Raw genomic sequence first — 57458 nt, 5'->3', positions numbered from 1 at the left:
GTGCGCGGCGTCGACCTGCGCGGGGGTGAGCACCTCGGGCCGGGTCTGGAGCATCAGCGCGACGTTCTGCGTGGAGCACACCATCACGTCGCGGACCCAGCCGCTGACGGCGTCCTCGCGACTGAAGCAGAGCACCGGGCTCACCGCGCCGGCGTACGGCCACGGGAGCAGCTGCGCGACCGCGATGCCCGCGTCGGCGGCGGACGCCACGGCGGTCTCCCGGGCACGCCCGTCCTGACGCAGCACGCTCCGCTCCACCGCGATCCGCCCGGACCAGTTCTTCGAGTCCACGACGAAGATCCCACCCGGCCCGACCACGACGTGGTCGAGGTTGGCGAACGGCCGCCCCGGCCAGCGCACGTCGTGGAGGTGCCGCCACGTCGCCGGCAGCCGCTCCAGCGCCCGCGCCGTACGACGCTCCCCCTCGGCGCCCCGGTCGAACAGCTCCGCCTGCTGGGCCAGCCGCTCAGCCTTCGCGCGCCGCTGACGTGCGACCTCGGTCGCCGATTCCCCCGCCATCTCCGCCTACCCCCCAGTAGTTCGTGACAGCAGCGTAGGACCTGCACAACTTGTCCGGTTGCACATTCATGCAAATTCTTCTCATGTCGGACATCCCGGGTCGCCCGGTTCCGCGGACGGGGCGCGGCGGTGGCTGGCAGGATCCCCGTTGTGATGCGGGGGCAGCTCTGGGACAGGATGACGTTCGGACCGTGGCGCCGGCGACGGTGGATGCTCCGGCAGCTCCGCCGTCTCGACGAGCTCGACGCCCGTGAGGCACGCGCCGCGGCAGATCGCCGTCGTCCGCGCCGGTCTGTCGCGCAGCCCTTCCGCACGGCGGTCGTCGTGTGCGCCACCACCGCGATCGTCGTGGTCGGCCTGGGCGTGCTCCTGCACCGGGAGTACGGCCTCACCCTGACCGCCGACGGCCTGCGCGGCCCCACCCCGCTGAGCCGGCCGCCGGAGGTGACGCCGGGAGTCGGCAGCCACGCGTTCGCGATGACCCAGCCCGGCGACGAGTCGCGTCCGGTGACGTACAGCCCCTGCCGCGAGGTGGCCGTCGTGGTCAACGACGCGCTCGCCCCGCCCGGTTCCGCGGGTCTGGTCGAGGAGGCGCTCGCGGAGGTCTCGGCGGCGACCGGCCTGCGCCTGGTCCTCGAGGGCACCACCGACGAGCCGGCCGCTGAGCGCAGGGAGCTGCGCATCCCCGAGCGGTACGGCGACCGGTGGGCGCCCGCCCTGGTCGCCTGGACCACGCCCGAGCAGGTCCCGGGCCTGCGTGGTGACGTGGCGGGCCTCGGCGGCAGCTCGGCGTTCGAGCTCGGCGTGCTCGGCCGGCTGCGGTACGTCTCGGGCACGGTGCACCTGGACGCTCCCGCGATGGCCACCATCCTCGCGCGGCCGGACGGCCGGGACCTCGCCCGCGCGGTGGTGATGCACGAGCTCGGACACCTGGTCGGTCTCGACCACGTCGACGACCCGCGCGAGCTGATGTACGCCGACAACGTCGGGGTCACCGGCTTCGGGCCCGGTGACCGTGAGGGGCTCGCCGCGCTCGGCTCGGGCGACTGCCTCTAGCCTTCGGCTCCCGCCGACCGGAGCCTCCACGTCGCTCCGGGACGCACGACCACCTCAGTCGAGGGCCGCACGGCGGTACTGGTCGGGCCAGTGCACGCCGGCTCCGATCTCGACGCCGAGCTCGTGCGCGGCCTGCAGCGCCCAGTGCGGGTCGCGGAGCAGGGCGCGCGCGAGGAAGACCACGTCGGCGGAGCCCTCGGCGACGACCTCCTCGGCCTGCTTGGCCTCGGTGATCAGACCGACCGCGCCGGTGGCGATCCCGGCCTCCTGCCGGATCCGCCGCGCGAACCCCACCTGGTAGCCGGGCTCGACCGGGATGTCGGCTGGCACATTCCCGCCCGAGGACACGTCGACCAGGTCGACGTCCGCCTCCCGCAGCCGCCGGGCGAGCTCGACGGCGTCGTCCGCCGTCCAGCCGCCCTCGGCCCAGTCGGTGGCCGAGATCCGCACGACGAGCGGCGTCTCCTCCGGTACGGCGGCGCGCACCGCGCGGACCACGTCGAGCAGGAGCCGGACCCGGTTGTCGAAGGAGCCGCCGTACTCGTCGCTGCGCCGGTTCGACAGCGGCGAGAGGAACTCGTGCAGCAGGTAGCCGTGCGCGGCGTGCACCTCGATCACGTCGAAGCCAGCCTCGAGCGAGCGCCTCGCCGCCGCGGCGAAGTCGTCCACGACGCCCGCGATGCCCTCGGCGGTCAGCTCGCGCGGCTCACGCAGGCCGGGGAACGCGACCGCGGACGGCCCGACCGTCTCCCAGCCGCCGTCCTCCTCGGCGACCGAGCCGCGACCGTCCCAGGGGCGCCTGGTGGAGGCCTTGCGACCGGCGTGGGCGAGCTGCACGGCGGCGACGGCGCCCTGGCCGTGCACGAAGTCGACGATCCGGGCCCAGGCGTCGCGCTGCTCGTCGTTCCAGATCCCGGTGTCCTGGGGGCTGATCCGCCCCTCAGGCGACACGGCGCTCGCCTCGGTCATCACCAGGCCGACGCCGCCGCGGGCGAAGGAGCCCAGATGCACCAGGTGCCAGTCCCCGGGCAGGCCGTCGACCGCGGAGTACTGGCACATCGGGGACACCCAGACCCGGTTGCGGACGGAGGTGCCTCGGAGGTCGTACGGGGTGAACAGCTGGCTCATGGGGTGGTGCGCTCCCGTCGTCGCGTGCGTCGGTGGACACCTTCGCAACGCGGGCGGAGCCGGGATCATTCCGACCCCCGCCGACCGCACCTAGTCGGCGCGGACCAGTCCGTCGAGCTCGCGGCGGACCACCTGCCAGGCGTCACCGCCTCGTGCTGTCAGCGCCGCCTCGTGCGCCTGCACCAGCGCGTCGAGCCGGACCAGCCGCGCCTGCCCCTTGCGGGACAGGTGCACCGCGACCTTGCGGCGGTCGCCGCCGGCCTGGCGCCGGTACACCTGGCTGGAGTCGACCAGCCCGTCCATCAGCCGGGTCAGGGTCGGCTGCGGGATCTGCAGCGCCTCGGCGAGCTCGCCCATCAGGTGCCCCTGCCCGTCGGCGAGGGCCCGCATCACCCGCCACTGGTCGAGGGTGCAGCCCTCCTCGGCCAGCGCCTGCGCGAGGCCGCGCGCGACCCGGCGCTGCGCCACGGTCAGCAGCTCGACGAGGGACACGGCACTCGCGGTGCTCGTCGGCGCGCCCTCGCCCACGGTTCCGGCCAATGGTCCTCCCTCGTCGGTCTGGGGAGCATACTCGTGTCGGTGAACATCGAGGCTCGTCTTGTCGACGCACTCGAGGCGCGGATCGTTCCCCGGCGGTCCGACGTCCTGCGGGTGTGCCTGGTCGTGCCCCAGTCCGGCGCGCTCGGCATGGTCGGCCCCTCCGCGCTCGACGCGGCCCTGCTCGCCACCCACGAGATCAACGTCGCGGACGGTGTCGGCGGGCGGTACGTCGACCTGGTGCTCGTCGACGGCGGCCGCGCCCCGGTGGACGTGGCCGCCGAGGTGCGCGCGCTGTGCGACGCGGGCGCGGTCGACGTGGTCACCGGGATCCACACCAGCGACGTGCACCGGGCGGTCGAGTCGGTGGTGGCCGGCCGGTCGCCGTACGTGTTCACGCCTCCGCACGAGGGCGGCCCGCGGCGCACCGGCGTGGTCTGCACGGGCGCCCACCCGGCCTCGCAGCTGAGCGGGCCGCTGGCGTGGCTGACGGCGACGTACTCGCTGCGCCGCTGGGCGCTGGTCGGCAACGACTACATCTGGCCGCAGGCGGTGCACCGGGTCGCGCACCGGCTGGTCCGCCGCGGCGGCGCCGAGGTCGTGATGGACGAGCGCATCCCGCTCGGCCGGGTCACCCCCGCGCACGCGGGCCGGATCGTCGAGGGTCTGCGCCGCTCGCGCGCCGACGCGGTGCTGCTCAGCCTGGTCGGCCGGGACCTCGCCGACTTCACCGCGGTCCTGCGGCACAGCGGCCTGGACCGGACACTGGTCCGGCTCTCGGGCTCGCTGGAGGAGAACGGGCTCTACGCCGTCGGTGGCGACGAGTCCGGCACGATGTTCGCCGCGATGCAGTCCTTCGCCTCGCTCGGCGACGAGAACCGCCTCGGGCTCGACGAGCGGCACCGGGCGCTGTTCGGGGAGACCGCGCCGGTCCTCGACGCCTACGCCGAGGGCGTGTACGACGGGGTGCACCTGGTCGCCTCGCTGGCGGCCGAGGGCCTGCTGCGGCCCGACCTGGCCCCCTCTGACGTGCTGCGGCTCACGCGGGGCGCCGGCCGGGGACGCACCACCCACCTGGCGCGCGCGGACGGCACGGACTTCACCGTCGTGTCCACGGCGTGATTTCCTTCCATTCGGAAATATTCCGTTCTAGTCTCTCTCCGGGCCGACCCCGGTCCCTGAAGGAGAGGCAGCGCGCATGGCCGAGACCACGGCGTCCGAGAAGATCGAGAACTACGGCTACAAACAAGAGCTCCACCGCTCCCTGAGCTTCGGGGACCTGCTGGTCTACGGACTGGTGTTCATGGTGCCGATCGCCCCGTTCGGCATCTTCGGCGGCGTGTTCCAGGGCTCGGGCGGGATGGTCGCCCTCGCCTACGCCGTCGGCATGGTCGCGATGATGTTCACCGCCCTGTCGTACTCGCAGATGTCGCGGGCGTTCCCGATGGCGGGCTCGGTGTACTCCTACGCCGGCCGCGGCATCGCCGCCCCGGTGGGCTTCCTGTCCGGCTGGATGATCCTGCTGGACTACGTGCTCATCCCGGGTCTGCTCTACCTGATCGCGAGCATCGCGATGAACTCCCTGGTCCCCGCGATCCCGGTGTGGCTGTGGCTCGTCGGCTTCGTCGTGCTCAACACGGTCGTGAACTACGCCGGCATCGAGATGACCGCCAAGGTCAACAAGGTGATGCTGATCGGCGAGCTCATCGTGCTCGGGATCTTCCTGGTGATCGGCATCGTCGCGCTGGCCCAGGGCAAGGGCCGCGGCTTCGACCTCACCCCGCTCTACAACGCCGACACGTTCTCGTGGTCGCTGATCTTCGGCGCGGTCTCCATCGCCGTGCTCAGCTTCCTCGGCTTCGACGGCATCTCGATGCTCGCGGAGGAGAACAAGGAGTCCGCCCGCGCGATCGGCCGCTCCATGGTCGCCGCGCTGCTGCTGGCCGGTGCCCTGTTCATCGCACAGACCTGGATCGCCTCGCTGCTCGTGCCCGACCCGGACGAGCTGATCGCCAACGGCGACCCGGGCGGTACCGCCTTCTACGACGCCGCCCGCGTCGCCGCCGGCGGCTGGCTGGCCAGCCTCACCGCGCTCGCGACCGCGATCGCCTGGGGCTTCGCGAACTCGCTCGTCGCCCAGGCCGCCACGTCGCGGCTGCTGTACGCGATGGCCCGCGACCGGCAGCTGCCGTCGTTCCTGGCCAAGGTGCACGCCAAGCACGGCGTCCCGGTCAACGCCACGCTGCTGGTGGCCGCGGTGTCCCTCGGGCTCGGCCTCTACATGGCCTCCCGCGAGGACGGCATCACCCTGCTCAGCACGCTGGTGAACTTCGGCGCGATGACGACCTTCCTGGTCCTGCACGTGTCCGTGGTGGTGCACTACCTGGTCCGCAACAAGAGCCGCGACTACTGGCGCCACCTGGTCGCCCCCGCCATCGGGTTCGTGATCCTGGCCTACGTCGTGGTCAACGCCCAGGTCGCCGCCCAGACCCTCGGCTTCGTCTGGCTCGGCATCGGCGCCGTGATCCTGGCCGGGCTGATCGCCACCGGCCGCCGTCCGCAGCTCGCCGCGATCAGCGAGGTGGAGCACTCATGAGCCCCGAGGTCTACTCGCTCAAGCCGACCCCCGACCAGTACGCCTACGCCTTCGGGGGCCGGGAGCCGCTGCTGACCGTCGAGCCCGGCTCGATCATCGACCTGGCCACCGAGGACTGCTTCGCGGGCAACGTGCGGAGCGTCGACGACCTGCCCAGCCAGGTGTGCACGTTCCCGTTCCTGAACCCGGTGACCGGCCCGATCGCGGTCCGCGGGGCGGAGCCCGGCGACACCATCGCGGTGCACTTCGTGGAGATCGTGCCCGCCCGCGACTGGGCGGTCTCCACGACGTTCCCGCACTTCGGCGCGCTGACCACGACGCACGCGACCGCGATGCTCCACCCCGCGCTCGAGGAGCGGGTGTGGCTCTACGAGCTCGACGTGGCCGCCGGCACCTGCCGGTTCCAGGCCCGGAAGAGCGACTTCTCCGTGGAGCTGCCGCTGGACCCGATGCACGGCACGGTCGGGGTCGCGCCGGCCGCGAACGAGGTGATCATGAGCATCACCCCGGCCGCGCACGGCGGGAACATGGACACCCCCGAGATGCGGGCCGGCAGCACGGCGTACTTCGGGGTCAACGTCGAGGGCGGCATGCTCTCCATCGGCGACGGCCACGTCCGGCAGGGTGAGGGCGAGGTGTGCGGGACCGCCGTCGAGGCGGCGATGCGCACCACCGTCGTGATCGACCTCGTCAAGGGGCAGGCGCCGCCGTCCCCGCGGTTGGAGAACGACGAGTTCGTGATGACCACCGGCTCCGCGCGCCCCCTCGAGGACGCGTTCCGGATGAGCCAGCACGACCTGGTCGGGTGGACCGCGCAGCTGCTCGGTCTCGAGGAGCTCGACGCCTACCAGCTGGTCAGCCAGACCGGGCTGGCGCCCGCCGGCAACGTCGTGGACACGAACTACACGATGGTCGGCAAGCTGCCCAAGAGCGTGCTCGGCGCGAGCCAGGCGTACGACGGGCTGCACGCCCGGCTGCGCGACCTCGGCGCGGAGTACCTGACCCGCCGCTGAGCCCGGGCGCCGGTCCCCCGGCGTCCACCCCGCGGCCGGGCCACGCCCTGCTACCGGCGACGTCGCCGGGGCAGCTGCGTGGCCCGGCCGTGCAGCACCGTGATCAGCGTGGCGAACGCCGTGTCCGCCTTCGCGTCGCGGGAGAACGTGGTCAGCGCCAGCAGCGGCCTCATCCGCTGCCGGGCGACCGCCTTCGCGTAGGTGAACTCCTTGAGCCCGTCGGGTCCGTGGATCCGGCCGAACCCGGAGTCGCCGACCCCGCCGAACGGCAGCGCCGGGATCGCCGCGAACGCGATCACCGAGTTGACCGCGGTCATCCCCGACCGCAACCTGCGGGCCAGCTCGGCGCCGCGGGCCCGCGAGAACACCGTCGACCCGAGCCCGTAGCGGGTGGCGTTGGCCAGGGTCACCGCCTCGTCCATGCTGCGGACCTTGTTCACCGTCACGGTCGGTCCGAACGTCTCCTCGGTGATCGCCACCGAGTCCTGCGGCACGTCGGTGAGCACGGTCGGCTGCACGAACCGGTCGCCCGCCGCACCAGGCCCGCCGACCACCGCACGTCCGCCGCGGGACACGGCGTCCTCGACGTGCCGGCGGACGACGTCGACCTGGGACGCCATCGTCATCGGCCCGATCCGGGCGTTCGTGTCGACCCCGGCGTGCACCTCGCGGGCGCGGCGGGTCAGCTGATCGAGGAACTCGTCGTACACCCGCTCGTGCACGTAGACCCGCTCCACCCCGATGCAGGTCTGCCCGGCGTTGGAGAGGGCGCCCCACGCGGCGGCGTCGGCGGCGGCCTCGACGTCGGCGTCCTCGTCGACCAGGAGCGCGTCCTTGCCGCCGGCCTCGATGATCACCGGGGTCAGGGTCTCGGCGCAGGCGGCCATCACCTTCTTGCCGGTCTCGGTGGACCCGGTGAACGCGAGCTTGTCGACGCCCGCGCGGCACAGGGCGGCCCCGGTCTCCCCGAAGCCGACCACCACCTGGAGCAGCGGGTGGTCGGGAACCACCTCGGCCAGGCTGTCGGCGAGCCAGACCCCGACACCCGGGGTGAGCTCGCTGGGCTTGAACACCACGGTGTTGCCCGCGGCGAGCGCGTAGCCGATCGACCCCATCGGCGTGAACACCGGGTAGTTCCACGGGCCGATCACCCCGACCACGCCGAGCGGGAGGTACTCCACCGACGCCGCCTGGTTGGCCATCAGCAGGCCCGAGGAGACCCTCCGCTCGCCGAGCACCTTCTCGGCGTGGGCCGCGGCCCAGGCCAGGTGGTCCACGGCCATCCCGATCTCGAGCAGCGCGTCCGCGTGCGGCTTGCCGGTCTCCTGGTGCACGACGTCGGCGAGCTGGCCCATCCGCCGGGTGAGCACGCCGCGCCACTGGTCGAGGACCCGCCTCCGGCCGGCGAAGCCCTGCTCGGCCCACCAGCCCGCGGCCTCCCTGGCCCGGGCCACCGCGGCGTCGACGTCGGGCCTCTCGTCGACGACGTGGACGCCGACCAGGTCACCGGTCGCGGGGTTGGTCGACTCCAGCTTCTGGCTCATCGGGTCTCTCCTCCGTGCGCGCGGCCGCGGACCAGGTCCGCCGCCTTCTCGCCGATCATGACCGTCGGGGCGTTGGTGTTCCCGCGGGGTACGACGGGCATCACGGAGGCGTCCGCGACCCGGAGGCCCCCCACGCCGCGCACCCGCAGCTCGGGGTCGACCACGGCCTGCTCCCCCTGGCCCATCGCGCAGGTGCCGACCGGGTGGTAGAGCGTCTGGGTGTTCTGCCGCAGGTGCTCGACGATCTCGGTCTCCGACGGGGCGCGGCCCGTGGGCAGGAAGGGCCGGTCGACGTACCGCGCCACGGCGCCGGACGCGACGGTCTCCACCACCCGCTGCACGCCGGCGACCATCGCGTCGAGGTCGGCCTGGTCGTCGTAGTACGCGGGGTCGATGTCGGGGTGCCAGCGCGGGTCGGTCGACCGCAGCCGCAGCTGTCCGCGGCTGGCCACGCTCACCAGGGTCGGGGCGACGGTGACCTTGCGCGTGGTGGGCTCGTGCAGCCCGTTGTCCCAGAACCCGGTGGGCGCCATGTGCACCTGCAGGTCGGGAGCCGGCAGCCCGCCCCGGCTGTGGAAGAAGGCGCCGGCCTCGCCGACGTTCGACACCAGGGGTCCGCGCCCGGTCGCCTTGGCGCGGCCGAAGTTGACCAGGTTGTTGAACTCGGCGAGGTCGCTGGTGCCCGTGGTGTGCCACACCAGCGGCGCGGCCGGGTGGTCGTGCAGGTTCTGGCCGACCCCGGGCAGGTCCACCGCGACCTCCACCCCGACCTCGCGCAGGTGCGCGGCCGGCCCGATGCCCGAGAGCATCAGCAGCTGCGGGGAGTTGACCGCGCCGCCGGAGAGGATCACCTCGGAGCCGGCGTACGCCACCCGCTCCTCGCGGCCGTGCAGGTAGGCCACCCCGACCGCGCGGCCACCCTCGAGCACGACCCGGCCGGCCAGGGCACCGGTGCGCACGGTGAGGTTCGGCCGTCCCAGCGCGGGCGTGAGGTAGGCGTCGGCGACCGACCAGCGGCGCCCCTTGCGGCAGGTCACCTGGTAGAGCCCGGCACCCTCCTGCTCGGCGCCGTTGAAGTCGTCGTTGGGCTTGAAGCCGTTGGCCGCGGCCGACGCCAGCCAGGCGTAGGTGAGCGGGTGGGTGTAGCGGCGGTCCTCGACGTGCAGCGGGCCGTCCTGGCCGTGGAAGGGCGCGCCGTGCGTGGTGTTCCCCTCGGACCGGACGAAGTACGGCAGCACGTCGTCATACCCCCACCCGGTGGCGCCGTGCTCGTCGCGCCAGGTGTCGTAGTCGAGCCGGTTCCCGCGGATGTAGATCATCGCGTTCATCGACGAGCAGCCGCCGAGCGCCTTCATCCGTGGCCAGAACGCGCGGCGGCCGTTGAGCTGCTTCTGCTCGGTGGTGTTGTAGTGCCAGTCCCACCGGGTCTTGAACAGTGACGAGAACGCCGCGGGGATCGTGATCTCGTCGGCGGTGGCCTCGCCGCCCGCCTCGAGCAGCAGCACCGAGGTGCCGGGGTCCTCGGTCAGCCGCGAGGCGAGCACGGCGCCGGCACTGCCCGCGCCGACGATGACGTAGTCATGGGTCTCGTGCTCGGACACATCTCCCCCTCGAGAGGTACGGCGGTGGCGCGGGTGTGACCGAACTTACACGGCGTCCCGAGCGCCGGGCCGGACCCGTCCGGGCGCGGGCCGGACCGCCCGGCAGACTGTCCCGCATGGCGCACTTCCCCGCACCCGCCCCGGCAGCCCGCCCATGAGAGCGGTCGTCTACTCCGCCTACCAGGCGGTCCCGGAGCTCGCCGAGGTCGCCGCGCCGCCCTGCCCCGCGGACGGCGTGCTGGTCGCCGTCCGGGCCACCGGGGTCTGCCGCTCGGACTGGCACGCGTGGAGGGGGCACGACCCCGTCGCGCTGCCGCACGTGCCCGGCCACGAGCTCGCCGGCGTGGTGGCCGAGGTCGGCCCCGGCGTGACCGGGTGGCGGGTCGGTGACCGGGTCACGGTGCCGTTCGTGTGCGGCTGCGGGACCTGCGCGTACTGCCGTGCCGGCGAGGCCCAGGTGTGCCCGGACCAGACCCAGCCCGGCTTCACCGGCCCGGGCTCGTTCGCCGACCTCGTCGCGATCCACGCCGCCGACACCAACCTGGTCGCGCTGCCGCCGGGGGTGGACTTCGTGACCGCGGCCTCGCTCGGCTGCCGGTTCGCGACCGCCTTCCGCGCAATCACCGCGCACGGCCGGGTGGGCCGCGGCGACTGGCTCGCCGTGCACGGGTGCGGCGGGGTCGGCCTGTCCGCGGTGATGATCGGTGCCGCGCTCGGCGCCCGGGTGGTCGCCGTGGACCTCTCCACCGCCGCCCTCGACCATGCGCTCCGGGTCGGCGCGGAGGACGTGGTGGACGCGCGCGAGGTCGCCGACGCCGCGGAGGCCGTGCGCGAGGTCACCGGTGGCGGCGCCCGGGTGTCGCTCGACGCGCTCGGCTCGCCCGGCACCGCCACCGCCTCGGTGCGCTGCCTCGCGCCGCGGGGGCGGCACGTCCAGGTAGGTCTGCTGCTCGGCGAGAGCTCCACGCCCCCGCTGCCGATGGACCAGGTGGTGGCGAAGGAGCTGGAGATCTACGGGTCGCACGGGATGCCCGCGCGCGACTACCCGGCGATGCTCGCGCTGGTCGCCGACGGCACCCTGCGTCCGGACCTGCTCGTGGGACGCGTGATCGGGCTCGACCAGGCCGGTGCCGCGCTGGCCGCCATGGGCCGGGCCGGGAGCGCCGCGGGCATGACCGTGGTCGACCTGGAGCGCTGACGGCGGACCGCCTGCCGGCTCAGTGCTGCTCGAGCCAGACGCCGTAGGGCACCGGCGGCTGCCCACGCTCCACCTGGTTGAGGAACTCCGCCTCCAGCCAGTCACGCAGCTGCTGGATCTCCGCGCGTGCGGGCATGGTCATCAGCTTGCCCGCCTCGGCGAGCGCCTCGGCCTCCCCCACCAGGCTGCGCAGGAAGGCGATCTCCTCCGTGACGTGGCGGGGCGAGAGGACGTGGATGTCGGCGCGCTCGTGGCCGTCGCGGATGGCGTCCATCGCCATGATCCGCGCAGGGTCCCAGTTCACCGCGTGCCGCTGGACGTGGCCCGCCAGCAGCCCGGCGAGCCGGTGGAAGTGCGGCCGGTCCAGGTCGCTGCCGACGAGCTGGAGCTCCCGGATGATCTCGGCCAGGTTGTCGTCGTGGGCCAGCAGCAGCGCGGCGGGACAGTCCAGGAAGTGCACCGTCACCCACGCGTCGGGATCGAGCTCGGCGGGCTGCGGCGAGGCCTCCCGGCGGGTGACCGCGGGCGGCCGGGCGTCGTACGTGGTGTCGCCGTCGTCGTCGAACTCCGCCCACACCCGCTTGCCCTCGGGCAGCTCGTCGATGCCCCAGGAGCTGGCCAGGGCCGAGACGATGAAGATGCCGCGGCCGGTGGTCGATGCGTCGTCGGCGGTCTGGTCGTCCAGCAGCGCGTCGGTCAGGTCCGACTGCGCGGTCATCGAGTCCGCGGTCGCGCTCCCCGTGTCGAGCACCGTGAGCCGCACGGTCTCGGGGGACTGCTCGAGCTCGAGCTCGAAGAAGCGGCTGCCGCTGTGCAGGGTCGCGTTGGTGGACAGCTCGGAGACGCAGAGGCCGACGTCCTCGATCAGGGTCTCCCGGCCCCACTGGGTCAGGGCGTCGTCGACGAAGCGACGGGCCACCGGCACGCTCTCGGGCAGGGCGACCATGCGTACCCGCGCCTGGAGCACTCCACCACCGTCCGATCCCCCCATGCCGCCATTATGAACACTTCCCGGAGCATGTGTCTCGATTGGCCGAACACCCTGGGGCCGTCCCGGACTCCGGGCGGGCCGGAGGCCGCCGCCGTACGACGCCCGGGGTCTAGACGCGCAGCCAGTCCGGCGCCGACGACAGGTCCAGGTGCACCGCCCGGCCGGGGCCGGCCCAGGTCAGCGAACCGGCCGGCTCGCCGCGGTACACCCCACGCGCCGCGGCCACGACCCGGTCGTACTGCGTCGGCCAGGCGATGGCCTCGGCGACCTGCTCGAGCACGGCCGGCTCCCGTGACAGCGCGCGGTCCATCAGCTCCACGGAGGGCAGAGCGTGCAGCTTGCTCCCGTTGCAGCGGCCGCATGCCAGGACCAGGTTGGCCAGTCCGTCGATGCCCAGCCGCGACCACGGCAGGACGTGGTCGACAGGGTTGTTCGCGGCTAGGGGGACCTCGCAGTAGAAGCAACGCGCACCGAACGCCTCCTTGAGGGCTGAGCGCGCCGGCGCCAAGGCGGTCCGGTCCCTGCCGAACAGGTGTCCCGCCACGTCGGGGACGTTCGCGTCGAGGTGGCGGTTCATCCGGCGTACGTCCTCGACCCACAGGATCTCCAGCGCCGGCTTGAGCAGTCCGGACAGCCGCGCCAGCCCGTAGGCCACGCCGTGGAACAGCCTGATCACCCCGCCGTGCGCGTCCAGGGTCCGGCGGCTCACCTGATCGTGCATCCACGAGTCGTCGTAGAGAAAGGGAACGCCGCCACCGCCCGGAAGCTTCTGTAAGCGGTGGATCGGCTGCCGCACGAGGGTGAGCGCGACGTCTTCCAGCGTCGCCGCGTAGACCTCGGGACAGCGGATCATCGCGAGGTCCAGCGAGAGACCGGCCCCCTGGGCGCCCGCGGCCTCACGCAGGGTCGTCACAGCCCGCGGAATCCGCGCGACAGGCTGGGAGGACTGGCGCAGCTGCTGTCCCTCGAACGGGCGCACCTGGCGCCAGTAGATCTCTACGACCCGGTGGGCCAACGCGCGTACGGGCACCTCGAGCGGCGCCGACGGGTCGGCCGGCAGGTGCTCCACGCAGTGGTCGATGAGCGCGGTCAGGGTGGCCAGCTTGTACGTCGCCGTACGCGCCCCGGTCTCCAGGACTGCGACGATGCGCTGCCCGAGCGCCAGCGGGTCCTCCGCACCTTCGTTCATCGCGAGCAGTATGTCCGATACCGTGCCGGCGGCGCCGGATCGCGCCGTGCCCCGGTGGGTCCGGGCGCCGACGACGAGCGAGGAGTACCACGGTGGGGAAGCTGGTGCGCGACCGGATCCCGGAGCTCATCTATGCCCGAGGGGATCGCCCGATGACGCGCGTGCTCGACGACCCCGGCTACGAGGCAGCGCTGTTGGCGAAGGTCGTCGAGGAGGCCGAGGAACTCCGCGACACCACGCCCGAGGGCCGGCTGGAGGAGGCCGCCGACGTCTACGAGGTGCTGCTCGCGCTGGCCAGACACCTGGGGCTCAGCCTCGAGGACGTGGCCCGGCGCGCCGAGCTCAAGCGCGCCGAGCGAGGCGGCTTCGACCGGCGGGTCTGGCTCGAGTCCTAGCCGCGACGACCACCGCCCGGACGTGCAGACGACGCCGGCCGGGCCCCTCCCCAGGCGTGGGGTCGGGTCCCGACGGCGTCGTCTGCACGTCTGAAGGGCTACGCGGGGCAGCCGTCGTTCCTGCCTAGGCGGGGCTCCCCGCGTTCAGGCGCAGGAACTCCAGGTGCCGCTCGTACTGGTCGAGCACGTCGTCGATGAGCTGCGTGTGCGTGTAGCCCATGACGTCGTACCCCTGGCCGCCCTCGCGCAGGTGGACCTCCAGCCGGGAGTACACGTCGTGCCCCGCGGGACCGCGGCCGTAGATCGGCAGGGGCACCTCACGCGGCCACATCCGGTAGTGGAACGGGTGCTCCGTACCGAGGTCGGCGGCGAGCTCGACGTACGACGTGCCGTTGTCGGCGACCTTGTCCACGGTGGCCTCGACGCCCTGGCGGCGCAGCTCCTCGGCGACGTCCTCCAGCGCCGGGAGCGCCACGTCGTCGACGAACTCGGCGACCTTCAAGGCGCCGGGGAAGGCCATCGCGCGGCTGAGCCGGGCCCGCCAAGGACGGCCCTGGTGGCTCTCCGGGCTCGGCGTGGTGCGCCCCGAGAGCACACCGGGCATGCTCTGCCGGACGCTCTCGGCGCGGTACGCCTCGACCCGGAGCGCCTTGTAGAGACCCGCCATCACCAGCACGATCACGAACGCGAACGGCAGGCCCATGATGATCGTGGCGTTCTGCAGGGCGGGCACGCCGCCGACGAGCAGCATCGACATGGTCAGCAGGCCGGTGGCGACCGCCCAGAAGATCCGCGCCCCCTTGGTGGCGTCGTCCTGCGGGGTGCGCAGCTTCGACGAGAGGTTGGCCATCACCAGCGCCGCCGAGTCGGCGGAGGTCACGTAGAACAGCAGGCCGACGAAGGTGGCGACCGCGGCGATGAAGGTGAACGCCGGGTACTGCGTCAGCAGCGTGTAGAAGCCCCGCTCGGGCGTGTTCATCGCGAGCCGGCCGAAGGCCGCGTCACCGCTGCGCACGGCGTCGATCGCGGCGTTGCCGAAGATCGAGACCCACATCAGGACGTAGCTGAACGGGATGATCAGCGTGCCCGCCACGAACTGCCGGATGGTCCGGCCACGGGAGATGCGCGCCAGGAACAGGCCCACGAAGGACGCCCAGGCGATCCACCAGGCCCAGAAGAACAGCGTCCACCAGCTCATCCACTGGACCGGCTGGTCGTAGGCGAAGGTCTGGTTGGTGAGCCCGGCGAAGCTGCTCACGTAGTCGCCGATGTTGAGCACGAACGCGTTGAGCAGGAACGTGGTCTTGCCGGTGACCAGGATCCACACGGCCAGGCCGATCGCGAGCAGCACGTTGAGCTGCGAGAGCCGCTTGATCCCCTTGTCCACGCCACTGACCGCGGAGATGGTCGCGATCAGGACCGCGAGCACGACGAGGCCGATCTGCGCGGGCACCCCCTCGGGGATCCCCATCAGCATCTCGAGCCCGTAGTTGAGCTGCACCACGCCGATGCCGAGCGAGGTGGCGACACCGAAGATGGTGCCGATCACGGCCGCCGAGTCGACGCTGTGGCCCAGCACGCCGTGGATCCGCTTGCCGAAGATCGGGAACAGCGAGGAGCGGATCGCCAGCGGCAGGTTCATCCGGTAGGAGAAGTAGGCCAGCGCCATGCCCATCAGCGCGTACATGCCCCAGCCGCTGATGCCATAGTGGAACAGCGTCCAGGTGGACGCCTCGCGGGCGGCCTGCACGGTCTCGCCCTGCCCGACCGGCGGCGCGAGGTACTGCGTGACCGGCTCGGCGACGGAGAAGAACATCAGGTCGGTGCCGATGCCCGCGGCGAACAGCATCGCCGCCCAGGAGAAGGTGCTGAACTCCGGCTGGGAGTGCTCGGGCCCGAGCTTGGTCCGGCCGTAGCGGGAGACGCCGAGGAAGACCACGAAGACCAGTACGACGGTCGCCAGCAGGATGTAGAACCAGCCGAACCAGGACGTGGTCCAGCCGACGAGGACGCCGATCGTGTCGGCGGCGGCGGTGGGCGCGATGATGGCCCAGATCGCGATCGCCAGCGTGACGGCGGCCGAGGTGAGGAACACGACCGGCCGGATCTTGGCCGGCGGCTCGAGCTCTGCTTCCTTGTCGTGCAGGGTGGTCTCACTCATGAGGCGGCTCCAGTCCGGACGTTGCGGGGGTCGCCCGCGGGGTAGAGGGGCATCCCGGTGCCGTGGCGGTAGAACGGGACGTCGAGCGGGGCGAGCGGCTCGTTGCCGAGGATCAGGTCGGCTGCCTTCTCGGCGAGCATCATCACCGGCGCGTAGATGTTGCCGTTGGTGACGTACGGCATCGCCGAGGCGTCGACGACCCGCAGCCCCTCCACGCCGTGCACCCGCATGGTGGCCGGGTCGACCACGCTCATCTCGTCGGTGCCCATCTTCGCGGTGCACGACGGGTGCAGCGCGGTCTCCGCTTCCTTGGCGACCCAGTCGAGGATCTCCTGGTCGGTCCGCACCGACGGGCCGGGCGAGATCTCCCCGGCGCTGAACGGCGCGAACGCCGGCTGCTCCAGGATGTCTCGTGCGGCGCGGACCATCTCGATCCACTCGCGCCGGTCGGTCTCGGTCGACAGGTAGTTGAACTGCAGCGCCGGGTACTCGAAGGGGTCCTTGGACCTGATCTTCACCGTGCCGCGGCAGTCGGAGTACATCGGGCCGATGTGCACCTGGTAGCCGTGCTCGCTGGCCGGCTGCGACCCGTCGTACCGGATCGCGATCGGCAGGAAGTGGAACATCAGGTTCGGGTAGGTCACCGCGTCGTTGCTGCGGATGAACCCGCCGGCCTCGAAGTGGTTGGAGGCGCCGACGCCGCTGCGGCGGAAGAGCCACTCGGCTCCGATCCGCGGCTTGTGCCGGTGCTTCATCCACGGGGCGATCGACACCGGCTGCTTGCTGGCGTGCTGGATGTAGACCTCGAGGTGGTCCTGGAGGTTCTCCCCCACGCCCGGCAGGTCGACGACCGGGTCGATCCCGAGCGCCCGCAGCTCCTCGGCGTTGCCGATGCCGGCGAGCTGGAGCAGCTGCGGGGTGTTGATCGCGCCGCCGCAGAGGATGACCTCCTTGGCCTCCACGCTGCGGTGCGCCTTGCGGGCCCGCACGTAGTCGACGCCGGTCACCCGGTTGCCCTGCATCCGCAGGCCGGTGACGTGGGCGAGGGTGTGCACGTCGAGGTTCGGCCGGCTCATCACCGGGTGCAGGTAGGCGCGGGCGGCGCTCAGCCGGCGGCCCCAGTACACGTTGCGGTCGAACTTCGCGAAGCCCTCCTGCCGGTAGCCGTTCACGTCGTCGGTCAGCGGGTGCCCGGCCTGCTGCACGGCCTCGAAGAAGGCGCCGAACAGCGGGCTCGTGGCCGGGCCGCGCTCGAGCGCGAGGGGGCCGGAGCCGCCGCGCCACTCGTCGGCGCCGGCGGTGCAGGTCTCCATGCGCTTGAAGTACGGCAGGCAGTGGGCGTAGTCCCAGGTCTCCATCCCCGGGTCCGCGGCCCACCGCTCAAAGTCGAGCGGGTTCCCGCGCTGGAAGATCATCCCGTTGATGCTGCTCGACCCGCCGAGCACCTTGCCGCGGGCGTGGAACACGCGGCGGCCGCCCATGAACGGCTCGGGCTCGGACTCGTACTTCCAGTCGTAGAGCTTGTTGCCGATCGGGATGGGCAGCGCGGCGGGCATGTGGATGAACGGGTCGACCTTGAAGTCGCTGCGGCCCGCCTCGAGCACCAGGACGCTGGTGGCCGGGTCGGCGCTGAGGCGGTTCGCCAGCGCTGAGCCGGCCGACCCGCCCCCGACGATCACGTAGTCGTAGATCTTGCTCATCGGGCGTCCTCTCCTGGCGCGGCCGGGGTCGCCGGCTCCCCGAACCAGTACTGCGGCGCGGGCTTGGTGTTGTGCCAGATGTGCTTCTTCTCGCGGTACTCGTCGAGCCCGGCGAGGCCGAGCTCGCGACCGACGCCGGACTGCTTGAAGCCGCCCCACTCGGCCTGCGGCACGTACGGGTGGTAGTCGTTGATCCACACCGTGCCGTGGCGGAGCCGGCGGGCGACCCGCTCGGCCCGTCCGGCGTCCCGGGTCCACACCGCGCCGGCCAGCCCGTAGATCGTGTCGTTGGCGACGGACACGGCGGCGTCCTCGCGCTCCTGGTCGCTGCCGCCGGTGAACGTCTCGACGGTCAGCACCGGGCCGAAGGACTCCTCGCGCACGCACCGCATGTCGGAGGCGCAGTGGTCGAGGATCGTCGGCAGGTAGTAGAAGCCCTTCTCGAGCTCCGGGTCGGCGGGACGTGCGCCGCCGGTGCGCAGGGTCGCGCCGTCGGTGATCGCGTCGGCGACGTACTGCTCGACCTTCTCCCGGTGCGCCTCGCTGATCAGCGGGCCGGTCTCGGCGTCGGTGTCGAAGGGTCCGCCGAGCCGGATCCGCTCGGCCCGCCGGACCAGCTCGTCGACGAACTCGTCGTGGATCGACGCCTCCACGACCAGCCGGGCGCCGGCCGAGCAGACCTGCCCGGAGTCGAGGAAGATCGCGGTCAGCGCGTAGTCGATCGCGGTCTCGATGTCGGCGTCGGCGAACACCACGTTGGGGTTCTTGCCGCCGAGCTCGAGGGCGACCTTCTTCACGGTGGACGCCGCCGCGGCCATGATCCTGCGGCCGGTCAGCAGCCCTCCGGTGAACGAGACGAGGTCGACCTCGGGGGCGTCGGTCAGCGGGGCGCCGACCTGGTCCCCGGTGCCGAGCACCAGGTTCGCGACACCCGCCGGTACGCCGGCGTCGGTGAGCGCCTTCATCAGCCAGATCGACGTCGAGGGGGTGAGCTCGCTGGGCTTGAGCACGAAGGTGTTCCCGGCGGCGAGCGCGGGCGCGACCTTCCACGAGGTCTGCAGCAGCGGGAAGTTCCACGGCGTGATCAGGGAGCAGACCCCGACCGGCTCGTGCACGACCCGGCTGGACACGTCGGGCATCCCGGTGTCCACGACCCGGCCGGCGTCGGCGTTGGCCAGACCGGCGTAGTGCCGGAACACCGAGACGATGTCGTCGACGTCGATCTCGGACTCGACGAGGCGCTTGCCGGTGTCCAGCGACTCGAGCCGCGCCACCTCGTCCTTGTCGGCCTCGAGGCGGTCGGCGACCCGGTGCAGGATCGCGGCGCGCTCGGGGGCGGGGGTGTCCCGCCAGGGGCCCTCGTCGAAGGCCCGGCGCGCGGCGCGGACCGCGTCCAGGGCGTCCTCCGGTCCGGCCTCGGAGACCGTGGCGACCACGCTCCCGTCCGCGGGACAGCGGATCTCCCGGGTTCGTCCGTCGCCGGCGTCTCGCCAGCTCCCGTCGATGAACAGCTCCGGCATGCGTTCCTTCCGTCGGGACCGCGGCTGCACCGGGTGGACGCGTCCACGGCCGTGGGGCGCGACGAGCAGCGGTGGTGTCGTCGCAGAGGGTCGCGCGGATCATTCCCCCGTCATTCCGGGACAGAACCTGCTGGACTAGTCATCTGGGTCACACCGCCCCGGGAGTCCCCGGCGCCCCACGGGGACGCGGTCGTCCCCAGGAGTGCGGGACCGGTGCGCGGTCAGCGGCGCCAGGGAGCGGGTCGCCCGTGCAGCCACCAGTCCAGACGCGACGTCAGCTGCGGCAGCACGAGGTAGGTCATGATCGGCGTCATCACCACGGTCGTCAGGAGCGCTCGCGGGACCAGGGCCAGGTCAGGTGCGACGACGCCGAGCAGCGCGCTCATCGCGAGGCTGAGCGGGAAGAACGCGGTCCAGATCATCACCGCCTGCTTCCAGCGCGGCGGCGCCCCGGGCAACGCCCGGAGGTCCTCGACGTCGTGCTCCTGCGGCGGGTCGAACCAGCCCTCGATGCCGGTACGGCGCTCGCGGCGCGACTCCCCCACCAGCCCCTGCGCCGACCCGAGCCACCACGCCCGCTGCTCCGACGCCTCCCACCGGGCCAGCGACTCCGGGCTGTCGAAGCGGTAGAGCATGTGCCACTCGTCCGACCGGCCGCCCGGGCGGACCCAGCCGGTCCCCAGGAACCCCGGGAACCGCTCCGCCAGCGACGTGCCCGCCCGGACCCAGGCGGTCATCTGCTCGGTGTGCTCCGGGTCGACGTGGCGGGTGATCGAGACGGTCACGGGCACGGCGACGTCGGGGTGCGTGGAGATGGTCACCGTCCCAGGTTAGAAGCCGTGACGCGGGACGTCGGACGGGCTGAGTCGGGGGCATGACCGAGGTCACGGCGCCGTGCCCGGCGGTCCGGGTCAGGTGCGGGCGGCGCCGTACCCGAGGAGCGCGGCCAGGCCGAGCGCGCTGCGCGGTGCGTACGCCGTGCGCCAGAGGCCGCCGTGCACGGCGCCGTACGCCTCGTCCTGCCACGGGTGCTCGTGCGCCGGCCCGCCGCCGGTGTGCAGGTCGTGGACGAGCAGCGCGGCCATCAGCACGTTCGAGGTGGCGGGCTCGAACACCTCGACCCCGAACCGGTGTGCCCCGGCGTAGGCGGCGGCCAGGGCACGGTTCTTCGTCACCGACCGCGTCCGGGTCGGTGGCGCGACGTTCATCGACACCGTCGTACCGGCGTCGCGGGCGACCGTGGCGCGCCAGCGCTGGAGCCTCTTCGCGAGCGCGTAGTTCGGCCCCTGCTGCGGGACCAGGCTGTCGTTGATGCCGGGGTCGGAGCCGGGCACGTAGCCACGCCTCAGCAGCCTGCCCCCGCTCACCGTGCGCAGCGGCCGGCCGATCAGCTTCGCGGTGGCCGCGCGGCTCTCGTAGGCGCGGGTCGACTGCGCGACCGCGTCCCCGGGGACCGCGAACACGTCGGTCGGGGTGGCCAGGAACGCCAGCGCCAGGTCGTCGCGGTCCTCGAGCAGCCGGGTGGTGAGCGCGTCGACGGCCAGCGACACCCGGACGTTGTGCGCGCCGTCGGCGTAGACGTAGTTGCCGAGCACCAGCCTCCCCGGCAGCCCCGCGAGCCAGTCCGCGACGACCGGGACCTCTGCGACCAGGTCGGCGCCGGCGTGGTGCGGCACCCGGTCGGTGGTGAGGTCGCTCGCTCCCTGCGGCACCGGGAGCACGACCGTGCCCGCCCCGCGGTCGGCGGTGTCGAGCACCCGCTGCCAGATCGCCGGCCGGGGCAGGTCCACCGCGGCGACCCGGGCGCCCCAGCGCAGCAGCGCCTGGAGCGGGCCCATCTCGGCGCCGGCGCCGAGCACCGCGACGGTGTGACCGTCGAGCCGCAGCCAGTCGGGGTTCTCCATGACCGTGCGTACGGCGTCCGCGGCGGTCGGCTCCATCACGCCCTCGGCGACCCAGTTGTCCAGCCGCCGCCGCAGCTCGTCGCCGCGCAGCCGACGGCCGTGGAACGGCAGGGAGAGCCCCGTCTCCGCCTCCCCCGAACCGCCCACCTCGACGGTGTCGAGCGTGCGGTCGGCGGCCGAGCGGGCCCAGGTCTCGAGCGGCTGCTCCCGGCCCTCGGCGTCGACCGCACGCATCCGCTGGTGCAGCGAGCCGAGGCCGCCGTTCGCGACCGCCAGCGCGGCGTCGCGGGACGACAGGCCGGCCTCGAGCAGCCGCCGGAAGTGCACCAGGTAGCCCGAGCGCCAGCTCGTCTCCTGCTCCGCGTCGAGGGCGCCCGCCACGTCCACCGGGCGCAGCGCGTCGGCGACGACCGCACGGCCGAGCGCCGAGGTGCTGCGGCGCCCGTCGGCGGCGGCCGGGAAGACCACCCCGCGCTGCTCCGGCTCGCTCTTCTCCGGCCCCTGCGGGTCGGGCTGGCTCTGCTGCGGTTCGGTGCTCATCGGCACATCATGCCCGAGCCCCGCAACGGCTCCTCACCGGCCGAGCGAGGACACCTCGACGTAGTCGAAGTGGGCGCTGAACCCCGCGCCTCCCATGGAGACCAGACCGATCCGGGCGTCGTCGCCGAGGTCGTGCGTCCACGTACCGCCGCGCACCCAGCGCGTGCCGTCCTGGCTGGTGTAGGCGGTGTACCGCTCCGTGTCGCCGGCGGAACCCGGCACGCCGCGCCTGACCACCCGCAGCCAGGTCCGGTCCGCCGGCGGACCGACCACGGTGTTGCCGTACCTCGGCGAGCCCTCCGGCGCGGTCGGCACCTCCTTGGCGAACTCCGTCTGCCTGGTCTCCCAGATCGACGCGTGGGCGAGCTTGACGAAGGCGTCGTCGCCGCCGTAGACGACCAGCCCCGCCTGCACGTAGTTGAAGCAGCAGCCCTCGGCCGGGACGTCGAGCCGCACCCGGGTCTCCACGACGTAGTCGCCGTCCGGCGCGTCCTCGGTGAGCACCGAGGCGGTGTTGCTGTCGACGTACAGGTCACCCGCCTGGGTGTCGAACCGGAACGCCCCGCCCTCCACGCCGTACGTCGCCGGGGCGGGCTGCCGCACCCAGGACCAGCGCGGGTCGAGCGTGGTCCCCGAGAAGTCGTCGGAGTAGGCCACGAGCCGCTCGCCGGGCACGTCGTCGGGCAGCGGGGCGGGCGTGTACGACGTCCCCTCCCCCGGCTGCGCGGCGGGGGCCGGCATGGGCTCGTCGGAGGTCCACCGCCCCGCGCGCACGGTCGGCCAGCCGCCCACCCAGTCGAGCGGGTCGAGCAGCGCGGGCCGCTTGGTGAAGCCCGGCTCGCTCGCGAAGTAGGGGTCCTCCCGGTCCACGGCGTGGTAGACGGTCCACCACTGCCCGTCGAAGTCCCGGAACACCGAGTTGTGGCCGGTGCCGACCCAGCGGTTCCCGTTCATGCTGAGCACCGGGGTGCCGCCGACGCGTCCCGCGAGCAGCGAGGTCCCCTCCCGGTCGGTGAACGGGCCGAGCGGCGAGTCCGCCCGGCCCGCGAACACGCTGTAGCCGGTGAGCGGCCCGTTGCAGCAGTTGGTCGCCGAGGCGAACAGGTAGTAGTGGTCGCCGCGCCGGACCACGTTCGCCCCCTCGTACCGGTTCCCGACCGTGATCCGGGTGGTGCCGCCGGTGGCGGTCATCCCGTGCCGGGTGAGCTCGACCCGGCTGCCGTGGATGCCGCCGTAGTAGCTGCCGAAGTAGAGGACGCCACGGTCACGGATGCCGTCACCGAGGACGTCGGGGTCGTAGGTCCAGAAGAAGTCGCAGCCGACACCGGCCCGGCGCGGAGCGACGACGGGGGTGTCGCTGACCCGCCACGGGCCCGTGGGCCGGCGGCTCGTCGCGACGCCGATCGCGCTGTCCGACGTGCACCCGGGCTCACCGCTGACGGCGTCGTCGACGTCGGTGACCACGAAGGTCATGTAGTAGCGGTCGAGCGACCGGGAGTAGACGACGTCCGGTGCCCAGAGGCCGGCTCCCTCGGCCGCCCAGGAAGGAGCCTCGGGCAGGGCGTCCCCCACGTAGGTCCAGTCCACGAGGTCCGTGCTGCGCATCATCGGGACGGGGTGGAAGACCGGGTCACCGGGGCCGGCGGTGTCCTGGTCGTCGAGCGGGTCGGTGGTGCAGTAGAGGTACCAGTACCGGTCCCCCGGCTGCTGCCCCCGGAGCACCGTCGGGTCGGCGCAGCTGTCCACCGTGCGGTCCGACCCGTTCACCCCCGGTCGCAGCGGGTTGCGGTAGCCGCCGGTCGTCGCGGAGGACGGCGGCGCCGACACCCACGGGACGACCACGAGGGCGGCGACCGCCGCGAGAACACGAAGACCCTGGGACGCCATCGCCGACCCCACCTCTTTCCTGTACGGATGCTGCTGCGGATGCCTCTACGGACCGGACGGACCCGTCTGCCCGCGACCGAGCGTGGACTCGCGCGGGACGATCTCGAAGCCGACGCGGACGTCACGTGCGGGCACCGCGTCCCTGCCGGCGATGCGGTCGTGCAGCATGTCCACCGCGTGCCGGGCGATCTCGTCCTTGGCCGGCGCGACCGTGCTGAGGCTCGGCGTGCTGTACCGGCCGTCCTCGATGTCGTCGAACCCGATCAGGGCGACGTCCTCCGGAACCCGCAGCCCGCGCTCGGCGAGCACACGCAGGGCACCCAGAGCGAGCAGGTCGGAGAAGCAGAACACCGCGTCGGGCGGCTCGGGCAGTGCCAGGAGCGTCTCCATGGCGTGCGCGCCGTCCACCCGGCGGTACCCCGCGACCTGCGGGGTCAGCTCCGCGTCGACGGTGATGCCGGCGGCGGCCAGCGACCGCTCGTAGCCGCGGCGGCGCAGCGGCGCGACCCCCGACGCGGCGTCGGCCCTGGCCTGGTAGCCGATCGCGGCCACTCGCTTGCGGCCGAGGCCGAGCAGGTGGTCGGTCGCCAGCCGGGCGGCCTCGACGTTGTCGACGGCCACGTGGTCGACCGGCCCGCCCGCGATCTTCTCGCCGAGCAGCACGAGCGGCGTGTCCTCCTTCGACCGCTCCAGCTCGTCGACCTCGAGCCCGACGGGGCTGAGGATGAGGCCGTCGATCAGGTGGCCGCGCAGACCCGAGGCCACCTCGAGCTCACGCTCCCGGAGGCCGTCGGTCTGGTCCACGAGCACCGTCCAGCCGCGCTCGGCGGCAGCCTCCACGACGGCGCGGGTGAGCTCGGCGAAGTACGGCATGTCGAGGGCGGGCACGGCCAGGGCGATCACGCCGGACCGTCCCTGGCGCAGGCTGCGGGCGGACAGGTTCGGGCGGTAGTTCAGGTCGTCGATCGCCGCCTGCACCCGCTCGCGGGTCTCCGGCTTCACGTGCAGGTAGCCGTTCGCGACGTTGCTCACCGTCTTGACCGAGACCCCGGCTCGCGCAGCGACGTCGCTCAGCCGGACCACCATGCGCTCACCCTCGACTCGGTCTTTACAACGATGTAAATCCAGGTTAGAACAAGATGCATGGCAGTGGCAACGATCACACTCGACAGGGCTTTCCGGGTAGGACCGGTGGATCGGCGGCTTTTCGGCACGTTCGTCGAGCACATGGGCCGATGCGTCTACACCGGGATCTACGAACCCGACCACCCGACGGCCGACGCCGGCGGCTTCCGCGGCGATGTGGCCGCCCTGGTCCGCGAGCTCGGTCCGACCGTCGTCCGCTACCCCGGCGGCAACTTCGTCTCCGGCTACCGCTGGGAGGACGGCATCGGCCCGCAGGCCGACCGGCCCCGCCGGCTCGACCTCGCCTGGAAGGCGATCGAGACCAACGCCGTGGGCGTCGACGAGTTCACGGCGTGGTGCCGCACGGTCGGGATGGACCCGATCATGGCGGTGAATCTCGGTACGCGCGGGGTACAGGAGGCCGTGGACCTGCTGGAGTACTGCAACCACCCGGAGGGCACGGCGCTCTCGGACCTCCGGCGCGCGCACGGCGCCAAGGAGCCGCACGACATCAAGGTCTGGTGCCTGGGCAACGAGCTCGACGGCCCGTGGCAGGTCGGCCACAAGACCGCCGACGAGTACGGCCGCCTCGCCGCCGAGACTGCCCGGGCGATGCGCATGGTCGACCCGGGCATCGAGCTCGTCGCCTGCGGCAGCTCCAACAGCCGGATGCCCACCTTCGGTGCGTGGGAGGCCACCACGCTGGAGCACTGCTACGACCTGGTCGACTACGTCTCGCTGCACACCTACTACGACCCGCTCCCCACCGATCTGCCCACCTTCCTCGCCAGCTCCGTGGACCTGGACCGGATGATCGACGCGGTCGTCGCGACCGCCGACGCCGTGGGGGCCCGCCTGAAGTCGCGCCGCCGGCTTCGCCTCTCGGTCGACGAGTGGAACGTGTGGCACCAGTCCCGGTTCGAGGGCCAGGACGCGCGCACCTACGGCGACGAGCCCGCCCTGATCGAGGACGTGTACGACGTCGCCGACGCGGTCGTGGTGGGCTCCCTCCTGATCACGCTGCTCCGCCACGCCGACCGGGTCGGCATCGCCTGCCAGGCCCAGCTGGTGAACGTGATCGCCCCGATCCTGACCCAGGCGGGAGGCGGCGCCTGGACCCAGACGATCTTCCACCCGTTCGCGCAGGCGGCCCGCTGGGCCCGGGGCGAGGTGCTCCTGGTCCAGCCCTCGGTGGAGTCCTACGAGAGCGCGCTCCACGGCGACGTACCCCTGCTCGACGCGACCGCGACGTACGACGAGGAGACCGGCGAGGTCACCGTGCTCTGCGCCAACCGCTCCACCGACGAGGCCACGGAGCTCCGGGCCGACCTCCGCGGCCTGGGTGGGTCCTGCCGGGTCGTCGAGGCGACCGTCCTGTCCGACGACGACGTCCGCGCGACGAACACCGAGCAGCAGCCCGACCGGGTCATCCCCCGCACCCTGCCCGACGTGACCGTGGACGGCGGGCAGCTGCGCGCCCAGCTCCCGCCGGTGTCCTGGGCCGTCATCCGTCTCACCACCGTCAGCGACCGCTGACCTCAACCACAGGAGTCCCACCATGACGAACACCCCCTTCCGCAGGTCCCGACCCGTGGAGACCAGCCTCAGCAGGCGCGGCTTCCTCGTCCTCGGCGCCGGCTCCACCGCCGCCTTCCTCGCCGGGTGCGGCGGTGGCAAGGGGGTCGGGGCCCAGCCCAGCGCGGGCGGTGAGTTCACCGGGAAGTACACCGGCCCGCCGGTCACCCTGGACTACTGGAACGGCTTCACCGGTGGCGACGGGCCGACGATGCAGGCGCTCGTCAAGGACTTCAACAGCGCCCAGAAGAACATCACCGTCAAGTCCAACACCGTCGAGTGGGCGGACTTCTACCAGCGCCTCCCCGCCGCCGCCAACGCCGGCCGCGGGCCCCACGTCGGGGTCATGCACCTCGACCAGCTCGCCACGAACGCCGCCCGCAGCGTCATCGTCCCACTCGACGACGTGGCCGAGCAGATCGACCTCGCGGAGTCGGACTTCACGCCTGCCGTGTGGGGACCGGGCATCTACAACGGCAGCCGGTACGGCATTCCGCTCGACGTGCACTCGCTGGCGATGTACTGGAACAAGGACCACTTCGAGAAGGCCGGCATCGGCGAGGCGCCGACGGACGCCGCCACGCTGGACGAGGCGTGCCGGAAGCTGAAGTCCGCCGGCTTCCAGCCGTTCTGGATGCCGAACCAGTGGCCGGCCCACCTGATGTTCTTCAGCCTCCTGTGGCAGTTCGGCGGCGAGCCCTACGCCGAGGACGGCTCCGAGGCGACGTTCGGCTCCGCGGAGGGCGTCGAGGCGCTGTCCTGGATGGTGGAGCAGGTCGACAAGGGCTACGGCCCGTCGAACGTCGACATCGACGCGCAGTACCTCGCGTTCAAGAACGGCCAGAACTCGATCACCTGGGACGGGATCTGGCAGATCAACGACCTCGAGGCCGCCGGCCTCGACTACGGCATCGCGCCGATCCCGACCATCGGCGAGAAGCCCGCCGCCTGGGCGAACTCCCACCACTTCTTCATGACCAAGCAGGCCGCCGAGGACGGCAACCTCGCCAACGCGTCGAAGGTGTTCATCAGCTCGCTGAGCCAGGAGTCCGGCAGCTGGGCGAAGGCCGGGATGATCCCGGCCCGGAACTCCGCCCGGGAGGACGCCGCCTTCACCGAGTCGCCGCAGGCGGTGCTGAACGACTACCTGGAGAACCTGCACTTCCTCCCCGCCGTCCCCGGTCTGGGGGACATCACCCCGCAGACCGTCGAGGTAGCGGTCAACGAGGCGGTGCTCGGCAAGGCATCCCCGGAGGAGGCACTCGGCAAGGCCCAGGAGAACGCCACGAAGCTGATGCAGGACAACCTGGAAAAGTTCGGAGGCTGACGTCGTGGCCACCACCACCGCGACGACGGCGACAGCACCGAGCGCCGCAGCCGCCCCGCCGCGGCAGCGGCGGACGAACCAGCCGATCGCCTGGCTGTTCCTCGCGCCCTACCTCGTGCTGTTCGGCGTGTTCGTGCTGCTGCCGATCGTGTTCGGGCTCTGGATCAGCCTGCACTCGTGGGACTTCACGCTCCCCGGCAAGCCGTTCGTGGGGCTGGAGAACTACACCGCGCTGCTCGATCCCTCGTCGGTGTCGTTCGACCCGTTCTGGGGCTCCATGCGGGCCACGGGCATCTTCACGCTCTTCAGCGTCCCGCTGCTGATCGTGGTGCCCCTGGGGGTCGCGCTGGCGATGAACCAGCGCTTCCCCGGACGGAACCTGTTCCGCAGCATCTTCTTCGCGCCGTACGTCCTCGGTGTCGCCGTGGTGGGCGTGCTGTGGCGGTTCCTGCTCGACGCCAACATCGGCCTGGTCAACCACGTGATGGGCACGCTCGGGCTGCCCGACGCGACCCCGTGGCTGAGCTCGGTGCCGGAGGCCTGGGTGGCCCTGGTCGGGGTCACCGTCTGGTGGACGCTCGGCTTCAACGCCGTGATCTTCCTGGCCGGGCTCCAGGACGTGCCCCGCGAGCTCTACGAGGCCGCCGAGGTGGACGGCGCGGGTGCGTGGTCCCGGTTCCGGCACGTCACGCTGCCGGGGCTGCGGCCGGTCCTGATGTTCGTGCTGATGGTGACGATCATCGCCTCGGCGAACATGTTCGGCCAGTCGTTCATCATGACCAACGGCCAACCCGGCCAGGAGACGCGCACCGCGATCTTCTACATCGCCGAGACAGGTCTGCAGAACTTCCAGATGGGCTCCGCCGCCGCGGCCAGCTGGATCCTCACGCTGGCGCTGATGCTCACCTCGGTCGTCGTCTTCTGGCTGTTCCGCGAGCGCGACGGGAGCAAGGCATGAAAGCGCTGAGGTACGCCACCCTCGGGCTGCTGACCCTGCTGTTCGTCAGCCCGCTGCTGTTCATGATCTCCACCTCGTTCAAGACACGTGTGGAGTCCTCGCGGACGCCGCCGACCCTGTTCCCCGAGGAGCCGACGCTCCAGGCCTACGCGCACATCCTCACCGCCGCGGACACCCCGGTGTTCCGCTGGTTCCTCAACTCCATGTTCGCCGCCACGGCCAACGCCGTGCTCGTCGTGGCGACCGCGGCCCTGGCGGCCTACGCCCTGGCGCGGATGGAGTTCCGGGGCCGCAAGGTCGTGTTCGGGCTCATCGTCGCCACGCTGTTCGTGCCCCCGGTGATCCTGGTGATCCCCAACTACGAGATCGTCGGCCGGCTGTTCTGGCTCGACACGCTGACCGCGGTGATCGTGCCCACCGCCGCCAACGCGTTCGGGGTGTTCTTCCTCCGCCAGTTCTTCATCGGGCTGCCCAAGGAGCTCGAGGAGTCCGCCTACCTCGACGGCGCGAACACCTGGCAGGTGTTCGCCAAGGTGGTCCTGCCGTTGTCCCGGCCCGCCCTCGCGACGCTGGCCCTGCTGGCGTTCCTCACCAACTGGAACGACTTCCTCTGGCCGGTCTACGTGCTGTTCAGCCCGGAGATGCAGACCCTCCAGGCCGGGCTCAGCACGCTGCAGTCCGCGAACAACGTGCGCTACGACCTGCTGATGGCCGGCGCGGTCATCGCGAGCGTCCCGGTCCTGATCCTCTACGCCTTCGCGCAGCGCTTCGTCATCGAGGGAGTCTCGCGCTCGGGCCTCAAGGGGTGAGCCGGCCCCTGTTCCTCAGCCGTCGGTCGGTGCTGTGCGCGGCGGGTGCGGTCACCGCCGCTACCGTGACCGGCTGCTGGGGTTCTCCCGACCACAGCGACCCGTCCCACCCGAACCCGTCCCAGGAGTCAGCCATCTTCGACCTCAGCTTCAAGATCGAGTCCCGCTACCGGCCGTTCGAGCTCGTCGCCCCGGCGTTCACCGCCGTGAGGTCCGGGGCCGGCGCCGTCGAGGGGCTCGCGGTCAGCGACCACACGCCCGCGGCGCCGTTCGCCGCCGTCGAGGTCGACGTGGACGCCCTGACGGGGCCGGTCTGCGCGGGCCTGGCGACGTCCGGCGACGAGCACCTGCTCGCCGTCTACGACCCGGCGTCCCAGCGGGCCTCCATCGAGGTCCGGCGCGGCGGCCGGACCACCACGGTGGCCCGGAAGAAGGCGCGGCTCCCCGCCTCGTTCCGCTTCGCGTTCGCCCTCTGCGAGAACCGGGTGACCGTGCTCGCCGACACCGGCGACGGGTGGCAGCCGCTGCTGAGCCGGCGCGAGAAGGTGTCCAAGCACGTGGACATGCGGGTCCCCGAGACGCTCCGGGCCCACCGCTACGCCTGGGGCGCGCACGGGTCGGCGGGCTCGGCCGAGCTGGCCGGCGTACGCGCGGGCCTGTTCGGGATGACCGGGATCCGCGACCAGCACCTGGTGCAGCACAGCGACGGGACGCCGTACCTGCGTGACGGCAAGGCCTACTTCACCGCCACGTGCGCCGGCCTCGGGTTCTTCCAGCAGGCGCACTGGGGCGTGTTCACCCTCGACCTCGCCGCACCGACCCGTCTCGAGCAGGTGGCCCAGCTGTACTCCCGCCGCGACGGGCTGCTCCTCGGCGACCACGCCGGCCAGATCGTCCGCGACGACGAGAACGACCGCTGGCTGGTGGCCACCAGCTCGTGGGGCGACTTCGCCTTCGACGGCGTCCACGTGCGGCACGTGGTCACCACCGACGACGTGCTCAGCGGCGTGCACGTCCTCGAGACCACGCCCACCCCGCTGCCGACGCGGGTGAGCTCCTGGGACCCCGGGATGACGAGGATCGACGGCCGCTGGCACATCGGGTTCGTCGAGAGCCCGTCCCAGGACCCGTTCGACTTCCACCCTGCACTCGCGGCCGCGCCCGCCGGGGCCGACTGGCTGGACGGCCTCGAGCTCGTCGGCGCCGCGACGGACCTGCACCAGTGCGAGGGCCCGATCATCGCCCGGGTCGAGGACCGGTGGTGGTTCCTGGCCAGCGACGGCGACGACCGCCGCTACCCGGTCTACGACCTCCGGATGCGCCCGGCCGGCACGCTGGACGCGCCGTACGAGACGAACATCCCGCACCCGCAGCTGGTCCCGCTTCCCGAGGACCGGGGCGGCGGCTACCTGCTGGTCACCTTCGACGGCACCCAGTTCGCCGAGAAGGTGATGGGGTACGGCGGCCACGGCGACGTCCTGGTCATGCGCAGCACCGACGCGGGCAGGTGACCCGGTGAGCCTCGGCCGCTTTGTCCCCTCTTGGTTAGGTGGCGGCGAACCGGGCACCCTGTGACCAGGCCGGAGACGACGGTCACGTAGCCGTCGTTCTCCGTCGACGCACCAGGGGGACCCATGGCCGTACCGCTGGACCCGACCTCGAGCGGGTTCCTCTTCGCCGAGAACCGGAACCAGCCGATGCACGTCGGCGGGCTGCAGCTGTTCGACCCGCCTGGGAACGCCGGACCGGACTACGTCCGCGACATGTTCACCCGCTCGCTCGGCGCGGACGAGGTGGCACCGCTGTTCCTCAAGCGGCCGCACCGCTCGCTGTCGACCGGCGGGCAGTGGGTGTGGACCGAGGACGACCAGTTCGACATCGAGTACCACGTCCGGCACAGCGCGCTCCCCCAGCCGGGGCGGATCAGGGAGCTGCTCGCCCTGTGCTCCCGGCTGCACGGCACCCGGCTCGCGCTCGAGCGGCCGCTGTGGGAGACCCACGTCATCGAGGGGCTCGAGGACGGCCGGATCGCGGTCTACACGAAGATGCACCACGCGCTCGTGGACGGGGTGTCGTCGATGCGGCTGCTGCAGAGCGTGCTCTCCACCGACCCGGCGCAGCGGGACATGCCGCCGCCGTGGGGCCGGCGCCCGGAACGGACCCGGGCGAGCATGCGCGGGAGCGATGACCCGGCACCGGCGCTGCTCGACCTCCCGGCGAGCGCGCTCGGCTCGGCGCTCGGCCTGGCCACCGAGGCCGCGGGCCTGCCCGCCGCGCTGGTCCGCACCCTGTCGCGCGGCCTGCGCAACGAGGCGTCGGCGCTGTCGCTGTACGCCCCGCGGACCATCCTCAACAAGCCGATCACCGGCTCCCGCCGCTTCGCGGCCCAGGACTGGGAGATCGAGCGGATGCGCGCGGTCGGTGCGGCCACGGGGGCCACGCTCAACGACGTCGTGCTCGCCATGTGCAGCGGCGCCATGCGCGCCTACCTGGTCGAGCTCGGTGCGCTGCCCGACGCGCCCCTGGTCGCGATGGTCCCGGTCGGGCTCAAGGCCCGGGAGGCGCACACCGCCTCGGCCTCGGGCGGGAACGCCGTGGGCGCGGTGATGGTCAACCTCGCCACCGACCTCGAGGACCCGGGCGACCGGCTGGACAGCATCCACCGCTCGATGCGGTCGGGCAAGGAGGCGCTGGGCACGATGACACCCGCTCAGATCCTCGCGATGAGCGCGCTCGGGATGGCGCCGGCCGTGCTCGCCCCGATGCTGCGCCTGCACGGCATCACCAGGCCGCCGTTCAACCTGATCATCTCCAACGTGCCCGGGCCGCGAACCCCGCACTACTTCAACGGCGCCCGGCTGGACGGGATGTACCCGCTGTCGATCCCGATCCACGGTATGGCGCTCAACATCACCTGCACCAGCTACGACGGGCACATGGGGTTCGGGCTGACCGGCTGCCGCCGTACCGTGCCGCACCTCCAGCGCCTGCTCACCCACCTCGACGACGAGCTCGCGGCGCTGGAGAAGGCGACCGGTATCGCGTGAGCCACCCGGACGACGCCCGGGTGGGATCGGGCGCGGGACCTTGGACCCTCCCGGGCGTGGCGGCCACGCCCGTAGCGTCGGAGACGGCCCTGCTGCTCCACAGGACCGTCTCGGACGGCCGTCCCGGAGGGGAGACTCCCATGCCCCCGCACTGCGACTCGCTCGACGGCCCGGTGGTGACCGCGGCCCGCCTGGCCCTGGCTGCCGGCGACATCGACCTCGTCCTCCCCTACGTGCCGGAGGACGGTGAGGCCGAGGTGCGCGCCGTGTTCGAGACCACCCTGCCGGTACGCCGGCTCGGCGACGACGCGCGCGAGGTAGCCGACCGGCTGTTCTTCGAGACCGTGGTGCGGGTGCACCGGGAGGGTGAGGGCGCGCCGTACACCGGGCTCAAGCCGGCCGGGCTGGGCTTCGGCCCCGTGATCCCCCTGGCCGAGCGCGCCGTGGAGACCGGGTCGCCGGACGAGGTGGCGGAGCTCCTCACCACGGTGCTGCACGACGAGCTGGCACGACGGCTCGCGGAGGTCCGCCGGCTGGCGGCCGACCGCGAGCGGTCCGTGACGGACGCCCGCGGGTACGTCGAGGCGATGCTCGGCTTCCAGGTGTACTGCCACCACCTGTTCCAGGCGATGCAGGCACCCGCGCACGAGCACGCCGGTGCCGGCCACTCCCACGGCTGACCTGCGACCCCCGCTCCCGGCTCAGTCGTCGAAGAGCGCGCGTACGTCGTCCGCGCCGATGGGCGTGGAGGCGGAGCCGTCGCCGTCCACGACCTTCGCGAAGAGCGCGGCCTTGCGCGCCTTCATCTCCATCACCTTCTCCTCGATGGTGTCCACCGCGACGAGGCGGTAGACCATCACCGGGTGCCGCTGCCCGATCCGGTGCGCGCGGTCCACGGCCTGCGCCTCGACCGCCGGGTTCCACCACGGGTCGAGCACGAAGACGTAGTCGGCCTCGGTCAGCGTCAGCCCGACTCCCCCGGCTTTGAGGCTGATCAGGAACACCGAGGCGTCGCCCTGCCTGAAGCCGTCCACGACCTCACCGCGCTTGCGGGTGCTGCCGTCGAGGTAGGCCGACGCGATCCCCTCCCGGTCGAGCCGGGCGCGCACCCGCGCGAGGAACGACGTGAACTGGCTGAACACCAGCGCGCGGTGCCCCTCGGCGGCGAGCTCGAGGAGGTGGTCGGCGAGCACGTCGACCTTCGCCGACCCGATCCCGTCGTGCTCCGGGTCGACCAAGGCGGCGTCGAGGCTGAGCTGGCGCAGCCTGGTGAGCGACCGGAAGATCGCGATCCGGTGCTTGTCGAAGTCCTCGACCAGGCCGAGCACGGTCTGCCGCTCGCGCTGCAGGTGGGTCTCGTAGATCTTGCGGTGCCGGGGCGTGAGCACGACCTCGAGGAGCTGCTCCTGCTTGGGCGGCAGGTCGGCGGCGACGAGGTCCTTGGTACGCCGCAGCAGGAACGGCCGGATCCGCTTGCGGAAGCGTTCGAGGACGGCGGTGTCGCCGAGCCGCTCGACCGGGTTCGCCACCTGCTCGACGAACCGCTGCGGCCACGGGTAGAGCCCGGGCGCGACGATCGACAGCAGCGACCACAGCTCCATCAGCCGGTTCTCCATCGGGGTGCCGGTCAGCGCGAGGCGGAACGGGACGTCGAGGCGGCGCACGGCCTGGTAGGTCTTGCCCTGGTGGTTCTTCACCGTCTGCGCCTCGTCGAGGACCAGGCCGCCCCAGTCGCGCGCGACGTAGTCGTCGGCCTCGAGCCGGAAGAGCGTGTAGGAGGTGATCACCACGTCGGCGCCCTCGGCCAGCTCGGCGACCGACGTGCCCCGCCGGGCGTGCGACTCGGTGACCGCACGGACGACCAGGCCGGGGGTGAACTGCGCGGCCTCGTGGGCCCAGGTGGAGACCACGCTGGTGGGCGCGACGACCACGAACGGGCCCGACCCGGACGCGCGGGCGTGGGCGACGAGCGCCAGGGTCTGCAGGGTCTTGCCGAGCCCCATGTCGTCGGCGAGGATCCCGCCGAGCCCGGCCTGCCACAGGAACGCGAGCCAGCGGAAACCCTCGAGCTGGTAGTGCCGCAGCTCGGCCTCCACCCCGACCGGGTCCACGGCCGGAAGCTCCTGCCCGCCGCGCAGCGCCCGGGCCGCGCGCACCCACTGCGCGGCCTGCGCGTCGACGATGCCGACCTCGGCGAGCTCGTCCCACAGCCCGAGGTCGTGGTGGGCGACGCGGACGCCGTCACGAGGCTGCTCGTGCAGCTCGCCGGCGGCGCCGACCAGCTCGGCGAGGTGGGCGAACTCGGGCCGGTCGACCGCGATGTGCACGCCGTTGCGCATCACCACCCGGTCCTGGCCGCGGGTGAGCGCCTCGAGCAGGTGGGCGAGCGCCAGGAACTGCCCGTCGACGCTGATCACGACCTCCAGGTCGAGCCAGTCCGTGCGCGCGTCGTCGGCGGAGCCGTCGTCCGAGCCGTCCTCGGCGGTGGCGAAGCGGATGACCGGGGCGCCGGTGGCGGCGCGGTAGTCGGGCCGGCCGCCGACCTCCTCGAGCTCGACCTGGCCGGCCTTCTCCAGACCGGGCAGCACGTCGTCGGCGAAGGCGATCGCCGCGCCGTGGGTGAGCGTCTGCCGCGCGACCAGTCCGCCCTCACGACGGTGGCCGTGGCAGAGCCGGTACGCCGCGTCGTCGTCCAGCTCCAGCGCGGCCAGCAGCGCGGCCTCCTCCTCCGGGCGCCGTACTCCGCGCAGCCCGCGGGTTTCGTCGAGGGCGTAGACGCGGTCGTCGTCGCCGACCCGGTAGCGCCACGACCACGCCAGGGTCACCTCGTCGACCGCGACCCAGGTGACGGTGAGCGCGAGCCGGGGCGGCGCCGTCTCGGGCACCGCGACCGACCCGTCGGAGGAGATGACCGGCACGTGGCGCTGCAGGCGCGGGAGGTACTCCGCGACCAGGTCGTCGCGGTCACCCGCGGGGACCACGAGGTCCGACCCCGCGGCGAGCAGGCGCCGGACCTCGGGCCCGGCCGGACGGGTGAGCGGGGCCAGCGTCACCGACCAGGTCTGCGGCTCGGCCCCCGGCAGCCACAGGGCCACGCCGTGCCCGGCCTCCCCGAGCACGTCGAGCTGCTCGGCGCCGTACCACTCCTGACCCGCCGACACCCCGAGGCGCAGGTGGGCGTCGCGGGCGGGGGCGGCGTTGACGTCGAGCCGCAGCGTTACCGGGTCGGTGAGCACCTCGACGCCCTCGAGCGCGGCGCCCGGCACGAGCGCGATGCCGGCCTCTTCGCAGCGCCGGAGCATGCTCCACAACGACCCGCCGAAGCCGCCCAGTCCCAGGTGCGTCTCGGAGCCGAAGTAGGTCTGCCGGGAGGCGGCGCGGTGCGCGGCGAGCAGCTCGCTGAGCGCGGCCACCTGGTCGGGGTCGTAGCCGCGGCGCGGGTCGAGGTGCGGGACCTGCTGCCAGGAGACGCCGGAGCGGACCCAGTTGTCGCGGGCGCCGCGCTGCAGCGGGCGGATCCGCAGCGTCCCGCGCCGTGCCGTCGCCGGTTCTGCCCAGGCCCGGTAGCCGGCCGCAGACGTCCGCTGGTTCACCTCGACCTGGAGGCCGAGCGGCTTGGCGGCCGAGGCCGTGCGGTGCGTGTCGTCGAGCTCGTCGAGCACCGAGCTGAGCTGCCGCTCCCAGCGCCTGCCCGCCTCGGGGCCGCGGGCGGCGTTCTCCCGCTCCTGCTGCGCGCGCACGGTCAGCAGGAGGGCGACCGCGTGCTTGCAGCCCTCTCCCACCGGGCAGCTGCACCGGCCGTAGACCCACACGCCGTCGCCGCTGAGGCCGGCGCTGACGTGGACGGTGTAGACCACGCCGGCCGACCCCTCGACGCTCCCGCGCAGGTCGAGGTCACCGTCGGGGTCGATCTGGTGGCTGCAGGCGAGGACGTTGCCGCGGCGTACGTAGTCGACGGCGCGCTCGAGGGTCCCAGAGCCGAACCTGCGGCGCAGGTCCTCCTCGGTGAGCAGCAACGACAGGTCGACCACCGGACGAGCCTAAGCGGGGCCACCGACGGTTCCGCGCCGCGGTCGGGGGACGGCCCTCACGCCGGCGAGGCGCGGCGTTATCGGAGGGCGATAACGCCGGTTCCACCGAGCCTGTGACCTGCATCACGATCGAGGTGCCACCGAATCGCACGGACGAGGGAGTTCCAGGTGAAGGCAGTCCGGGTTCACGAGTACGGGAAACCACCCACGATCGACGACATCCCGGAGCCGACGCTCCAGGGACCGCTCGACGTGCTGGTCAAGGTCGACGCGGCGGGCGTGTGCCGGACCGACCTGCACATCATCGAGGGCCAGTGGGCCGAGAAGAGCGGCGTCGCGCTGCCCTACGTGATCGGCCACGAGAACGCCGGCACCGTGGTCGAGGTCGGTGCCGCGGTCGGCAGTGTCGCCGTCGGCGACAAGGTGATCCTGCACCCGCTGGTCACCTGCGGCCTCTGCCGCGCCTGCCGCGCCGGCGACGACGTGCACTGCGCCGGCTCGGAGTTCCCCGGCATCGACCGGGACGGCGGGATGGCCGAGCTGCTGCGCACGTCGGTGCGGTCCTGCGTGAGGCTCGAGGAGGGCCTCGAGCCGGCCGACGTCGCCGCACTCGCCGACGCGGGGCTCACCGCCTACCACGCGGTCCGCAAGGCGGTGCCGCTGCTGCACCCGGGCGCGGACGTGGTCGTGATCGGCGCCGGCGGGCTCGGGCACATCGGGCTCCAGTGCCTGGTCGCGATGACCGCGGCGCGGGTGACCGTGGTCGACCGGTCCGCGGAGGTGCTGCGCAAGGCGACGGCGCTTGGCGCGCACCGCACCGTGCTCAGCGACGGCGGCCAGGTCGAGCAGGTCCTCGAGCTGACGGACGGCGACGGGGCGCAGGTGGTCCTCGACTTCGTCGGCGAGCACGGCACCGAGAAGGAGGGGGTGGCGATGACCCGCAACGCGGGCTCCTACTTCGTCATCGGGTACGGCGGCCGGCTCGACGTACCGACGATCGACATCATCTCCCGCGAGATCAACGTGGTCGGCAACCTCGTCGGCTCCTACAACGACCTCGACGACCTGATGACCCTCGCGGCGATGGGCAGCGTCCGGCTGTCCACGCAGAAGTACCCGCTCACCGACGCGCTCACCGCGCTCGACGACCTCGACGGCGGCCGGGTGCCCGGCGGCCGCGCGATCCTCACCAGCTGACCACGACACCCCAGGGAGCAGCCGTGTACACCAAGAACGGCGAGAGCTACTTCATCGTCGACGCCCACATCCACGCGTGGGACGCGACGCCGGCGAATCAAGCCAACCGCTACGGCGAGGGCTTCATCAACTGCTTCTACGACTACCACCGCAACCTCAGCCCGGCGGACCGGGTGTGGACGCTCGAGGAGTTCCAGAAGCAGTCCGAGGAGCGGATCATCAAGGACCTGTTCGAGGAGGGGTACGTCGACAAGGCGATCTTCCAGCCGACGTACCTGACCGACTTCTATGTCAACGGGTTCAACACCACCGAGCAGAACGGGGTGCTCGCCGAGAAGCACCCGGACAAGTTCATCGCGAACGGGTCGTGGGACCCGCGAGACGGCGAGAACGGGCTGACCAAGCTCGCCGAGCTCGCCGAGCGCTGGCAGCTCCAGGGCGTGAAGCTCTACACCGCCGAGTGGAAGGGCGCGTCCAAGGGCTGGAAGCTCAGCGACCCGTGGGCCTACCGCTACTTCGAGAAGTGCCAGGAGCTGGGGATCAGGAACATCCACGTCCACAAGGGTCCGACCATCTACCCGCTCAACCGGGACGCCTTCGACGTGGCCGACGTCGACGACGCGGCGACGGCGTTCCCCGACCTGAACTTCATCGTCGAGCACGTCGGGCTGCCGCGACTCGAGGACTTCTGCTGGATCGCCACCCAGGAGCCCAACGTGTACGGCGGGCTCGCGGTCGCCATGCCGTTCATCCACACGCGGCCGCGGTACTTCGCGCAGATCGTCGGCGAGCTCCTCTACTGGATCGGCGAGGACCGGATCACGTTCGCCAGCGACTACGCGATCTGGACGCCGCAGTGGCTGATCGAGCGGTTCGTCGACTTCCAGATCCCGGAGGACCTGACGGAGTACGCCCCGCTGACGACGGAGGTCAAGAAGAAGATCCTCGGCCTCAACGCGGCGAAGCTCTACGACATCGACGTGCCCGCCGACCTGCGGCTGCCCGAGTCGACCGACGGCGCGGTCGGGGCAGAGCCGGTGCCGGTCGCATGACCACCGCGACCGGCATGACCTCGCTCGAGGACCGGGTCCGCGCCGCGCTGGGCACGGTGCGCGACCCCGAGCTCGACGAGTCGATCACCGACCTGGACTTCGTCGCCTCCGTGACCGTCGGCGACGTCGGCGACGTCGGGAGCGGCGCGACCGTCGGGGGTGGTGGGGAGGTCGTGGTCGAGCTGCGGCTGCCGACGTACTTCTGCGCGCCGAACTTCGCCTACCTGATGGTCGCCGACGCCCACGACGCGGTGTCGGCGGTGGCCGGGGTGGGACCGGTGACGATCCGGCTGCTCGACCACTTCGCCTCCGACGAGATCAACGCCGGGGTGGCCGGCGGTCGTGGCTTCTCCGGGTCGTTCCCCGGGCTTGCCGACGACGAGCTGCACGAGCTGCGGGTGACGTTCCAGCGCAAGGCGCACCAGGCTTGCCAGGAGCGGGTCGCGTCCCGGGTCGTGCGGTCCGGGCGGCCCCTCGAGGACCTGGCCGGCCTGACCCTGGGCGACGCGGCGCCCGGCCCGGAGCTGGACCGGCTGCGGCGGCGGCGCGCGGACCTCGGGCTTCCCGCCGACGACGCGGCGCCGCTCCTGCTGGGACCGGACGGCACACCGGTCACGGCGCCCGACCTGGTCACCCAGCTGCGTCTCGCGAAGACCACCCGGATCAGCATCGAGGGCAACGCCGGCCTGTGCCGTGGGCTGCTCGGGGTGCGCTACGGGCTCGGCCGGGAGACGGGTTGACGACCTCCGCGGCCTCCCCGACCTCGCGAGGGCGTGAGTCCCGGCGCGGAGTCGGGGAGACTGGACGGGTGGAGGCTCTCCCTACGCGACCGGCTCGGCGCGAGACACCGGCTGCGGGCTCGGTGCAGTCCGTCGCCCGTGCCCTGCGTGCCCTGGAGTTCGTCGCCGCGAGCAGGGACGGGGTGACCGCGAAGGAGCTCGCGGCGCACCTCGACATCGCGCTGCCGTCGACGTACCACGTGCTGACCACGCTGATCGAGGCGGGCTACCTGGTGCACCTCTCCCAGGAGCACCGGTACGGGCTCGGGTATCGGGTGCGGCTGCTCGAGCAGGGGCTGGAGAAGCAGCTCGAGGTGCCGCCGCAGACCGTCGAGGCGATCAAGCGGCTGCACGTGGAGGCCGACGCGGCGGCGTACTACGCGGTGTACCGCGACATCGACGTCGTGGTCGCGCACGTGGCCGACTCCGACCGGCGGCCGCGGGTGCGGATCCTCGACATCGGCTTCCACGAGGCCACGCACGCGACCGCGTTCGGCAAGGTGATGCTCGCCGCGATGACGCCGGAGGACCGCGACGCGTACCTGGACCGGGTGGGCCTGCGGCGGTGCGCCGAGAACACGATCACCGACCGCGCTGACCTGGAGGCACACCTCGTCCAGGTGCGGAAGTCCGGCGTGGCGCTGGAGATCAGCGAGTTCCAGAGCGGGCTGTCCTGCCTCGCCGCGCCGGTGTGGTCGCGCGCGGGGTCGGTGGTCGCGTCGGTGGCGGTCTCGCTGCCGTCCGCGGAGTTCGCCGTACGACGGTGGGACCTGGAGCGGGCGGTACGCCGCGGCGCGCTGGTCGCCACGCGCGCGGTCAACGCCTGACCCGCGTGCGCCCACGTGTGCGCCGGTTCGGACGGGAATGTCCGCGACTCTTGCCTCTGCGTGCCATGACACGCGGCGTGGAGGAGCCGCACACTGAGGTCAGGGGCTGTGATGGCGGAACGGGGCAGGACGGCGGGGGTGACCTGAGCGTGCGCGGCGACCGGGTGGAGATCGTGATCGATGCGGGCGGTGAGGTCCGCACGTACGAGGTCGTGGCCACCCGCAACGGCCGTCGGGTCGAGATCCACACCGGGCGCGGGGTCGTCGAGGTCACCGAGGTCACCCGGGGCGGTACGCCGGTCCGCACGGCCCGTTTCATGGCCAGCCGGATCCTCGCGCTCGTGGAGCATCCGGCGGCGACCCCCACCATCGCCGAGGAGGTCATCCCGTCCAGGTCCGGCCGGGCGGACTCCTGACGTCGGCCGGCGTGGGTCACCGGATCTCCCGCACGCGTGGGAGCGGAGCGCGGCCGAACCGCCTCACCACCGTCTCGCCGTGCCACGTCAAGGGAGTCGATCTAGTCATTGACCGTCCCGTCGCGGCAGCGGTGTAGTGAAAGGGACGGGGGTTTCTCGAGTGTGCGAGGGAGACGTGACCGTATGACCGATACGAGCGCACAGGCCGTCCTGGAGCTCGGCTCCGAGTTCAAGGGCGAGGCCATCCACCCCGGCGACCCGGAGTTCGACCGGGCCCGGGCGGTCTACAACGGCAGCATCGACCGGCGTCCGGCGCTGATCGTGCGTCCCACCGGCGCCGCGGACGTGATGGACGCCGTGAACTACGCGCGCACCGCGCAGCTGCCGATCGTGGTTCGCTGCGGCGGGCACAGCGTCGCGGGCACCTCCAGCTGTGAGGGCGGGGTGCTCGTGGACCTCTCCAGCCTCAAGGGCGTGAACGTCGACCCGGCCCGGGGCACGGCGCTGACCCAGGCTGGTGTGCTGTGGGGCGAGTACGACCGCGAGACCCAGCTCTACGGAACGGCCACACCGGGCGGCCGGGTGACCACGACCGGTGTCGGCGGGTTCACCCTCGGCGGCGGCTACGGCTGGCTGTCCCGCAAGTACGGGCTGACCTGCGACAACCTCGTCGCCGCGGACATCGTCACCGCGGACGGACGGCTGGTCCACGTCAGCGAGTCGGAGAACCCCGAGCTGCTGTGGGGCCTGCGCGGCGCCGGCGCGAACTTCGGGGTCGTGACGTCGTACGAGCTGCGGCTGCACCCGCTCCCGCCGCTGCTGCTCGCGGGGATGCTGGTGGTCCCGAACCAGGACGCCGGGCCCATGCTGCGCGCCTACCGCGACTACACGCTGACGGCACCGGAGGAGGTCGTCAGCGCGACGGCCACGATCCTGGCGCCTCCGGAGGAGTTCGTCCCGCCGGAGCTGGTCGGCAAGCCGGTGCTCGCGTTCGTCTTGGCGTACGTCGGCAGTCCCGACGAGGCCGTCGAGGCGCTGGCACCGCTCCGGCAGATCGTCGGCGACGCCGGCGGGATGGACCTCATCCAGCCGATGCCGTACACCGCGCTCCAGGCGATGCTCGACGGGTTCGCTCCCAAGGGCTGGCTGAACTACCACCGCGGCCAGCACCTCTCCGCGCTGAGCGACGAGATCATCGAGCCGTTCCTCGCGGTCGGGCAGAGCATCCACTCACCGATGACCCAGGGCATCATCTTCCACCACGGCGGTGCGGTCAGCCGGGTCCCCGAGGACGCCACCGCGGCAGGCAACCGGGCGGCGGAGTACATGGGCCACCCGATCGCCTGCTGGTCGACGCCGGACCAGACCGACTACGAGATGGACTGGGTACGTCGGTTCTCCGCGGCGATCGCGCCCGCGGCCACGGGGGGCACCTACCTGAACTTCGAGCCGGGCACGTCGATGAGCGACCTCAAGGCCGGCTTCGGGGAGGAGAAGCTCACGCGGCTCGTCGCGTTGAAGGACGAGTGGGACCCGACCAACATGTTCCGGTCCAACCACAACGTCCCGCCGACCGGCTGGTCGGACGTGAAGATCCCACGGCAGTCCCGCTAGCTCGCCTGTCGCCGGGTTGCCCCGGTCCGCGATCGCACCAGTTGATCAGCTGTTGCTCGACGGAGCGTGGTGGTGCCGCTGCCCGGGCGTTGCCTCGCTGCACGGGCTGCGTCTCGCGTCCCGGACGTTGCCTCGCTGCACGGGAAGCGTCTCGCTGCACGGGCGTTGCCTCGCTGCACGGGCATCGCCTATTGGCGCCTGCTGAACCGGACCCCGCCGTGGGGCATCCGCTTCATGTTCCACGAGTCCGGGTGGTCGGCCATGTGGTGGTGCGGCGGGCAGAGCGGGATCCCGCGCCGCAGGTCGGTCCGGCCGCCCTGGTGCCACGGGTCGAGGTGGTGGGCCTCGGTCCACGCGGGCGGCCGGTCGCAGTTGACCGCCGCGCAGCCGCCGTACCGGTGCGCCAGCGCGATGCGCTGTGCCTTGGAGAACAGCCGACGCTCACGCCCGAGGTCGAGCGGCACGGAGTCCCCGTCGAGCACCATCGGGATCAGCCCGGCCCGGCAGGCGAGCCGCCGCGCCTCGCGGGCGCTGATGCGCGTGCCGGTGTCGAGCCCGGCCACGCCGATCCCCGACAGCAGCTGGTCGAGGCCGATGGTGACCACGATGGTGAACGGGCTACCGCCCTGGGTCGGGAGCTTGTCGACCGCCAGGTGGCTCTCCACCAGCTCCATGAGCCCGTGGCCGAGCAGCGTGCGGTAGTCGAGCTTCCTGCCGGTCGCCGGGTCGAGCCGCCCCTCCCCCAGCCGTCGCGGCGAGGTCAGCGACTGCAGCGCCTTCTTCAGGATCTCGGCATGCAGCGTGGGCAGCCGGAACCGGCCGTCGACGGTGCCGTCGCCGTTGTCGTGCGTCGAGAGGTAGGCCCGACGCCGGGCGAGCTCCTCCTCGCGCGCGAGACGCTCCCCCTCTGCCTGGTCGGCAGCCTCCGGACAGACCACCTCGAAGAGCCGCTTGCCGAGCCTGCGGAGCATGGCCGCGTCGAACTCGCCGGCCAGGTCGAGCAGGTGCGACTCCGCCCGCGCGTGGGTCCCTTCGGGGAGGTCGTCGTGCTCGTCGGTCAGCCGTCCGACCGCGTCGACCACCACACCGGCCTGCTCGCGGTCGATGCGCCCCTCTGCGAGGGCGGCACGGGTGGCCGCGAACTCGTCGTCCAGGGCCAGTGCCAGCCTCACCTGCCGTGAGCAGTGAGCCCGCGTGCGTCGCGTCTCGTGCGCCAGCCAGGCGCCTGTCGACGTCGCGCCGGAGTCGGCGCCGACCTCGTTCCGGTCGGCCGCCGCGAGCACGCGCAGCTGGAGGTCGGCGAGCCGCGACTCGACACGGTGCAGCACCCGCAGCGTCTCGCGCTGCTCGTCGGCGCTCATTGCCCAGGTCGGCGTCTCACGCACCCGGTCGAAGGCGGCCTCCAACGCCCGCGCGAGCCCGAGCACCCGGTGCGGCGCGTCGCCGCTGGGCGCTTCGGGCTCGTGTCGATCGGTCATGGAACCAATCTAGGCGTGCTTCTCGACGCTTTTCGAAAGTATCTTCGCACTCGTGGAGGACCCACGCCTGAGTCTGTCTGTGGACGAAACCTGGCTGGCGCTCGGTCCTGAGCGCCCGGCTCGGCCGCGATGTGTACCCTCCACACCGACCTGTCCCCGCTCGCCGCTACGCTCGGCGACGTCGGTGACGCACCCGCGGGACCGGCCGGGTCCAGAGCATCGCCGCCCACGCGCGGCGACCCGACGCTCGACCTGGTCGAGACGCTCGGGCACATCGACCTGCGAACGGCGCAGCCGACCTCCGCCGTGGTGCTCCGGTCCGCATCAGAAGGCAGTAGGTCCGCACCTGAAGGCACTCGAGCCCACCGGGAAGGCACCCTGCGGATCACCTGCCAGGCGTGCGGCTGGTGGCAGGCGCGTCCGACGATCGCCCTGGCCTGCCGCAGCCGCGACGCCCATGCCTGCGGCTTCACGGAGGAGAACGTCTACGCCGACGCCCGCACGATCCGGCTGCTGCTGTGGGCCGAGCGCGAGCTGGGGCTTCCGCGGGTGTCGACCCCGGCGCCGGCGGCGTTCGTGCTGCGGCTGCGCGAGCTGGCCGCGCAGCACCGCGCCGACGGCCTCGACCGCGACGAGATGCGCGCCCTCCTCCGACGCGAGTTCCCGGACCAGTGGCCGGAGTGAGCAGAGGTGCGGCCGTCAGCCGTGAGGGGTGGCGGCCGGCTCGAAGCCCGCGAGCATCTCCTCGAGCGCACGCTGGTCGGGGCCGACCCACGGGTCGGCCATCGGCGCCACGGAGAGCATGTCCAGGCACTCCGAGATCCGGTCGACCGCCGGCGGCAGGTGCGAGCTGAGGATCACCTCGGGTTCCATCTCCCGCAGCGGGTCCACGGTCTTCATGTACGCGTTCTGGTCGGTGACGTGGATCCACGGGCTGTCGACGGTGGCCCAGAGCAGCTGCCCGGACCGGAGGTCGCCGGACGGCACGTCACGGACGTCGCTCGCCTCGGCGAGGTCCGCGCTCGACATCGGTGCCCCGAAGCAGTCGGACGCGACACAAGTCCGCGAGCGGGGGTCGAAGAATCCGACCGTCGCCGGGCTGTCGAACAGCGGCGGCCGGAAGGCGGTCAGCGTCCGGTCCCCGACGTCGAGCGTCTGGCCGGGGTTGATCAGGAACAGCCGGTCCATCGGCAGCGGCCGGTACGTCGTCATGATCCCCACGCTCAGGAAGGTGGTGACCACGCGCGCCTGCGGCGCAGCCTCGAGCAGCTCGAAGATCGCCCCCGTGTGGTCCCGGTCGGGGTGGGTCAGCCAGATCCAGCGGACGTCCTTCGGGTCGATGACCGAGCCGAGCACGTCCATGAACCCGCGGTCGGGAATGCTCACCCCCGTGTCCACCACGACCGGCTGCTCGGCATGGAGCACGAACGCGTTGATCGGCAGGTACCCGATGGTGGGGACGGGGAGGTGGTCGTTGATGACGGTGAGGTCGGAGTTGATGCGGTGAGTCTGCACGACGGCTCCTTGGATCCAGAGGGACTGCGGCGGATCGTGGGTGCGCGACGTCGGTCCTGCGGTGACACCGGTGCTCTCTCCACGATCCACAGCCCTCCGGGACAGGTCAACGCCTGCGCCGAACAACCCGAGCATCCCCGGCGGCGACTAGACAGACGGCGGGTGACAAGGACCTCGACGCGGGGCCGTTTCGACCGCGTCCTCAGCGGGAACCCTTCCGGTGTCGTTCGAGAGATGTATCTGGAGGGTTCGGTGTACTTCGCCAGCTTCATGCCGTGTGCCGAGTGCGGGGAGTCCGTCGAGACCGCGAGGACCGACTTCCACACCTGCAACCCGGAGCGACGGCTGGAGTACCAGATGCTCGCCCTGCGCGGCCAGGTCCTCGCGTTCGAGACGCTCTTCCGCGTGTACCTGATGGGCAACAAGGGCCGGTTCGAGACCTGGATGGCCGCCCGCGACGTACGACGGGCCGCCTAGGCGACCGACGGCCCGCGCGCAGGGGCACACGCCGCGCCGCCCCCACGGACCAGCGCGCCGTCAGCGTGCCGCAGTGCGTCCGAGGCTGACCAGCGTGTGGGCCAGTCCGGCCGACGGCGACCCCGCGCGGCACGTGAGCTGCCGCGGAGCCCCGCGTGAGGTGTGCACGACAACTTCCCAGTCCTCCCCCTCCACCGCGAAGACCACTCGCGTCTCGGCGCCGTCGCGAGCACGGCTCCGCACCGCCAGCGGCTCCACCGTCGTCACGTCGAGCCGGCGCCGCAGGTACACCTCCGCGGCCTGCACCGCGAACGGGTACGACGACCTCCCCCGCAGGTGCTCGAGGTCGAGCCGGCCGGCGAGGTGCGCCTGCACGAGGCCCGCCGCGTCCGCCGGCCCGAGCCGGCCGTAGTAGAGGCCGTGCGGGAGCACGAGCAGGTTGGCCGCGAACCGGTCGCCCCCGATGTGGGAGACCTCCCAGGTGGCCTCCGGGGCGACCTCCCCCATCGCCGCGCACAGCGGCCGCCCGCGCTCCGCGCAGCAGGCGTCGTGCCGCCCGTGGGTGCACACGAGGAACAGCGGCTCGTCGTACGGCGCCAGTCCCGGCGACCGCCCCTCGCCGAGCCCGACCAGCTCGAGGTCGAGGAGGTCGCGGACGTCGGCGAGCTCGGTGGTCCCCACCCAGGGCCGTGCGGGGTCGGCGTAGGCGGCGAACACCCGCGTCGTCGCCGGACGCGCGCCGCCGTGGCGCCGGACCAGCAGCGGCCGGACCCGGTGCCGCGACTCCAGCTCGCCCAGCCGCGCCTTCACGTCGTCGGGGAGCCGGCTGTCGCGCACGGCGTCGACGCCCCACGGCCCGGGCGCCTCCACCAGGAGGAACGCCCGGACCGTGGACGCGGTGCCGGCCAGCGGCTCGGCGGCCACCTCGCTCGCCGCCGCGCACCGGAAGGCGCCGGACAGGCCACCGGAGCCCGCGGCGGTGCCGCTCACCCGGCGATCCGGAGCAGACCCTCGCGCACCAGCCGGCGGACCAGCACCAGCCTGCTCTGCTCGTCGAGCCACGGCGCGAGATCGCGTACGCGCAGCGTGGGGTGGTCACGGACGAACGTCATCGGCTCCCGCAGGCGCGCCGGCATCCGCAGCGCCCGGTCGCCGAGGAGCACCTCGAACCCCTCCTCCCCCGGCCTGAGCACGCACGCGGCCGTCGGGCGCCGCTCCAGCAGCGTCTCGTCACCCAGGGCGTCGAGCCCGACCCGGTCGGTCAGCCCTCCGCGCAGGGCGGGCGTGCGCTCCCGCAGGAACGCCGCGGCCCGCTCGTCGGCGACGACGGCGGCGTCCACGGAACGCATCCCGTCCGCGTACGACGCGAGCTGCTCGGCGAGCTGCTCCGCGAGGACGGCGGGGTCGTCGAGGTAGCCCGCCGGCAGCGGCGCGTCGTACCTCTCGTCGGCGAGCACCCGGTCGGTGACCGACCGCAGCACCTGGCGCCAGGTGAGCCGGTTGATCCCGACCGTGACGTGCAGCGAGGTCTGCTCCTGGCTGCGCGCGGAGTGCGGGGTGCCGGTGGGCAGGTACATGCTCAGCCCCGGCTCGAGCAACACCTCTCGCTCCTCGCCGCCCTCGACGATCTCCCACTGCTTGCGGCCGTGGGTCTGGAACACGAAGACGTCGTGGGTGTCGCTGTGCCGCGCGAACCCCTGCGACCCGGGCGGGGTGAGGTAGGCGTTGGCCTGGCACGGGTGGCCGAGCGCCAGCTCCAGCTCGCGGACCAGCCGCGTGAGCGGTGGCCAGTAGCGGTGCAGCCCCTGGAGGACGACGGTCGCGCCGTCGTCGAAGTGGTCCAGCACCTTGCGGGCGTCGACGAGCCCGGTGAGCGGTGACCCGGCCATCGTCGCCGACCGGGTGAACCGGCTCGACGGCAGGACCGAGCCGTGCTTCACCACGCGCAGCGCCGGCGTCCGCAGCGCGACGCTGGTCAGCAGGTGGTCGACGTCGTCGAGGGACAGCAGCCCGACCAGGTCGGCCGGGTCCGTGTAATGGATGTGCACGTGCGACGCCCAGACCTTCGCGCGGAAGGTCTGGGCGTCGCCGCTGAGCAGCTCGAGTGCGTCCACGGCGTCGGCTGGCTCAGGCGTCGGTGCCGTCGGCGTCGCCGCCGTCGGTGCTGTCACCGTCCGTGACATCGGTGCTGTCACCGTCGGACGCGTCCGTGCTGTCGCCGTCCGTGACGTCCGTGCTGTCGCCGTCGGTGCTGTCGCCGTCGGTCCCGTCCGCGTCGGCGGTGTCGGTGCCGTCGGCGTCCTGGTCACCGATCATCTCGCCGGCGGCCGGCGGGGCGCCGATGGTCTCGATGTCCTCGTCCTTCACCGGCTCGTTCGGGGTCGTGGTCATAGACGCTCCTCTCGGGTGGTGGCGCTCGGCTGCGCCGACTGGCGGGCACGTACCCAGGACACGTCACTCGATGCGCGCGACGGGTGTCCCCTGCGGGACCGCGGCCTCCTCCTCGACGAGCAGGTGCACCACCCCGGCCGAGGGCGCGAGCACCTCCGCGGACACCTTGTCGACCTGCACCTCCGCGAGAAGCTGGTCGGCGGTGACGGCGGAGCCCTCGGTCACGAACCAGGTGGCGAGGACCCCCTCCGCGTCCGGGTTCTCCTCCGAGAGCGCCGGGAAGAGGACGTCGGTCATCTGCCCATCGCCGTACGGACGGCCCGCTCGATGCGGTCGTGCCGCGGGAGTACGGCGTGCTCCAGGTCGTGTGCGTACGGGATCGGGACGTCGGGCACCGCGATCCGCTGCGGAGGCACGCGCAGCAGCGTGGGGTCACGGTCGGTGACGCTCGCGACGACCTCCGCCGAGACGCCGAACGACAGGTAGTCCTCGTCGACGACGACGAGCCGGCCGGTCTTGGCCACCGAGGCGACGATCGCGTCGCGGTCCAGCGGGACCAGGCTGCGCAGGTCGACCACCTCCACGTCGATCCCCTGCGGCGCGAGGGACTCGGCGACGTCGAGGGCGTGGTGCACCGACAGGGACAGGGTGACCACCGTGACGTCGCTGCCCTCCCGGGCCACCCGGGCCTCGCCGATGGGCACCGTGTGCTCGCCGTCGGGGACCTCGTCGATGCTGCGGGGGTTCTTCACCATCCAGGGCAGTCCCATCACGCCCTTGTGGAAGATGTAGACGACCGGGTTGTCGTCGCGGATCGCCGAGGTCATCAGCCCCTTGGCGTCGGCCGGGGTGCTGGGCACGACGACCTTCATCCCGGGCAGGTGGGCGAAGGTGCCCCACAGGCACTGGGAGTGCTGCGCGCCGTCGGAGTAGCCGCCGCCGGCCGCCATGGTGAGCACCATGGGCACCTTCACGTTGCCCCCGGACTCGAAGTGGATCTTCGCCATGTGGTTGTAGATCTGGTCCAGGCACACGCCCATGAAGTCGGTGAACATCACCTCGACGATCGGACGCATCCCCTCCACCGCGGCGCCGATGCCCAGGCCGATGAAGGCGGTCTCCGAGATCGGGGTGTCGATGATCCGTTGGGGCCCGAACCGCTCGAGCAGCCCGGTGGTGGAGCTGAAGATGCCGCCGTACGCGCCGACGTCCTCGCCCAGGTAGAAGACCGACGGGTCACGCTCCATCTCCTGCGCGATGGCCTCGACCATCGCCTTGGAGGTGGTGAGCCTGCGGGTGGCCTGGGGCGCTTCGGTGATCGTCATCGGAGGGCTCCTTCGGTGAAGACGTACGCGGTGGCGTCGGCGGGGTCGGGGATCGCGCTGCTCCTGGCGAACTCGACCGCGTCCTCGACGCGCCTGCTCGCGTCGGCCTTGGCCTGCGCCACCTTCTCGTCGTCGAGCACCCCGGCCTTGCGCAGGACCTCCTCGTAGCGCGGGATCGGGTCCCGCTCCGCCACGTCCGCGAGGTCCGTCCGGTAGCCCTGGGCGTCGCCCTCGAAGTGGCCCCACATCCGTAGCGTGTGGACCTCGATCAGCGAGGGTCCGTCGCCGGCGCGGGCGCGTGCGACGGCCCGCCTCGCCGCGTCGTACACCGCCTCCACGTCGTTCTCGACCCGCTCGCCCGGGATGCCGTACGCCGCCGCGCGGTCCGCGTTCGAGCCGATCGCGGTGGCGGCGTCGCGCGGGACGGAGATGCCCCAGTCGTTGTCCTCGACCACGAACACGACGGGCAGCGACCACCGCGCCGCGAGGTTCAGCGACTCGTGGAAGGCGCCCTGGTTGGCCGCGCCCTCGCCGGTCACGGCCACCGCGATCCGGTCGGTCCCCCGGCGCTGGAAGGCGAACGCCTGGCCGAGCGCCGGCGGGTACCCCTCCGCGATGATGCCCGAGCACGAGAAGTGGGTCGCGGGGTCGAACAGGTGCATGTGGCCGCCGCGGCCCCGACCGAGGCCGGTCTCGCGTCCGAAGATCTCCGCGGTCATCTTCCGCAGGTCGACGCCGTGCGCGACCGCGAGGTGGTGCGGCCGGTGGGTCGCGGTCACCGCGTCGTCGGTGGTCAGGTGCGCGCAGACACCGGCCGCGACGGGCTCCTGCCCGGCGGACAGGTGCATCTCGCCGGGGACCAGCCCCTTGCCGATGTCGAAGCCCGGCCCCTTGTCCGCGTGGTACTCCCGGAGGATCGCCTCCTCGTAGGTGCGGCTCAGCACCATGGTCCGGTACAGCCCGAGTCGTACGGCGGCCTCCGGGACCTCACCGCGACGGCTCTGCTGGGGAATCGACGTCGATGCTGCCTCTGTCGTCATGCGTCCTCCAAAGCAGGGATCCTCCTGCGAACGTAGGCACGCGCCCCGGCGCCGGACAGGGTCCTAGGTCCCGCGCGCCGTGGCCCGTCCAACCACCTCGCGGACCCGCCGTACGGCGATGTACGCGACGTTTCCGGACGTACGGCGTCCTACCGGACCGCCGCGCCGAACGCCGCCGCCGCCGCGACGAGGGAGGCCGCGAGCCGGACCCGGTCCGCCCGGACGAGCACGGTGAGGTCCCGCTCCCCACGCCCCGCGCCCAGCCGCCCGTGGGCGGGGGCGGCCACGGCGGCCGTCGTCAGCATCGCCAGCGCGCTCGCGGCCACGGCGACCGCGGTCGACGGCTGCCACCCGCCCGCCACGAGCACCCAGCCGCACGCGGCGACGACCGCCGCGTAGACCCCCACCACGAGCGGGGTGATCCGCCGGCTGTGCGCCGTGTGGTGCCGGGTCCACTCCTCGACCGGCACCTCGGCGAACGCCGGGTAGACGAGCGCGGTCACCACGAGCTGGAAGCCGGCGTGGAGCGCGGTGGCCGCCACCAGGGCGGTCTCGGCCGCGGTGCTCATCGGCCCGGGCCCACGCCCGGGTCAGCGCCGCCCGGGTCCGCGACGCCCGGGTCCGCGGCGCCCGGGTCCACGACGCGGGCCCCGCGCGCGGCCGGCGGCAGCAGGCTGGGATCTCCCGCCACCCGCGGAAGCCCGACGGGCACCAGCTCACGGAGCAGCGCCACCTGCTCCACGCACCACGGCGAGACCTCGCGACGGCCGGCGAGCACGCCGTCGCGGAACGCCTCCCACGGCTCCCACGCGACGGCCTCGACCTCGTTCGGTGCGGCCCGCACCTCGTCCGCGGTGACCGCGGTGAACACCGGGCACATCTCGTTCTCGCGGACCCCGTCGGCCATCACGGCCTCGTACCGGAAGGCGGGCAGCGCCAACCGCAGGTCGGACACCGCGATGCCGAGCTCCTGGCGGGCGCGCCGCACCACGGCGTCGGCGAGGTCCTCCCCCGGGGCAGGGTGGCCGCACACGCTGTTGGTCCACACCCCGGGCCAGGTCGGCTTGTGCAGCGCCCGCTGGGTGACGAGCACCGAGCCCTGCGGGTCGAAGACGTAGCAGGAGAACGCCAGGTGCAACGGCGTGCTCGCGTGGTGCACGGCGCGCTTGGCGGCCGTCCCGACCGCGTTCCCCGCCTCGTCGAGGAGGACCACCAGCTCGGGCGTCATGCCGGCCTCGCGAGCGCGTCGACCGTGGTCTGGAACAGCCCGGGCAGGGCCGAGGCGGCCGGCACGATCCCGCGCCGGAGCGGCGCCACCCGGGACACCCCGAGCAGGGACGCGGTGAGCACCCGGTAGCGCCAGGTCACCCGCCGCCACGCCGCCTCGTAGCGCTCGGGGTCGTCCGCCGCGACCGCGGCCACGGCGGCGCGGGCCTGGGCGAGGCCGAGGGCGACGCCCTCCCCGGTCAGCGCGTCCACGTAGCCCGCGGCGTCGCCCACCAGCAGCACCCGGCCGGCGACGCGGCGCGACGACCGCTGCCGCAGCGGTCCGGCGCCTAGCACCGCCGTGGTCCGCCGCCCCTCGACCCGCGTCCGGAGCGCCGGGAAGTCCGCGAGCTGTTCGGTGAACGGCCGGCGCGCGGTGGTCAGCAGCGCGATGCCGACCAGGTCCCGGGAGACCGGGGTGACGTAGGCCTCCGCGGTGGACGACCAGTGCACCTCGACGTGGGACGTCCAGGGCGCCCGCTCCACGTGGGCGCGCAGGCCGTACCGGCGGACCGTCGCCGGGCGCCCCTCGAGCCCGAGCAGCCGCCGGGTCGGGGAGTGCAGGCCGTCGGCGGCGACGAGGTACCGCGCGGGGACCCCGTCGACGAGCACGTCGTGCTCCCGCTGCACGACCTCGGTCACCGGCCGCCGGACGATCGCGACGCCCGCCTCCACGACGGCGGCCCGCAGCGCGGCGTGCAGGGCGGTCCGTCGTACGCCGCGGCCCTCGCCGTCGCGGAAGTCCGCCTGCGCCGCGGCCTCCCCGGCCACGTAGCGGATGCCCGCGAGCGGGTGCCCCGGCGGGTCGACGCCCAGCTCCCGGAGGGCCGTGACGGCACCGGGCATCAGCCCCTCGCCGCACGCCTTGTCGATCACCTCCCCGCGCGGCTCCCAGACGGTCACCTCGAGCCCGGCCCGGGCGGCGTACAGCGCCGCCGCGAGCCCCGCGGGACCTCCCCCACCGACGAGCAGGTCGGTCACGACGCCACCCCGGCCGGGCTGCTCCCGGCCACCGACCGGAGCGCGGCGTCCTCGACCCGGATCCGCACCGTGAGCAGCGCGGCGTTGGCGAGCGTGAAGACGAGGGCGGTCACCCACGCGGAATGCACGAGCGGCAGTGCGAGACCCTCGACCACGACGGCCACGTAGTTGGGGTGGGAGAACCACCGGTACGGCCCGCGGCTGACCAGCGGCAGGCCGGGTACGACGATCACCCGGGTGTTCCACTGCCGGCCCAGCGTCGTGATGCACCACCAGCGCAGCGCCTGCGCGGCGCCGACGGCGAGCAGCATGACCACCGCCAGGGCCGGGACGACGTCGGGTCGGAGGACCCACACCTCCACCAGGGCGCCCACCAGCAGCGCGGTGTGCAGGACGACCATCACGGCGTAGTGCCGCCGGCCGCTCTCGACACCGCCGCGCTCCAGGCTCCAGGCCGCGTTGCGCTTCGAGACGACCAGCTCGGCGACCCGTTCCAGCCCGACCAGCAGCACCAGGCCGGTGAACAGGACCTCGCTGCTCACGACGACACCTCGGGAGCGCGGTCCTCCGGCGCGCGGAGCAGGACGAGCTCGGAGCAGAAGCCCGGCCCCATCGCGATCATCAGCCCGTAGGAGCCGGGCCGCGGCGGCCGGTCGCGCAACGTGTCGGCCAGGACGTGCAGCACCGACGCCGAGGACAGGTTCCCGACCCGGGCCAGCGAGTCCCAGGTGACCTGCAGCGCCGAGCGCTCGACCTTCAGCGCCGCCTGGAGCGCCTCGAGCACCTTCGGCCCGCCGGGATGCGCGACCCACCACTCGACGTCCTCGCGGCGCAGGCCGTGGTCGACGAGGAACTCCTCGACGTCGCCGCCGACGTAGGTCTCGACGAGCTCGGGCACCTGCGCATCGAGCACGATGCGCAGGCCGGTCGCCCCGACGTCCCATCCCATCGCCCGCTCGCTGTCCGGGTAGAGGCGGCTGCGGCTGGCCAGCACCTCGGGCCGGGGCGCCCCCTGCGCGGCCCCGGCCTGTGGGTCCGCCGCCGCGTGCGCGCGGGCGCGTCGCTCGCCGACCGCGACCACCGCCGCGGCCCCGTCGCCGAACAGCCCGCTGGCGATCAGGTTCGGCATTGAGCTGTCGTTCCTCTGCAGGGTCAGCGAGCAGAGCTCGACCGACATCAGCACTGCCACGTGGTCCGGGTGCCCGACGAGGTAGTCGTTCAGCCGGGCCACCCCGGCCGCCCCCGCGACGCAGCCGAGGCCGACGAGCGGCACGCGGACCACGTCCGGGCGCATCCCGGTCACGGCGGCGACCCGCGCGTCCAGGGACGGGACGGCGAGCCCGGTGACCGTGGCGGAGACGACCACGTCCACGTCCTGCGGGGTCAGTCCCGCGGCGTGCAGGGCGTCGGTGACGGCCCGCGCCCCCAACGTGACCCCGGCGGCGATGAAGGCGTCGTTGGCCTCGCCGAAGTCGGCCAGCGCGCTGTAGCGCTCCAGGGGCAGCGCGAGGTGCCGGTGGTGGACGCCGGCGTTGCCGTGCAGGCGCCGGACCAGCTCGCGGTTGACCTCCGCCTCCAGCAGCACCTCGGTGAAGGCTGCGGTGATCTCGCCCTGCGAGTACCGGTGGTCGGTCAGCGCCCCGCGCACGGAAAGGATCTGCATGTTCCCGGTTACCCCCGCTCCTTCGCCGCATGTACGAGCCGCCCGCCGGCCGCGTGGAGCAGCCCCCCGACGACCGCCGGCGTGATCCGCCCGCGGCCCAGGCCCAGCTCGACCAGGTCGTCGAACACGCGCTGGTCCCGCGACGCCGCGAGCATGCCAGCCTCCAGCACCCGCCCCGACCTGGCAAGGCCTCCCGCGAGCGCGGTGTGCCGCAGGTGGCCGGCCAGCAGGGAGCGGACCGCCCGCCGGTACGCGCGGCCGGCGTCGGCGCCGTCGCCGTGGGCCAACGCCTCCGCTGCCGTCCGGCCCGCGGCCAGGCCCGTCGCCACCGCGTAGTAGATGCCCTCGCCGGTCAGCGGGTTGACCAGTCCCGCGGCGTCGCCGGCGAGAAGCACCCGGCCGTCCGGGTGCGCCCACCGCGCGGGTGACAGCGGCAGGTGGTGACCCCGCCATCCGGTCGCCCCGGCGATGGACCCGGGCAGCAGGTCCTCCAGCCGGGCGACCAGCGAGGACCGCGTCGGCTGGGGCCGGTCCGGCGAGAGCAGCTCCCCGTAGCCCACGTTCGCGAGCCCGTCCCCGCGGTCGAAGGACCAGGCGTACGCCGGCGCGCGGCCGCTGCCGAAGGCGATCACCTGCTCGCCTTCGCGTCCCGGGACCACCGGCGCGTAGGCGCGCAACGCCAGCGCCGTCGACGTCCGCCGCGCGCCCGTGCTCGCGCGGACCCGGGAGTGCGCGCCGTCCGCGCCGACCACGAGCCTGGCGGTGATGCTCCCGTCGAGACGGACACCCTGCCGCCCCACGGCGATGTCGCGGACCCGGTGCCGGAGCAGGTGCGCCCCGGCGTCGCACGCCGCGTCGACGAGCCGGGCGTCGAAGACCGAGCGCGGCACGACCCAGGCCGCCCGGCGCATGGTGCGGGCGACCGTGGCCCGCCCACGCTCGAGCCGCAGACGGGTGACAGGCACCCGGTCGTGGACCAGGCCCGTGACGCCGACCTCGGCGAGCAGGTCCAGGACGTGCGGTGCGATGCCGTCGCCGCAGGACTTGTCCCGGGGGAAGTCGGACCGGTCGACCAGCAGCACGGAGAGCCCGGGCCGTGCGTGCAGGGCCCCGAGCGCCGCGGCCGCGCCGGCCGGACCGGCGCCGACGACGGCCAGGTCCCAGACGCGCGGCGGGGTCACCGGCCCTACCCGGCCATCGTGATCATCGCGACGTTCACCAGCGCGATGCCCACGGCGGCCCGGAACGGCGTCCGGCCGGTGCCGCTGAACGCGGCGACCGCGAGCAGGAGGGTCACGCCGAGCGCGACCCAGGCGGCGGTGGCGGGGACACCGGGCGGTCCCAGCACCACGGCCAGGGAGCCGGTCACCAGGACGGCGGTGGCCGCCCGCTGCGACCTCCGGGCTCCGAGCCGGTGCGGGAGCCCCCTCACGCCGGTCGCGGCATCGTCGTCGAGGTCGGGCAGCACGTTGACGAAGTGCGCCCCCACCCCGAGGAGTCCGCCCGCCACGACCACCGGCCACGGCGGCAGGGCCGGCGGCTCGGCCGCGAGCGTCACGACCGCGGGCAGGCTCGCGAAGGCGACGGCGTAGGGCAGCCACGACCAGCGCGTGGACTTCAGCCCGAGGTTGTAGGCCAGCCCCGACCCGACGCAGGGACCGAGGTGCACGAGCCCGGCGGGCCAGCCCAGGGCGAGGGAGAGCACCACGCAGGCGGCCGCCGACGAGGACACCGCGGCGAGCGCGACCGGACGCGGTAGCTCCCCGGTGGCCAGCGGCTTGTCCGTACGGCCGACCTGCCGGTCGCGCCGTGCGTCGACGAGGTCGTTCGACCACCCGATGGTCAGCTGCCCGGTCAGCACCGCCAGGACCACCAGCACCCACGTCGCCGGGCCGACGTCTGCCGCGGCGGCGAGGAGGGCGGCCACGACCGTGACCGCGACGGTCGGCCCGAGGTGGGCGGCCCGGAGCAGCGCGGTCGTGTTCACCCTTGGCAGGATGTCAGCCGAACAGGCGACCAGCCAGTCCCCTCCGTACCTCGGAGGCGCCCGCCTCGCTACGCCGAGGACGCGTCGGCGACCGCACCCCGGATCGCGTCGACCATGAGGAGGACGTCGTCCTCGGTCGCCACCAACGGGGGCGCGAGCCGGATCGTGGAGCCGTGGGTGTTCTTGGCCAGCACGCCGCGCCGCAGCAGCGCCTCGCACAGCTCCCGTCCCGTCACCAGCGCCGGGTCGACGTCCACCCCGGCCCACAGCCCGCGGCACCGGACGGCCAGCACGCCCTGCCCGACCAGCGACCTCAGCCCCTGTGCCATCACCGCGCCGAGCCGGGTGGACCGCTCCTGGAACTCCCCGGTGCGAAGCATCGCCACCACCTCGCGGCCGATCCTCGCCGCGAGCGGGTTGCCGCCGAAGGTGGAGCCGTGCGAGCCGGGCGTGATCACGTCGAGCACGCCGTGGTCGGCGGCGACCGCGGAGAGCGGGTACAGCCCGCCGGCGAGCGCCTTGCCGAGGATGTAGACGTCCGGGACGACGCCCTCGTGGTCGCAGGCGAAGGTCTCGCCGGTGCGGGCCAGGCCGGACTGGATCTCGTCGGCGACCATGAGCACGTTGCGCCGGTCGCAGAGTGCCCGGACCTCGCGCAGGTAACCGTCGGGCGGGATGATCACGCCCGCCTCACCCTGGATCGGCTCCAGCAGGACCGCGACCGTCGTCTCGTCGATCGCGTCCTCGATCGCGGCAGCGTCGCCGTACCGGACGACCCGGAAGCCCGGGGTGTACGGCGCGTAGTGGCGTCGGGCGACCTCGTCGGTGGAGAAGCTGATGATCGTCGTCGTCCGGCCGTGGAAGTTGCCCTCCATCACCACCATCGACGCGGTGTCCTCGGGGACGCCCTTGACCTCGTAGCCCCAGCGCCGGCTCACCTTGATCGCGGTCTCCACCCCCTCGGCGCCGCTGTTCATCGGCAGCACCAGGTCCTTGCCGGTGAGCGCGGCGAGGTCGCGGGCGAACGGACCGAGCTGGTCGTTGTAGAAGGCGCGGCTGGTCAGCGTGAGCCGGTCGAGCTGCTCGTGGGCGACGGCGA

The 57458-nt window shown here is 72.9% G+C and carries 52 protein-coding genes (2 of these 52 only partly in view); 21 read left to right on the top strand and 31 right to left on the bottom strand.

Features of this window, described 5'->3' with window-relative positions:
• Positions 1-519, bottom strand: the 5' portion of a protein-coding gene (locus K1X13_RS14590; protein WP_221025744.1) for a nuclease-related domain-containing protein. 306 nt of this gene lie to the left of the window's left edge; the window shows 519 of its 825 coding nt (coding positions 1-519); the start codon lies at positions 517-519; the stop codon falls past the left edge of the window.
• Between the two features lie 153 nt (positions 520-672).
• On the opposite strand from K1X13_RS14590, the gene K1X13_RS14585 reads away from it, so the two are divergent.
• Positions 673-1575 carry a matrixin family metalloprotease gene (locus K1X13_RS14585; protein WP_221025743.1) on the top strand — a complete coding sequence of 301 codons (903 nt, stop codon included), beginning with the start codon at positions 673-675 and terminating at the stop codon, positions 1573-1575.
• 54 nt (positions 1576-1629) lie between these two features.
• Here K1X13_RS14585 and K1X13_RS14580 read toward each other — a convergent pair whose 3' ends face one another.
• Together K1X13_RS14580 and K1X13_RS14575 are read right to left on the bottom strand one after the other, a co-directional pair.
• A complete protein-coding gene (locus K1X13_RS14580; RefSeq protein WP_221025742.1) occupies positions 1630-2703 on the bottom strand; it encodes an NADH:flavin oxidoreductase/NADH oxidase in 1074 nt (357 codons plus the stop codon).
• A 90-nt stretch (positions 2704-2793) separates the two neighbouring features.
• On the bottom strand, positions 2794-3243 hold the full coding sequence (locus K1X13_RS14575) for a MarR family winged helix-turn-helix transcriptional regulator (RefSeq protein WP_221025741.1): 450 nt from the start codon (positions 3241-3243) through the stop codon (positions 2794-2796).
• Positions 3244-3282: 39 nt separating this feature from the next.
• On the opposite strand from K1X13_RS14575, the gene K1X13_RS14570 reads away from it, so the two are divergent.
• The 3 genes from K1X13_RS14570 (at position 3283) to K1X13_RS14560 (ending at position 6849) form a co-directional block, all read left to right on the top strand.
• Positions 3283-4362 (top strand): ABC transporter substrate-binding protein, encoded by a 1080-nt coding sequence (locus K1X13_RS14570; protein ID WP_221025740.1) that lies wholly within the window; start codon positions 3283-3285, stop codon positions 4360-4362.
• Between the two features lie 76 nt (positions 4363-4438).
• The gene (locus tag K1X13_RS14565) at positions 4439-5836 is read left to right on the top strand and encodes an APC family permease (RefSeq protein WP_221025739.1); all 1398 of its coding nucleotides are present in this window, start codon (positions 4439-4441) and stop codon (positions 5834-5836) included.
• Positions 5833-6849, top strand: a complete 1017-nt coding sequence (locus K1X13_RS14560; RefSeq protein WP_221025738.1) for an acetamidase/formamidase family protein — start codon at positions 5833-5835, stop codon at positions 6847-6849. The genes K1X13_RS14565 and K1X13_RS14560 overlap by 4 nt, the downstream gene beginning before the upstream one ends.
• A 50-nt stretch (positions 6850-6899) precedes the next feature.
• Here K1X13_RS14560 and K1X13_RS14555 read toward each other — a convergent pair whose 3' ends face one another.
• Both K1X13_RS14555 and K1X13_RS19730 read right to left on the bottom strand, forming a co-directional pair.
• The gene (locus K1X13_RS14555; RefSeq protein ID WP_221025737.1) at positions 6900-8393 is read right to left on the bottom strand and encodes an aldehyde dehydrogenase family protein; all 1494 of its coding nucleotides are present in this window, start codon (positions 8391-8393) and stop codon (positions 6900-6902) included.
• On the bottom strand, positions 8390-9994 hold the full coding sequence (locus K1X13_RS19730) for a GMC family oxidoreductase (protein WP_221025736.1): 1605 nt from the start codon (positions 9992-9994) through the stop codon (positions 8390-8392). Before K1X13_RS19730 ends, K1X13_RS14555 begins: the two co-directional genes overlap by 4 nt.
• 154 nt (positions 9995-10148) lie before the next feature.
• On the opposite strand from K1X13_RS19730, the gene K1X13_RS14545 reads away from it, so the two are divergent.
• Positions 10149-11192: a zinc-dependent alcohol dehydrogenase family protein gene (locus tag K1X13_RS14545; protein ID WP_221025735.1), complete on the top strand. Its 1044-nt coding sequence runs from the start codon at positions 10149-10151 to the stop codon at positions 11190-11192.
• Positions 11193-11211: 19 nt separating this feature from the next.
• On the opposite strand, the gene K1X13_RS14540 is transcribed toward K1X13_RS14545, so the two are convergent.
• Positions 11212-12183 carry an ATP-binding protein gene (locus K1X13_RS14540; RefSeq protein ID WP_221025734.1) on the bottom strand — a complete coding sequence of 324 codons (972 nt, stop codon included), beginning with the start codon at positions 12181-12183 and terminating at the stop codon, positions 11212-11214.
• A gap of 109 nt (positions 12184-12292) precedes the next feature.
• Positions 12293-13372 carry an HNH endonuclease gene (locus K1X13_RS14535; RefSeq protein WP_221025733.1) on the bottom strand — a complete coding sequence of 360 codons (1080 nt, stop codon included), beginning with the start codon at positions 13370-13372 and terminating at the stop codon, positions 12293-12295.
• Positions 13373-13464: 92 nt separating this feature from the next.
• On the opposite strand from K1X13_RS14535, the gene K1X13_RS14530 reads away from it, so the two are divergent.
• The gene (locus K1X13_RS14530; protein WP_221025732.1) at positions 13465-13767 is read left to right on the top strand and encodes a nucleoside triphosphate pyrophosphohydrolase; all 303 of its coding nucleotides are present in this window, start codon (positions 13465-13467) and stop codon (positions 13765-13767) included.
• Between the two features lie 124 nt (positions 13768-13891).
• Here the strand turns inward: K1X13_RS14530 and betT are convergent, their stop codons facing one another.
• From betT to K1X13_RS14495, 7 genes are all read right to left on the bottom strand, one after another.
• Entirely contained in the window at positions 13892-15928 is a 2037-nt protein-coding gene (betT, locus tag K1X13_RS14525) for a choline BCCT transporter BetT (protein ID WP_221025731.1), read from the bottom strand.
• Positions 15925-17628: a choline dehydrogenase gene (gene betA / locus K1X13_RS14520; RefSeq protein WP_221025730.1), complete on the bottom strand. Its 1704-nt coding sequence runs from the start codon at positions 17626-17628 to the stop codon at positions 15925-15927. The genes betT and betA overlap by 4 nt, the downstream gene beginning before the upstream one ends.
• Positions 17625-19148 (bottom strand): aldehyde dehydrogenase family protein, encoded by a 1524-nt coding sequence (locus tag K1X13_RS14515; protein WP_221025729.1) that lies wholly within the window; start codon positions 19146-19148, stop codon positions 17625-17627. Before K1X13_RS14515 ends, betA begins: the two co-directional genes overlap by 4 nt.
• A gap of 221 nt (positions 19149-19369) precedes the next feature.
• Positions 19370-19969 carry an antibiotic biosynthesis monooxygenase gene (locus K1X13_RS14510; RefSeq protein ID WP_308249564.1) on the bottom strand — a complete coding sequence of 200 codons (600 nt, stop codon included), beginning with the start codon at positions 19967-19969 and terminating at the stop codon, positions 19370-19372.
• A 90-nt stretch (positions 19970-20059) separates the two neighbouring features.
• A complete protein-coding gene (locus tag K1X13_RS14505; protein WP_221025728.1) occupies positions 20060-21592 on the bottom strand; it encodes an MDR/zinc-dependent alcohol dehydrogenase-like family protein in 1533 nt (510 codons plus the stop codon).
• A gap of 33 nt (positions 21593-21625) precedes the next feature.
• Complete coding sequence (locus tag K1X13_RS14500) at positions 21626-23479, bottom strand: glycoside hydrolase family 43 protein (RefSeq protein WP_221025727.1); 1854 nt, start codon at positions 23477-23479, stop codon at positions 21626-21628.
• Between the two features lie 45 nt (positions 23480-23524).
• Positions 23525-24565 carry a LacI family DNA-binding transcriptional regulator gene (locus tag K1X13_RS14495; RefSeq protein WP_221025726.1) on the bottom strand — a complete coding sequence of 347 codons (1041 nt, stop codon included), beginning with the start codon at positions 24563-24565 and terminating at the stop codon, positions 23525-23527.
• A gap of 57 nt (positions 24566-24622) precedes the next feature.
• Here K1X13_RS14495 and arfA point away from each other — a divergent pair, with 57 nt between their 5' ends.
• The 7 genes from arfA to K1X13_RS14460 all read left to right on the top strand — a co-directional run bounded on the left by arfA (position 24623) and on the right by K1X13_RS14460 (position 33000).
• Positions 24623-26140 (top strand): arabinosylfuranosidase ArfA, encoded by a 1518-nt coding sequence (arfA, locus tag K1X13_RS14490; protein ID WP_221025725.1) that lies wholly within the window; start codon positions 24623-24625, stop codon positions 26138-26140.
• Between the two features lie 22 nt (positions 26141-26162).
• Complete coding sequence (locus K1X13_RS14485; protein WP_221025724.1) at positions 26163-27506, top strand: ABC transporter substrate-binding protein; 1344 nt, start codon at positions 26163-26165, stop codon at positions 27504-27506.
• Positions 27507-27510: 4 nt separating this feature from the next.
• Positions 27511-28464, top strand: a complete 954-nt coding sequence (locus K1X13_RS14480) for a carbohydrate ABC transporter permease (protein WP_308249562.1) — start codon at positions 27511-27513, stop codon at positions 28462-28464.
• A complete protein-coding gene (locus K1X13_RS14475; protein WP_221025723.1) occupies positions 28461-29273 on the top strand; it encodes a carbohydrate ABC transporter permease in 813 nt (270 codons plus the stop codon). The genes K1X13_RS14480 and K1X13_RS14475 overlap by 4 nt, the downstream gene beginning before the upstream one ends.
• On the top strand, positions 29270-30784 hold the full coding sequence (locus tag K1X13_RS14470; RefSeq protein WP_221025722.1) for a hypothetical protein: 1515 nt from the start codon (positions 29270-29272) through the stop codon (positions 30782-30784). Before K1X13_RS14475 ends, K1X13_RS14470 begins: the two co-directional genes overlap by 4 nt.
• A gap of 123 nt (positions 30785-30907) precedes the next feature.
• A complete protein-coding gene (locus K1X13_RS14465) occupies positions 30908-32320 on the top strand; it encodes a WS/DGAT/MGAT family O-acyltransferase (RefSeq protein WP_221025721.1) in 1413 nt (470 codons plus the stop codon).
• A 140-nt stretch (positions 32321-32460) separates the two neighbouring features.
• Entirely contained in the window at positions 32461-33000 is a 540-nt protein-coding gene (locus K1X13_RS14460; RefSeq protein ID WP_221025720.1) for a DUF6448 family protein, read from the top strand.
• A gap of 21 nt (positions 33001-33021) precedes the next feature.
• Here the strand turns inward: K1X13_RS14460 and K1X13_RS14455 are convergent, their stop codons facing one another.
• A complete protein-coding gene (locus K1X13_RS14455; protein ID WP_221025719.1) occupies positions 33022-36351 on the bottom strand; it encodes a DEAD/DEAH box helicase in 3330 nt (1109 codons plus the stop codon).
• A gap of 168 nt (positions 36352-36519) precedes the next feature.
• On the opposite strand from K1X13_RS14455, the gene K1X13_RS14450 reads away from it, so the two are divergent.
• The 6 genes from K1X13_RS14450 (at position 36520) to K1X13_RS14425 (ending at position 42236) form a co-directional block, all read left to right on the top strand.
• Positions 36520-37548, top strand: a complete 1029-nt coding sequence (locus K1X13_RS14450) for an NAD(P)-dependent alcohol dehydrogenase (RefSeq protein ID WP_221025718.1) — start codon at positions 36520-36522, stop codon at positions 37546-37548.
• A 23-nt stretch (positions 37549-37571) separates the two neighbouring features.
• Positions 37572-38600, top strand: a complete 1029-nt coding sequence (locus tag K1X13_RS14445) for an amidohydrolase family protein (RefSeq protein WP_221025717.1) — start codon at positions 37572-37574, stop codon at positions 38598-38600.
• Entirely contained in the window at positions 38597-39340 is a 744-nt protein-coding gene (locus K1X13_RS14440; RefSeq protein WP_221025716.1) for an iron-sulfur cluster assembly protein, read from the top strand. Before K1X13_RS14445 ends, K1X13_RS14440 begins: the two co-directional genes overlap by 4 nt.
• 68 nt (positions 39341-39408) lie before the next feature.
• On the top strand, positions 39409-40206 hold the full coding sequence (locus K1X13_RS14435; protein ID WP_221025715.1) for an IclR family transcriptional regulator: 798 nt from the start codon (positions 39409-39411) through the stop codon (positions 40204-40206).
• A gap of 65 nt (positions 40207-40271) precedes the next feature.
• Entirely contained in the window at positions 40272-40622 is a 351-nt protein-coding gene (locus K1X13_RS14430; RefSeq protein ID WP_225914984.1) for a DUF8836 family protein, read from the top strand.
• Between the two features lie 183 nt (positions 40623-40805).
• Entirely contained in the window at positions 40806-42236 is a 1431-nt protein-coding gene (locus K1X13_RS14425; RefSeq protein WP_221025714.1) for an FAD-binding oxidoreductase, read from the top strand.
• 188 nt (positions 42237-42424) lie between these two features.
• On the opposite strand, the gene K1X13_RS14420 is transcribed toward K1X13_RS14425, so the two are convergent.
• Positions 42425-43714: an HNH endonuclease signature motif containing protein gene (locus K1X13_RS14420; RefSeq protein ID WP_221025713.1), complete on the bottom strand. Its 1290-nt coding sequence runs from the start codon at positions 43712-43714 to the stop codon at positions 42425-42427.
• A gap of 129 nt (positions 43715-43843) precedes the next feature.
• Between K1X13_RS14420 and K1X13_RS14415 the strand changes: the two genes are divergently transcribed.
• Positions 43844-44398 (top strand): hypothetical protein, encoded by a 555-nt coding sequence (locus K1X13_RS14415; RefSeq protein ID WP_221025712.1) that lies wholly within the window; start codon positions 43844-43846, stop codon positions 44396-44398.
• 15 nt (positions 44399-44413) lie between these two features.
• Here the strand turns inward: K1X13_RS14415 and K1X13_RS14410 are convergent, their stop codons facing one another.
• A complete protein-coding gene (locus K1X13_RS14410; protein WP_221025711.1) occupies positions 44414-45229 on the bottom strand; it encodes an oxygen-binding di-iron domain-containing protein in 816 nt (271 codons plus the stop codon).
• 234 nt (positions 45230-45463) lie between these two features.
• Between K1X13_RS14410 and K1X13_RS14405 the strand changes: the two genes are divergently transcribed.
• Positions 45464-45706 carry a hypothetical protein gene (locus tag K1X13_RS14405; RefSeq protein WP_221025710.1) on the top strand — a complete coding sequence of 81 codons (243 nt, stop codon included), beginning with the start codon at positions 45464-45466 and terminating at the stop codon, positions 45704-45706.
• Positions 45707-45766: 60 nt separating this feature from the next.
• Here K1X13_RS14405 and K1X13_RS14400 read toward each other — a convergent pair whose 3' ends face one another.
• From K1X13_RS14400 to rocD, 14 genes are all read right to left on the bottom strand, one after another.
• A complete protein-coding gene (locus K1X13_RS14400; RefSeq protein ID WP_221025709.1) occupies positions 45767-46696 on the bottom strand; it encodes a ferredoxin family protein in 930 nt (309 codons plus the stop codon).
• On the bottom strand, positions 46693-47820 hold the full coding sequence (locus K1X13_RS14395) for a cupin domain-containing protein (protein ID WP_308249561.1): 1128 nt from the start codon (positions 47818-47820) through the stop codon (positions 46693-46695). The genes K1X13_RS14400 and K1X13_RS14395 overlap by 4 nt, the downstream gene beginning before the upstream one ends.
• Before the next feature lie 13 nt (positions 47821-47833).
• Positions 47834-48097, bottom strand: a complete 264-nt coding sequence (locus tag K1X13_RS14390; RefSeq protein WP_221025707.1) for a hypothetical protein — start codon at positions 48095-48097, stop codon at positions 47834-47836.
• Between the two features lie 63 nt (positions 48098-48160).
• Complete coding sequence (locus K1X13_RS14385; protein WP_221025706.1) at positions 48161-48394, bottom strand: lipoyl domain-containing protein; 234 nt, start codon at positions 48392-48394, stop codon at positions 48161-48163.
• Positions 48391-49422 (bottom strand): alpha-ketoacid dehydrogenase subunit beta, encoded by a 1032-nt coding sequence (locus K1X13_RS14380; RefSeq protein WP_221025705.1) that lies wholly within the window; start codon positions 49420-49422, stop codon positions 48391-48393. The genes K1X13_RS14385 and K1X13_RS14380 overlap by 4 nt, the downstream gene beginning before the upstream one ends.
• On the bottom strand, positions 49419-50462 hold the full coding sequence (locus tag K1X13_RS14375) for a thiamine pyrophosphate-dependent dehydrogenase E1 component subunit alpha (protein WP_221025704.1): 1044 nt from the start codon (positions 50460-50462) through the stop codon (positions 49419-49421). Before K1X13_RS14375 ends, K1X13_RS14380 begins: the two co-directional genes overlap by 4 nt.
• 149 nt (positions 50463-50611) lie before the next feature.
• Positions 50612-51031, bottom strand: a complete 420-nt coding sequence (locus K1X13_RS14370) for a hypothetical protein (protein WP_221025703.1) — start codon at positions 51029-51031, stop codon at positions 50612-50614.
• A complete protein-coding gene (idi, locus tag K1X13_RS14365) occupies positions 51028-51690 on the bottom strand; it encodes an isopentenyl-diphosphate Delta-isomerase (RefSeq protein WP_221025702.1) in 663 nt (220 codons plus the stop codon). The genes K1X13_RS14370 and idi overlap by 4 nt, the downstream gene beginning before the upstream one ends.
• Positions 51687-52709, bottom strand: coding sequence for an NAD(P)/FAD-dependent oxidoreductase (locus K1X13_RS14360; protein WP_221025701.1), 1023 nt, complete (start codon positions 52707-52709; stop codon positions 51687-51689). Before K1X13_RS14360 ends, idi begins: the two co-directional genes overlap by 4 nt.
• On the bottom strand, positions 52706-53251 hold the full coding sequence (locus tag K1X13_RS14355) for an isoprenylcysteine carboxyl methyltransferase family protein (protein WP_221025700.1): 546 nt from the start codon (positions 53249-53251) through the stop codon (positions 52706-52708). The genes K1X13_RS14360 and K1X13_RS14355 overlap by 4 nt, the downstream gene beginning before the upstream one ends.
• Positions 53248-54372: a type III polyketide synthase gene (locus K1X13_RS14350; RefSeq protein WP_221025699.1), complete on the bottom strand. Its 1125-nt coding sequence runs from the start codon at positions 54370-54372 to the stop codon at positions 53248-53250. Before K1X13_RS14350 ends, K1X13_RS14355 begins: the two co-directional genes overlap by 4 nt.
• A gap of 8 nt (positions 54373-54380) precedes the next feature.
• Positions 54381-55553: an NAD(P)/FAD-dependent oxidoreductase gene (locus K1X13_RS14345; protein WP_221025698.1), complete on the bottom strand. Its 1173-nt coding sequence runs from the start codon at positions 55551-55553 to the stop codon at positions 54381-54383.
• Positions 55554-55558: 5 nt separating this feature from the next.
• Positions 55559-56359 (bottom strand): UbiA family prenyltransferase, encoded by an 801-nt coding sequence (locus K1X13_RS14340; protein ID WP_221025697.1) that lies wholly within the window; start codon positions 56357-56359, stop codon positions 55559-55561.
• Positions 56360-56427: 68 nt separating this feature from the next.
• A protein-coding gene (gene rocD / locus K1X13_RS14335) for an ornithine--oxo-acid transaminase (RefSeq protein WP_221025696.1) crosses the window boundary here: on the bottom strand, positions 56428-57458 show its 3' portion. The gene runs 217 nt beyond the window's last position; only the last 1031 of its 1248 coding nucleotides appear in the window; the start codon falls outside the window, past its right edge; its stop codon occupies positions 56428-56430.

The sequence above is a fragment of the Nocardioides jiangsuensis genome (genome assembly GCF_019679455.1).
Taxonomy (GTDB): Bacteria; Actinomycetota; Actinomycetes; order Propionibacteriales; family Nocardioidaceae; genus Nocardioides_C; species Nocardioides_C jiangsuensis.
The sequence above is the reverse complement of the archived record's forward strand: the minus strand, read 5'-3'. Positions and strand labels throughout refer to the sequence as shown.

Bases quoted from the DNA above. Each gene is read 5' to 3' on its own strand.
- K1X13_RS14585 (WP_221025743.1), top strand. From the start codon at position 673: ATGCGGGGGCAGCTCTGGGACAGGATGACGTTCGGACCGTGGCGCCGG.
- K1X13_RS14580 (WP_221025742.1), bottom strand. From the start codon at position 2,703: ATGAGCCAGCTGTTCACCCCGTACGACCTCCGAGGCACCTCCGTCCGC.
- K1X13_RS14565 (WP_221025739.1), top strand. From the start codon at position 4,439: ATGGCCGAGACCACGGCGTCCGAGAAGATCGAGAACTACGGCTACAAA.
- K1X13_RS14560 (WP_221025738.1), top strand. From the start codon at position 5,833: ATGAGCCCCGAGGTCTACTCGCTCAAGCCGACCCCCGACCAGTACGCC.
- K1X13_RS14555 (WP_221025737.1), bottom strand. From the start codon at position 8,393: ATGAGCCAGAAGCTGGAGTCGACCAACCCCGCGACCGGTGACCTGGTC.
- K1X13_RS14545 (WP_221025735.1), top strand. From the start codon at position 10,149: ATGAGAGCGGTCGTCTACTCCGCCTACCAGGCGGTCCCGGAGCTCGCC.
- K1X13_RS14540 (WP_221025734.1), bottom strand. From the start codon at position 12,183: ATGGGGGGATCGGACGGTGGTGGAGTGCTCCAGGCGCGGGTACGCATG.
- K1X13_RS14535 (WP_221025733.1), bottom strand. From the start codon at position 13,372: ATGAACGAAGGTGCGGAGGACCCGCTGGCGCTCGGGCAGCGCATCGTC.
- betT (WP_221025731.1), bottom strand. From the start codon at position 15,928: ATGAGTGAGACCACCCTGCACGACAAGGAAGCAGAGCTCGAGCCGCCG.
- betA (WP_221025730.1), bottom strand. From the start codon at position 17,628: ATGAGCAAGATCTACGACTACGTGATCGTCGGGGGCGGGTCGGCCGGC.
- K1X13_RS14515 (WP_221025729.1), bottom strand. From the start codon at position 19,148: ATGCCGGAGCTGTTCATCGACGGGAGCTGGCGAGACGCCGGCGACGGA.
- K1X13_RS14505 (WP_221025728.1), bottom strand. From the start codon at position 21,592: ATGAGCACCGAACCGCAGCAGAGCCAGCCCGACCCGCAGGGGCCGGAG.
- K1X13_RS14500 (WP_221025727.1), bottom strand. From the start codon at position 23,479: ATGGCGTCCCAGGGTCTTCGTGTTCTCGCGGCGGTCGCCGCCCTCGTG.
- K1X13_RS14495 (WP_221025726.1), bottom strand. From the start codon at position 24,565: ATGGTGGTCCGGCTGAGCGACGTCGCTGCGCGAGCCGGGGTCTCGGTC.
- arfA (WP_221025725.1), top strand. From the start codon at position 24,623: ATGGCAGTGGCAACGATCACACTCGACAGGGCTTTCCGGGTAGGACCG.
- K1X13_RS14485 (WP_221025724.1), top strand. From the start codon at position 26,163: ATGACGAACACCCCCTTCCGCAGGTCCCGACCCGTGGAGACCAGCCTC.
- K1X13_RS14475 (WP_221025723.1), top strand. From the start codon at position 28,461: ATGAAAGCGCTGAGGTACGCCACCCTCGGGCTGCTGACCCTGCTGTTC.
- K1X13_RS14465 (WP_221025721.1), top strand. From the start codon at position 30,908: ATGGCCGTACCGCTGGACCCGACCTCGAGCGGGTTCCTCTTCGCCGAG.
- K1X13_RS14460 (WP_221025720.1), top strand. From the start codon at position 32,461: ATGCCCCCGCACTGCGACTCGCTCGACGGCCCGGTGGTGACCGCGGCC.
- K1X13_RS14440 (WP_221025716.1), top strand. From the start codon at position 38,597: ATGACCACCGCGACCGGCATGACCTCGCTCGAGGACCGGGTCCGCGCC.
- K1X13_RS14430 (WP_225914984.1), top strand. From the start codon at position 40,272: ATGACACGCGGCGTGGAGGAGCCGCACACTGAGGTCAGGGGCTGTGAT.
- K1X13_RS14425 (WP_221025714.1), top strand. From the start codon at position 40,806: ATGACCGATACGAGCGCACAGGCCGTCCTGGAGCTCGGCTCCGAGTTC.
- K1X13_RS14420 (WP_221025713.1), bottom strand. From the start codon at position 43,714: ATGACCGATCGACACGAGCCCGAAGCGCCCAGCGGCGACGCGCCGCAC.
- K1X13_RS14415 (WP_221025712.1), top strand. From the start codon at position 43,844: ATGTGTACCCTCCACACCGACCTGTCCCCGCTCGCCGCTACGCTCGGC.
- K1X13_RS14405 (WP_221025710.1), top strand. From the start codon at position 45,464: ATGTATCTGGAGGGTTCGGTGTACTTCGCCAGCTTCATGCCGTGTGCC.
- K1X13_RS14390 (WP_221025707.1), bottom strand. From the start codon at position 48,097: ATGACCACGACCCCGAACGAGCCGGTGAAGGACGAGGACATCGAGACC.
- K1X13_RS14385 (WP_221025706.1), bottom strand. From the start codon at position 48,394: ATGACCGACGTCCTCTTCCCGGCGCTCTCGGAGGAGAACCCGGACGCG.
- K1X13_RS14380 (WP_221025705.1), bottom strand. From the start codon at position 49,422: ATGACGATCACCGAAGCGCCCCAGGCCACCCGCAGGCTCACCACCTCC.
- K1X13_RS14375 (WP_221025704.1), bottom strand. From the start codon at position 50,462: ATGACGACAGAGGCAGCATCGACGTCGATTCCCCAGCAGAGCCGTCGC.
- K1X13_RS14370 (WP_221025703.1), bottom strand. From the start codon at position 51,031: ATGAGCACCGCGGCCGAGACCGCCCTGGTGGCGGCCACCGCGCTCCAC.
- idi (WP_221025702.1), bottom strand. From the start codon at position 51,690: ATGACGCCCGAGCTGGTGGTCCTCCTCGACGAGGCGGGGAACGCGGTC.
- K1X13_RS14350 (WP_221025699.1), bottom strand. From the start codon at position 54,372: ATGCAGATCCTTTCCGTGCGCGGGGCGCTGACCGACCACCGGTACTCG.